The sequence below is a fragment of the Shinella yambaruensis genome (genome assembly GCF_022899355.1).
GTDB classification, from domain to species: domain Bacteria; phylum Pseudomonadota; class Alphaproteobacteria; order Rhizobiales; family Rhizobiaceae; genus Shinella; species Shinella yambaruensis.
On record NZ_JALJCK010000019.1, the window covers coordinates 1 to 57,671 of the forward strand.

Annotated in this window: 39 protein-coding genes (1 of these 39 running past the window's edge); 18 read left to right on the top strand and 21 right to left on the bottom strand. The window is 67.3% G+C overall.

The window, feature by feature from the left end:
• Window positions 1-202: 202 nt before the first annotated feature.
• Window positions 203-781 carry a GNAT family N-acetyltransferase gene (locus MUU56_RS29680; RefSeq protein ID WP_245081913.1) on the top strand — a complete coding sequence of 193 codons (579 nt, stop codon included), beginning with the start codon at window positions 203-205 and terminating at the stop codon, window positions 779-781.
• A gap of 16 nt (window positions 782-797) precedes the next feature.
• On the opposite strand, the gene MUU56_RS29685 is transcribed toward MUU56_RS29680, so the two are convergent.
• The 3 genes from MUU56_RS29685 to MUU56_RS29695 form a co-directional block, all read right to left on the bottom strand.
• Window positions 798-2,216: an MBL fold metallo-hydrolase RNA specificity domain-containing protein gene (locus tag MUU56_RS29685; RefSeq protein WP_425314255.1), complete on the bottom strand. Its 1,419-nt coding sequence runs from the start codon at window positions 2,214-2,216 to the stop codon at window positions 798-800.
• Window positions 2,195-4,561, bottom strand: a complete 2,367-nt coding sequence (locus MUU56_RS29690; protein WP_245081915.1) for a phosphoketolase family protein — start codon at window positions 4,559-4,561, stop codon at window positions 2,195-2,197. Before MUU56_RS29690 ends, MUU56_RS29685 begins: the two co-directional genes overlap by 22 nt.
• Window positions 4,562-4,636: 75 nt before the next feature.
• Window positions 4,637-4,975: a hypothetical protein gene (locus MUU56_RS29695; RefSeq protein WP_245081916.1), complete on the bottom strand. Its 339-nt coding sequence runs from the start codon at window positions 4,973-4,975 to the stop codon at window positions 4,637-4,639.
• Between the two features lie 207 nt (window positions 4,976-5,182).
• Between MUU56_RS29695 and MUU56_RS29700 the strand changes: the two genes are divergently transcribed.
• From MUU56_RS29700 to MUU56_RS29715, 4 genes are read left to right on the top strand one after another with little or no spacing between them, the layout of a single operon-like run.
• Window positions 5,183-6,583 (top strand): bifunctional enoyl-CoA hydratase/phosphate acetyltransferase, encoded by a 1,401-nt coding sequence (locus tag MUU56_RS29700; RefSeq protein ID WP_245081917.1) that lies wholly within the window; start codon window positions 5,183-5,185, stop codon window positions 6,581-6,583.
• Window positions 6,571-7,761 carry an acetate/propionate family kinase gene (locus MUU56_RS29705; RefSeq protein ID WP_398433060.1) on the top strand — a complete coding sequence of 397 codons (1,191 nt, stop codon included), beginning with the start codon at window positions 6,571-6,573 and terminating at the stop codon, window positions 7,759-7,761. The genes MUU56_RS29700 and MUU56_RS29705 overlap by 13 nt, the downstream gene beginning before the upstream one ends.
• A 58-nt stretch (window positions 7,762-7,819) precedes the next feature.
• Entirely contained in the window at window positions 7,820-8,686 is an 867-nt protein-coding gene (locus MUU56_RS29710; RefSeq protein WP_245081919.1) for a universal stress protein, read from the top strand.
• Window positions 8,687-8,729: 43 nt separating this feature from the next.
• On the top strand, window positions 8,730-11,447 hold the full coding sequence (locus MUU56_RS29715) for an HAD-IC family P-type ATPase (protein ID WP_245081925.1): 2,718 nt from the start codon (window positions 8,730-8,732) through the stop codon (window positions 11,445-11,447).
• 52 nt (window positions 11,448-11,499) lie between these two features.
• Here MUU56_RS29715 and MUU56_RS29720 read toward each other — a convergent pair whose 3' ends face one another.
• The gene (locus MUU56_RS29720) at window positions 11,500-12,330 is read right to left on the bottom strand and encodes a universal stress protein (RefSeq protein WP_245081926.1); all 831 of its coding nucleotides are present in this window, start codon (window positions 12,328-12,330) and stop codon (window positions 11,500-11,502) included.
• 280 nt (window positions 12,331-12,610) lie between these two features.
• On the opposite strand from MUU56_RS29720, the gene arsC reads away from it, so the two are divergent.
• On the top strand, window positions 12,611-13,033 hold the full coding sequence (arsC, locus tag MUU56_RS29725) for an arsenate reductase (glutaredoxin) (protein ID WP_245082024.1): 423 nt from the start codon (window positions 12,611-12,613) through the stop codon (window positions 13,031-13,033).
• Window positions 13,034-13,117: 84 nt separating this feature from the next.
• Here the strand turns inward: arsC and MUU56_RS29730 are convergent, their stop codons facing one another.
• The 7 genes from MUU56_RS29730 to MUU56_RS29760 form a co-directional block, all read right to left on the bottom strand.
• Complete coding sequence (locus MUU56_RS29730) at window positions 13,118-13,444, bottom strand: cupin domain-containing protein (protein WP_245081927.1); 327 nt, start codon at window positions 13,442-13,444, stop codon at window positions 13,118-13,120.
• Between the two features lie 10 nt (window positions 13,445-13,454).
• Entirely contained in the window at window positions 13,455-14,210 is a 756-nt protein-coding gene (kduD, locus tag MUU56_RS29735) for a 2-dehydro-3-deoxy-D-gluconate 5-dehydrogenase KduD (protein WP_245081928.1), read from the bottom strand.
• A complete protein-coding gene (kduI, locus tag MUU56_RS29740; RefSeq protein WP_245081929.1) occupies window positions 14,207-15,049 on the bottom strand; it encodes a 5-dehydro-4-deoxy-D-glucuronate isomerase in 843 nt (280 codons plus the stop codon). The genes kduD and kduI overlap by 4 nt, the downstream gene beginning before the upstream one ends.
• A gap of 30 nt (window positions 15,050-15,079) precedes the next feature.
• Window positions 15,080-15,811 (bottom strand): ATP-binding cassette domain-containing protein, encoded by a 732-nt coding sequence (locus MUU56_RS29745; protein ID WP_245082026.1) that lies wholly within the window; start codon window positions 15,809-15,811, stop codon window positions 15,080-15,082.
• On the bottom strand, window positions 15,811-16,830 hold the full coding sequence (locus MUU56_RS29750) for an ABC transporter permease (protein ID WP_245081930.1): 1,020 nt from the start codon (window positions 16,828-16,830) through the stop codon (window positions 15,811-15,813). The genes MUU56_RS29745 and MUU56_RS29750 overlap by 1 nt, the downstream gene beginning before the upstream one ends.
• A gap of 69 nt (window positions 16,831-16,899) precedes the next feature.
• Window positions 16,900-17,850 carry a sugar ABC transporter substrate-binding protein gene (locus MUU56_RS29755; protein WP_245081931.1) on the bottom strand — a complete coding sequence of 317 codons (951 nt, stop codon included), beginning with the start codon at window positions 17,848-17,850 and terminating at the stop codon, window positions 16,900-16,902.
• 124 nt (window positions 17,851-17,974) lie between these two features.
• Window positions 17,975-19,489, bottom strand: coding sequence for an aldehyde dehydrogenase family protein (locus MUU56_RS29760; RefSeq protein WP_245081933.1), 1,515 nt, complete (start codon window positions 19,487-19,489; stop codon window positions 17,975-17,977).
• Between the two features lie 123 nt (window positions 19,490-19,612).
• On the opposite strand from MUU56_RS29760, the gene MUU56_RS29765 reads away from it, so the two are divergent.
• On the top strand, window positions 19,613-20,314 hold the full coding sequence (locus tag MUU56_RS29765; RefSeq protein WP_245081942.1) for a GntR family transcriptional regulator: 702 nt from the start codon (window positions 19,613-19,615) through the stop codon (window positions 20,312-20,314).
• A 110-nt stretch (window positions 20,315-20,424) separates the two neighbouring features.
• Here MUU56_RS29765 and MUU56_RS29770 read toward each other — a convergent pair whose 3' ends face one another.
• Complete coding sequence (locus tag MUU56_RS29770; RefSeq protein WP_245081944.1) at window positions 20,425-21,501, bottom strand: LacI family DNA-binding transcriptional regulator; 1,077 nt, start codon at window positions 21,499-21,501, stop codon at window positions 20,425-20,427.
• Between the two features lie 174 nt (window positions 21,502-21,675).
• Here MUU56_RS29770 and MUU56_RS29775 point away from each other — a divergent pair, with 174 nt between their 5' ends.
• The 4 genes from MUU56_RS29775 (at window position 21,676) to MUU56_RS29790 (ending at window position 26,287) form a co-directional block, all read left to right on the top strand.
• The gene (locus tag MUU56_RS29775) at window positions 21,676-22,656 is read left to right on the top strand and encodes an ABC transporter substrate-binding protein (RefSeq protein WP_245081946.1); all 981 of its coding nucleotides are present in this window, start codon (window positions 21,676-21,678) and stop codon (window positions 22,654-22,656) included.
• Window positions 22,657-22,789: 133 nt separating this feature from the next.
• On the top strand, window positions 22,790-24,280 hold the full coding sequence (locus MUU56_RS29780; RefSeq protein ID WP_245081948.1) for a sugar ABC transporter ATP-binding protein: 1,491 nt from the start codon (window positions 22,790-22,792) through the stop codon (window positions 24,278-24,280).
• A 1-nt stretch (window position 24,281) separates the two neighbouring features.
• Window positions 24,282-25,292: an ABC transporter permease gene (locus MUU56_RS29785; protein ID WP_245081950.1), complete on the top strand. Its 1,011-nt coding sequence runs from the start codon at window positions 24,282-24,284 to the stop codon at window positions 25,290-25,292.
• Between the two features lie 11 nt (window positions 25,293-25,303).
• Window positions 25,304-26,287, top strand: coding sequence for an ABC transporter permease (locus MUU56_RS29790; protein ID WP_245081952.1), 984 nt, complete (start codon window positions 25,304-25,306; stop codon window positions 26,285-26,287).
• A gap of 19 nt (window positions 26,288-26,306) precedes the next feature.
• Here the strand turns inward: MUU56_RS29790 and MUU56_RS29795 are convergent, their stop codons facing one another.
• From MUU56_RS29795 to MUU56_RS29830, 8 genes are all read right to left on the bottom strand, one after another.
• Complete coding sequence (locus tag MUU56_RS29795; RefSeq protein WP_245081954.1) at window positions 26,307-26,750, bottom strand: RrF2 family transcriptional regulator; 444 nt, start codon at window positions 26,748-26,750, stop codon at window positions 26,307-26,309.
• 112 nt (window positions 26,751-26,862) lie between these two features.
• Window positions 26,863-27,828: a helix-turn-helix transcriptional regulator gene (locus tag MUU56_RS29800; RefSeq protein ID WP_245081956.1), complete on the bottom strand. Its 966-nt coding sequence runs from the start codon at window positions 27,826-27,828 to the stop codon at window positions 26,863-26,865.
• A gap of 80 nt (window positions 27,829-27,908) precedes the next feature.
• Window positions 27,909-29,141 (bottom strand): MFS transporter, encoded by a 1,233-nt coding sequence (locus MUU56_RS29805; protein WP_245081958.1) that lies wholly within the window; start codon window positions 29,139-29,141, stop codon window positions 27,909-27,911.
• A 69-nt stretch (window positions 29,142-29,210) separates the two neighbouring features.
• Complete coding sequence (locus MUU56_RS29810) at window positions 29,211-31,499, bottom strand: TonB-dependent receptor (protein WP_245081960.1); 2,289 nt, start codon at window positions 31,497-31,499, stop codon at window positions 29,211-29,213.
• A 147-nt stretch (window positions 31,500-31,646) separates the two neighbouring features.
• The gene (locus tag MUU56_RS29815; protein WP_245081962.1) at window positions 31,647-32,573 is read right to left on the bottom strand and encodes a helix-turn-helix transcriptional regulator; all 927 of its coding nucleotides are present in this window, start codon (window positions 32,571-32,573) and stop codon (window positions 31,647-31,649) included.
• 274 nt (window positions 32,574-32,847) lie between these two features.
• Complete coding sequence (locus MUU56_RS29820; protein WP_245081963.1) at window positions 32,848-33,564, bottom strand: TetR/AcrR family transcriptional regulator; 717 nt, start codon at window positions 33,562-33,564, stop codon at window positions 32,848-32,850.
• Window positions 33,561-35,366 carry an ABC transporter ATP-binding protein gene (locus tag MUU56_RS29825; protein WP_245081965.1) on the bottom strand — a complete coding sequence of 602 codons (1,806 nt, stop codon included), beginning with the start codon at window positions 35,364-35,366 and terminating at the stop codon, window positions 33,561-33,563. Before MUU56_RS29825 ends, MUU56_RS29820 begins: the two co-directional genes overlap by 4 nt.
• On the bottom strand, window positions 35,363-37,132 hold the full coding sequence (locus MUU56_RS29830) for an ABC transporter ATP-binding protein (protein WP_245081968.1): 1,770 nt from the start codon (window positions 37,130-37,132) through the stop codon (window positions 35,363-35,365). Before MUU56_RS29830 ends, MUU56_RS29825 begins: the two co-directional genes overlap by 4 nt.
• A gap of 361 nt (window positions 37,133-37,493) precedes the next feature.
• Between MUU56_RS29830 and MUU56_RS29835 the strand changes: the two genes are divergently transcribed.
• The 6 genes from MUU56_RS29835 to MUU56_RS29860 are packed head-to-tail and all read left to right on the top strand — an operon-like array spanning window position 37,494 to window position 54,335.
• Window positions 37,494-46,586 (top strand): non-ribosomal peptide synthetase/type I polyketide synthase, encoded by a 9,093-nt coding sequence (locus MUU56_RS29835; protein WP_245081970.1) that lies wholly within the window; start codon window positions 37,494-37,496, stop codon window positions 46,584-46,586.
• A complete protein-coding gene (locus tag MUU56_RS29840; RefSeq protein WP_245081972.1) occupies window positions 46,586-49,933 on the top strand; it encodes a non-ribosomal peptide synthetase in 3,348 nt (1,115 codons plus the stop codon). The genes MUU56_RS29835 and MUU56_RS29840 overlap by 1 nt, the downstream gene beginning before the upstream one ends.
• Entirely contained in the window at window positions 49,930-50,700 is a 771-nt protein-coding gene (locus MUU56_RS29845; RefSeq protein ID WP_245081974.1) for a thioesterase II family protein, read from the top strand. The genes MUU56_RS29840 and MUU56_RS29845 overlap by 4 nt, the downstream gene beginning before the upstream one ends.
• Window positions 50,701-50,714: 14 nt before the next feature.
• Window positions 50,715-51,980: a SidA/IucD/PvdA family monooxygenase gene (locus MUU56_RS29850; RefSeq protein WP_245081976.1), complete on the top strand. Its 1,266-nt coding sequence runs from the start codon at window positions 50,715-50,717 to the stop codon at window positions 51,978-51,980.
• Window positions 51,961-53,292, top strand: a complete 1,332-nt coding sequence (locus tag MUU56_RS29855) for a trans-sulfuration enzyme family protein (protein ID WP_245081978.1) — start codon at window positions 51,961-51,963, stop codon at window positions 53,290-53,292. The genes MUU56_RS29850 and MUU56_RS29855 overlap by 20 nt, the downstream gene beginning before the upstream one ends.
• The gene (locus MUU56_RS29860) at window positions 53,289-54,335 is read left to right on the top strand and encodes an OsmC family protein (protein WP_245081980.1); all 1,047 of its coding nucleotides are present in this window, start codon (window positions 53,289-53,291) and stop codon (window positions 54,333-54,335) included. The genes MUU56_RS29855 and MUU56_RS29860 overlap by 4 nt, the downstream gene beginning before the upstream one ends.
• Here the strand turns inward: MUU56_RS29860 and MUU56_RS29865 are convergent.
• Window positions 54,298-55,032: a 4'-phosphopantetheinyl transferase family protein gene (locus tag MUU56_RS29865; RefSeq protein WP_245081982.1), complete on the bottom strand. Its 735-nt coding sequence runs from the start codon at window positions 55,030-55,032 to the stop codon at window positions 54,298-54,300. The two genes, MUU56_RS29860 and MUU56_RS29865, sit on opposite strands and share 38 nt — an antisense overlap.
• A 244-nt stretch (window positions 55,033-55,276) precedes the next feature.
• Here MUU56_RS29865 and MUU56_RS29870 point away from each other — a divergent pair, with 244 nt between their 5' ends.
• Window positions 55,277-57,671, top strand: partial view of a type I polyketide synthase gene (locus tag MUU56_RS29870; RefSeq protein WP_245081984.1) — the 5' portion only. Its footprint extends 1,961 nt past the window's final position; 2,395 of the gene's 4,356 nt are visible here — the first part of the coding sequence; its start codon is at window positions 55,277-55,279; the stop codon falls past the right edge of the window.

Consider the following 57,671-nt stretch of genomic DNA (forward strand, 5'->3'; position numbering starts at 1 on the left):
CTGCCTGGCCGTCGAGGCGGACGTCGGGGAAGTGGAATGAACATCTGCGGCAGTCATGGCTACGTCTCCCGGAGTTCGAAGGTCTGGAAAGACTGCACCCGATCCCCCCGCTCCGCCTTGACCCGTGTCAAAGCCGGGGCGCGGCGACGGGTGCACAATGACCGGTATCCGTAATCAATCGAACCGTGCGAAGGAGACTGTGATGACGACTCTCGTTTACGAGGAACCGGAGCGGGCAGGCGGCGCATCCGCGCGGGATGCCGCCGACCTCTGGAGCTGCGATCTGGTCACCCGCAGCGGGCTCGTGCTCCACATTCGCCCGGTCCGCCCCGAGGACGAGGCGCTTCTGGCCGACTTCTTCGCCCATGTGGCACCCGCAGACCTGCGCTTCCGTTTCCTCGGTGGCGTGCGCGAGGTGAGCCATGAGCGCCTCCTCGCCATGACGCGGGTCGATCATCGTGCGACCGAACACTTCCTTGCCTTTGCCGATGGCGGCAAGGCGATCGTCGCGGCGGCGATGGTGGCCTGTGATCCGTCGATGACGAAGGCGGAGGTGGCGATCTCGGTTCGCGCCGAGGACAAGCACAAGGGCGTCGCGTGGGAAATGCTGCGCCATGCGGCGCGCTATGCGCAGGCCCGCGGCGTCGACGCGCTGGAATCGCTCGAGAGCCGCGAAAACTACGAGGCCATCGAACTCGAACGGGAACAGGGTTTCGTCGCTATCCCCTATCCCGACGACCCGACCCTCGTCCTGATCCGCAAGGACCTCCGCTCCGCCTGAGCCCGGCCTGCCGGGCTCACAACACGAATTCCTGGTCGAGCCGCGGCACGACGCTCGCCCATCCAAGCTCCCGCGCGATGCGGATACGCAACGCTTCGGAGGCTTCGGCCTCGCCATGCACGATGAAGACCTTGCGCGGCGGGCGCGGGCAGGCGGAGAGCCAACGCATCAGTTCGTCGGCATCGGCATGGGCCGAGAGCATGTCGAGATGCGCCACCTCCGCGTTGACCGGCACCCAGGCCCCATGGATCTTCAATTCCCTGGCGCCCTCCTGAAGCGAGCGGCCGCGCGTGCCGGCCGCCTGGAAGCCGGCAAGCAGGATGGTGTTGCGCGCATCGGGCGCGAACGCCTTGAGGTGATGCAGGACACGCCCGCCCGTCGCCATGCCCGAAGCGGAAATGACGATCTTGGGGAACCGGTTGGTGCTGATCGCCTTCGAGGCCTCGACGTCGTCGGTGTAGCGCGCGATGGAGAACACGTCCTTGCAGGTTTCCATGTCGAGGCGGTGATCCTGCATGTGCCGGCCCATCAACCCGGTCGCGTCGATGGCCATGGGACTGTCGAGGAACAGCGGGACGGCCGGGAGGCGGCCCGCCCGTTTCAGCTTCCAGAAATAGTAGAGCAGCTCCTGCGCCCTGCCGACGGCGAAGGCCGGGACGACGAGCGTGCCGCCGCGCTTGACCGTCCGGTCGATGACCGCTTGCAGGGCATCGGCCGGGTCGGTCCTGTCGTGGATGCGGTTGTCGTAGGTGGATTCGATGAGGATATAGTCGGCCTCCGGCGGCGGAGCCGGGTCCGGCATGAGCGGATCGCCGTAGCGGCCGATATCGCCGGAAAAGACGACCCGGCGGCCGCCCCATTCGAGGTCCACGCTCGCCGCGCCGAGAATGTGCCCGGCGGGACGGAAGCGGAAGGTCGCGCCATTGGCAAACCGCACCGTCTGCCCGAATTCCACGGTCGAGACATGCTCGACGGCCCGTTGCGCGTCCCGCACGCCATAGAGCGGAAGGGCCGGCTGGTGGCGCGACAGCTTGTGCCGGTTGAGGAAGTCCGCATCCTTTTCCTGCAGATGGCCGCTGTCCATGAGGATCAGTTCGGCGACATCGCGGGTGGCCGGCGTCGCGTAGACCTTGCCGCGATAGCCCTCGCGCACCAGCCGCGGCAGGTATCCGCTATGATCGAGATGGGCATGGGTGAGGATCACCGCGTCGATGGCGTGCGGGGAGACCGGCAAGGGCGTCCAGTTGAGATCACGCAGGTTCTTCAGGCCCTGGAAGAGACCGCAATCGATCAGGATGGATGCTCGCCCAGGGAAAGCAGATGCTTCGAGCCGGTGACGGTTCCGGCGCCGCCGAGCGATTTCAATGACAGCATGATCCCCTCCCCTCGCGGACCGCTTTGCCCACAACACGGCTATTGCCGCGGATAGGGCCATTTCCAGTCCCGGATTTCCGGCATGTCCTCGCCGTGCTCGCGCACATAGGCATGGTGCTCGGCAAGCTTGCCCTTCAGCCCGGCGACGATATCCGCCGCCTTCTCCCCCAGAACCGGCAGGCGTTCGACGGCCTCGATGGCGAGGTGGTAACGGTCGAGTTCGTTCATCACGGCCATGTCGAAGGGCGTCGTCGTCGTGCCCTCCTCGATGAAGCCCCTGACATGGATGTTCGCGTGGTTCGTGCGTTTGTAGACCAGGCGGTGGATGAGGTAGGGATAGCCGTGATAGGCGAAGATCACCGGCCGGTCGCGCGTGAAGACCCGATCGAAATCCCCGTCCGAGACACCATGCGGATGGTGCTGCGGCGATTGCAGCGCCATCAGGTCGACGACGTTGACGACGCGGATGCGCAGATGCGGCAGCGCCTGGCGCAGGAGGTCGACGGCGGCGAGGGTTTCCATCGTTGGCACGTCGCCGGCGCAGGCCATCACGATGTCGGGGCCGAGCCCTTCTTCCGTGCCCGCCCAGTCCCATATCCCGAGCCCGGCCTCGCAATGGCGCACAGCCTCGTCCATCGTCAGCCATTGCGGCGCCGGCTGCTTGCCGGCGACGATGACGTTGATGCGGTTCCAGGTCTTCAGGCAATGATCGCCGACCCAGAGCAGCGTGTTGGCGTCCGGCGGCAGGTAGACGCGCACGATATCCGCGCCCTTGTTGGCGACGAGGTCGACGAAACCGGGATCCTGATGCGAGAAGCCGTTGTGGTCCTGCCGCCAGACATGGGAGGTCAGGAGATAGTTGAGCGAGGAGACCGGCTTGCGCCAGGGCAGCTCGCGCGCGACCTTCAGCCACTTGGCATGCTGGTTGAACATCGAATCGACGATGTGGATGAAGGCCTCGTAGCAGGAGAAGAAGCCGTGGCGGCCGGTGAGAAGGTAGCCTTCCAGCCAGCCCTGGCAGAGATGTTCGCTGAGCACCTCCATGACGCGGCCGTCCGGCGCAAGATGATCGTCCGTCGGCAGCGTCTCGGCCATCCATATGCGATCCGTCGCCTCGAAGACGCTGCCGAGCCGGTTCGAGGCCGTCTCGTCCGGCCCGAAGACGCGGAAATTGTTCTCCGCCGCGTTCAGCCGGATCACATCGCGCAGACAATCGCCGAGAACCTTCGTCGCCTGCGCATCGACAGCGCCGGGCCGCTCCAAGGCGACCGCATAGTCGCCGATATCGGGCGTGCGCAGCGCCTTGCGCAGGATGCCGCCATTGGCGTGCGGGCTGGCGCCCATGCGGCGTTCGCCGCTCGGCGCGAGCGCCCCCAGGTCCGGCTTGAGGCGGCCGGCCGCGTCAAAGAGGTCTTCCGGATCGTAGCTGCGCATCCAGGCTTCGAGGATGTCGCGGTGGGCGGCGTTCGTGCGGCATTCGGAAACCGGCACCTGGTGTGAGCGCCAATGGTTCTCGACCACCTTGCCGTCCACCTCCTTCGGGCCCGTCCAGCCCTTGGGGCTGCGCAGCACGATCATCGGCCAGCGCGGCCTTCGGGCGGGATCGTCCTTCGCCGCGGCGCGGATGGCCGCGATGCGGTCGAAGGCCGTATCGAGCGCGGCCGCCATGTCCCGGTGCATGGCCTGTGGCTCGTGGCCTTCCACGAAGATCGGATCGTAGCCATAGCCGGTGAAGAGATGGGCAAGCTCTTCGTCCGGCAGGCGCGCCAGCACGGTTGGGTTGGCGATCTTGTAGCCGTTGAGATGCAGGATCGGCAGCACCGTGCCGTCCCGCACAGGGCTCAAAAACTTGTTGGAATGCCAGGCGGCGGCGAGCGGGCCGGTCTCGGCCTCGCCATCTCCTACCACGCAGGCGACGACGAGGTCGGGATTGTCGAAGGCCGCGCCATAGGCATGCACCAGCGCATAGCCGAGCTCGCCGCCCTCGTGGATCGAGCCCGGCGTCTCGGGCGCCGCATGGCTCGGGATGCCGCCGGGGAAGGAGAACTGCCGGAAGAGCTTTTTCAGCCCCGCCTCGTCCTCGCCGACTTCCGGATAGACTTCCGAATAGGTGCCCTCCAGATAGGTGTTGGCCACCATGCCGGGCCCGCCGTGGCCGGGGCCGCAGATGTAGAGGATGTCGGCATCGCGGGCCTTGATGATCCGATTGAGGTGGACGTAGATGAAATTGAGACCCGGCGTGGTGCCCCAGTGGCCGAGAAGGCGCGGCTTCACATGCTCCGCCTTCAGCGGCTCGCGCAGCAGCGGATTGTCCATCAGGTAGATCTGGCCGACGGAAAGATAATTGGCCGCCCGCCAGTAGCGATCGATCAGCGCGAGGTCCCCGGTGTTCGGATCGTTTGCCATGCACTCTCTCCCTGCCGCCTGTTCGAAGGCTTCAACGTCCATTCTGTCCGGTTTGCTCCGAAAAAGCGGAGATGCTTATTGCGGCAGTGCCCGGTCCACGATCAGCTGCTCGCAGGCCGTGTCCGTGATCGCGTCGACGCCGCGGCGCAATTCGTCGAGACCGGCCACGACGGATTTCTCGGCGAACTCCGTCTGGCAGACCAGCATGTTGAGGGGATCGTCGCATTCGGCGAGATTCTGGAGATAGGCGGACTGGTCCTGAAGCAGGCGCGACGATGCCCCGAGCCATTGCCGGTACATCGCAATGCCGATCTCGAACGGCATGCGGAACAGCGGGTCGGCGCCAACAGGAACCATCGGCCAGGTGAAGGCGGATGCAACTCGCTCCGCATCCGTCGTATTGCCATGAGACATGACGAACTCCCGTTTTCCGTTTCGACATGGTGTCATTCTAGGCGGTTTGGCGCAATGAAACTTGATCTGTGTCAAAGGACGTGGAGACTGCCCTCTATAGGGTGGCGCCATCCGCCGGGCTGGTGCGCCATCACCCGAACCCGGCCCCCGCCCTGAACACCGCTCGCGGATAGCCGGGCAGCCATGTCTTGCAAAGGTGAACCGCCGATGGACGACTTTCTCCGCAACAGGACCTTCGATGAGCTGCAGCCCGGCGATACGGCCTCGATCGTCCGGCTCGTCGGGCACGACGACATCGACCTGTTCGCCGCCATCTCCGGCGACCAGAACCCGGCGCATCTCGACGCAGCCTTCGCGAAAACCGGCCTCTTCGGCCATGTCGTCGCCCATGGCATGTGGACGGCGGCCCTCGTCTCGGCCGTGCTCGGCACGCGGTTGCCGGGGCCGGGTACGATCTATCTCGGCCAGGACCTGCAGTTCCGCAAGCCCGTCGCCCCCGGCGACACCATCACCGCCACCGTCACGGTGAAGGAGAAGCAGCCGCAAAAACGCATCGTCGTGCTCGATACGGCCTGCACCAACCGCGAGGGCGAGGTCGTGCTGAAGGGGACGGCGACGGTGATCGCGCCGGAGCGCAGCATCGAATGGCCGCGCACGCGGCTGCCCGATGTATCGCTGAGAAGGCACGATCGCTACGAGGCCCTCGTGAAGCAGGCGCGGGCGCTTCCTTCGATCCGGGCCGCCATCGTGCATCCCTGCTCGGCCGCGGCCATCACCGGCGCTCTGGAAGCGCGCGAGGCGGGTCTGCTGGAACCGATCCTCGTCGGGCCGGAGGGCAAGATCCGGGCCGCCGCCGAAGCCGCGCAGGTCTCTCTCGACGGCATCGAGATCGACCCTGTCGCCCACAGCCATGCCGCGGCCGCGCGCGGCGTCGAGCTTGCCGTGGCGGGCAAGGTCGCCGTGCTGGTCAAGGGCAGCCTGCACACGGACGAGCTTCTCGGCGCCGTCGTCGCACCCGGCTCGGGCCTTCGCACCGAGCGGCGCATCAGCCATGTCTATGCCATGGACGTCCCGGCCTACGACAAGCCGCTTATCGTCACCGACGCGGCGATCAACATCCAGCCGACGCTGGAGCACAAGCGCGACATCTGCCAGAACGCGGTCGATCTCCTGCGCCGCCTCGGCATGGCGGAGCCGAAGGTGGCGGTGCTTGCCGCCGTCGAGACCGTGAACCCGAAGATGCCGGCGACGCTCGACGCCGCGGCGCTGACCGTGATGGCGGCGCGCGGGCAGATCACCGGCGCGAAGGTCGACGGGCCGCTCGCCTTCGACAATGCCATCAGCGTGGACGCCGCCCGCACCAAGGGCATCGTCTCCCCCGTCGCGGGCGAGGCCGACATCCTGCTCGTGCCGGACCTCGAGGCCGGCAACATGCTGGCCAAGCAGCTCATCTATTTCGCCGGTGCCACGGCGGCCGGGCTGGTGCTGGGCGCGCGGGTGCCCATCGTGCTGACCAGCCGTTCCGATCCGCTTTCGGCCCGCATCGCTTCGGCGGCGCTCGCCAAGATGGCCGCCGCGCCGTATCCGGCGGAGGGATTGCCCGCGTGAAGACCCTGCTGACCTTCAATGCCGGCTCCTCCACCGTGAAGATCGGCCTGTTCGCGCTTCGTGCCGGCGGTCCGGACCGGATTGCCCGCGGCGTAATCGATTTTCGCCACGATCCGCTGACGCTTCGGGTGAGCGAGGGGGAACGGCGGATCGAAACCGCGCTGGAAGCCCGGCCGGACGAGGATCTGAGCGGCATCCTGTCGGAGACCCTGGCTGTCCTCGGCCGCCACTTCGACCTGGGCGACGTGGCAGCGGCCGGGCACCGCGTCGTGCATGGCGGCGACCGGTTCGACGGCCCCGTGCCCCTCGATGCGGACACGATCGCGGCGGTCGACGCGCTGACGGCGCTGGCGCCGCTCCACCAGCCGCAGAGCCTGCGCCTGATCCGCGCGATCGCCGGCCTGCTGCCGGACCTGCCGCAGACCGCCTCCTTCGACACCGCCTTCCATCGGACGAACGACGCGCTCGTGCGCCGCTTCGCCATCCCGCGGGCCCTCCATGACCGCGGCATCAAGCGCTACGGCTTCCACGGCCTTTCCTACAGGTTCATCGCCAGCGAACTGGCCCGCGTGGCGCCGGAGGCGGCCAGCGGCCGGGTCGTGGTCGCCCATCTCGGCAGCGGCGCGAGCCTGTGCGGCATGCTTGGCGGCATCAGCCGCGACACCAGCATGGGCTTTTCGACCCTCGACGGCATCCCGATGGCGACGCGCTGCGGCGCGCTCGATCCCGGCGTGCTTTTGCATCTCCTGCGGCGCGAAGGACGGATGCCGACCGAGGTGGAAGACCTCCTCTACCACGAATCCGGCCTCCTCGGCGTCTCCGGCATCAGCGCCGACAGCCGCGACCTTCTTGCCAGCGATGCGCCGGAGGCGAGGGAGGCGATCGACCTCTTCACCTTCCGCATCGCCGGCGAGATCGCCCGGCTCGCCGCAACGCTCGGCGGCCTCGATGCCGTCGTCTTCACCGCCGGCGTCGGCGAGAACCAGCCGGCGGTACGGGCCGCTGTCTGCAAGCGGCTCGGCTGGCTCGGCCTCGATCTCGATCCCGCCGCCAATGCCGCGAACACGACCCGCATCGGCACCCCGGCAAGCCGCATCGCCGCCTTCGTCATCGCCACCGACGAGGAACAGGTGATCGCCGAGGAAACCATCTCGATCCTGGGGGACACCGCCGGGTGAGCCCCGCCGCCATCAACCGCGCTGCCTCGCTGCGCCAACGCGACAAGGAAACGTGCCCATGGCCGAAACGCCCCCTCGCCACCTTCTTCTTGCAACGGACCTCAGCGCACGCTGCGACAGGGCGCAGGACCGTGCGCTCGACCTCGCGCGGGCATGGAAGGCGAAGCTGACGATCGTGCATGCGCTCGACGTCGTGAGCATGACCGCCGCCGCCTCCACCGTCCTCGCCGCCGCCAGGCGGCGCGCGTCCAACCATCTCGATCGCGAGTTCGCGGATGTCGGCGATATCGCCTGGGATGTCGATATCCGCGAAGGAGAACCGGCCGACGTCATCCTCGCCGTCGCGCGCGAAAGGAAGTGCGACATGATCGTCACCGGCATTGCCGGCAACGATGCGCTGGGGCACATGCTGGTCGGCGGCACGACGGCAAGCGTGGTGCGCCAGGCCGGCCTGCCGGTGCTGGTGGTGAAGAAGCGGGCGCGGCAGGCCTATCGCCGCATCGTGGTAGCCAGCGATCTCTCTGAAGCCTCCGCCGGCGCGTTCCAAATGGGCGCCCTGCTCTTCCCGCCGTCGTGCATCACGCTTTTCCACGCCTTCGACATACCGTTCCGCAGTTTTCTCGACGACAAGGATGGTTCCGAACAAGGCCGGGCGAACCTGGCGCGGAAGGATGCGAAGACCTTCCTCGCAAGCCACCTGCCGGAAGGAGGAGAGGATGTCGGCATCCAGGTGGCCCATGGCGATCCCGCGACCCTTCTGGCGGAATTCGCGGTGAGGGAAGACATCGACCTGCTCCTTTCCGGCACTTACGGGCGGACCGGCCTTCTCGGCGCGCTGATCGGCAGCGTCGCCGAGGCGCTTCTCGACGGGGTGGAGTGCGACGTGATGATCGTCCCCGGCAGAGGCGTGCGATCGGATGGATGACGGGCATAGCGGAAAAGGAGGCATGATGGCGAAGGAGAAGGGCATGAGCGCAGTCGATATTCAACCCCGCCCGCAGGCTTGGCACGCCCGCACGAAGGAAGAGACCTGCGCGGCGCTGGCGACGGGCCTCGACGGCCTCGGCCACGACGAGGCCGGGCGCCGCCTAGGCACCCATGGCCCCAACCAGCTGCCGGCCACCGCCCGCACGCATCCGGTCCTGCGCTTCCTTGCGCAGTTCAACAACGCGCTCATCTATTTCCTCCTGTCGGCCGCGCTTGCCGCCATGCTGCTCGGCCATGTCATCGACGGCGTGGTCATCGTCATCGTCGTCGTGGTCAACGCGGTGGTCGGTTTCATCCAGGAGGGCAAGGCCGAGCGGGCTCTGGACGCGATCCGCGACATGATCGCCCCGCACACCGTCGTCGTGCGCGAAGGTGAACGGCACACCGTCGATGCCCGCGAGATCGTTCCCGGCGACGTCGTCGTGCTGGAGGCGGGCGACAAGGTGCCGGCCGACATCCGGCTCATCAGGGCGCGCGGGCTCAGCGCGGACGAGGCGATCCTGACGGGCGAGTCCGTGCCCGCCGAAAAGCGGGAGGAGACGGTGCCGGCCGACACCGCGCTCGGCGACCGGCTGCCGATCCTCCATTCCGGCACCCTCATCACCACCGGCCAGGGGCACGGCGTCGTGGTGGCGACGGGCAGCCGCACCGAGATCGGCCGCATTTCCAACCTCATCGGCAACGTGCAGACGCTGACCACGCCGCTGCTGCGCCAGATCAACGAATTCGGCCGGTTCTTCACCTGGTTCGCCATCGGCACGGCCGCCATCCTCTTCGTCTTCGCCGTGCTGGTGAGACATTACGACTGGCTCGACGCGCTGATGGTGGTCGTGGCGCTCGCCGTCGGCGTCGTGCCGGAAGGGCTGCCGGCCGTCATCACCATCACGCTGGCGATCGGCGTGCGGCGGATGGCGGCGCGCAATGCCGTGGTGCGCCGGCTGCCGGCCGTCGAGACGCTCGGCGCGACCTCGGTGATCTGCTCCGACAAGACGGGCACGCTGACGAAGAACGAGATGACCGTGCGCCATGTCGTGACGGCCGGGGGCGTGACGGAGCTTGCCGGCGCGGGCTATGCGCCGGAGGGCAAGCTTGCGGCCCCGGACGGCGGCGCGGCACGGCCGGACCCGGTCCGCGACGCACTCATCCGCGCCGCCCTGCTGTGCAACGACGCGCGGCTCATCGAGCGTGACGGACAGTGGGCGGTGCTGGGCGACCCCATGGAAGGCGCGCTCGTCACGCTTGCCGCGAAAGCCGGGCTGCATCCGGAGACCGAACGCGAGATCTGGGGCCGGCTGGACGAGATTCCGTTCGATGCCCAGCACCGTTTCATGGCGACGCTGCACGACGATCCGGACGGCACGCGCCGCATCTTCGTCAAGGGCGCGCCCGAACGGGTGCTGGCCATGTGCACGAACCAGGCAGGCGAAGGCGCACCGGGCGCCATCGACCCCGCCTACTGGCGCCAGCGCATCGACGCGGCCGCCGCCGAGGGCGAGCGCGTGCTCGGCTTCGCGGTCGGGACCGCCGGACGGGACGTCGAGCGGCTGACCTTCGCCATGGTCGAGACCGGCCTGACCTTCCTCGGCGTCGCGGGCTTCATCGACCCGCCGCGCGAGGAGGCCATCGCGGCGGTGGCCGAATGCCGCTCCGCCGGCATCGCCGTCAAGATGATCACCGGCGACCACAACGGCACCGCCGTCGCCATCGCCCGCAAGCTCGCCATCGCCGACGATCCGAAGGCGCTCGAGGGCAGCGCGCTCGACGCCATGACGGACGAGGACCTGCGCCGGATCGTCGAGGAGGTCAGCGTCTTCGCCCGCGCGACGCCCGAGCACAAGCTGCGCATCGTGCGCGCCCTCCAGGCGAACGGCCATATCGTCGCCATGACCGGCGACGGCGTCAACGACGCGCCGGCGGTCAAGCAGGCCGATGTCGGCGTCGCCATGGGCCGCAAGGGCACGGAGGCGGCCAAGGAGGCCGCCCAGATGGTGCTGCTCGACGACAATTTCGCCTCCATCGTCGCCGCCGTGCACGAGGGCCGCACGGTCTACGACAATATCCGCAAGGTGATCGGCTGGACGCTGCCCACCAATGGCGGCGAGGTGCTGTGCGTGATCTTCGCGATCCTCCTCGGCCTGACGCTGCCGATGACGCCGGTGCAGATCCTCTGGATCAACATGATCCTCACCGTCACGCTCGGCCTGGTGCTCGCCTTCGAGCCCTCGGAGCCCGGCGTCATGCGCCGCCCGCCGCGCCGGCGCGACGCGCCGATCCTCTCGCGCTTCCTCGTCTGGCGCATCGCCTTCGTCTCCCTCATCTTCATGCTCGGCGTCTTCGGCATCTTCGAATACGCGCTCCACAGGGGCTATGCCGAGGACGGCGCGCGCACCATGGTGGTCAACATGCTGGTGGTGATGGAGATCTTCTACCTGTTCAACGTGCGATACCTGCACCGCACGTCATTCAGCCTGATCGGCGCCATGGGCACACCCGCCGTGCTCGCGGCCATCGCCGTAGTCGTCGCCGCGCAGCTCCTCTTCACCTTCGCTCCGTTCATGCACGCTCTCTTCGGCAGCGCACCGGTCGCCTTGACGGATGGCCTGCTGATCCTGGCGATCGGTTTGGTGACGATGGTGGTTCTGGAGCTTGAAAAGACGCTCATGCGAAAGGTGTCGCCGGCAATGTCCTGGAACGCCTGAACGGCGGCGGAAGCGCCCCGGCGCCGGGAGGGCGGCCGGGGCGCTTCGAGGGTCACCGCACCATGAAGACGGGCACGTCGCAGCTCTCCAGGATCGACGCGGTAACGCCGCCGAAGATCCGCTCGCGCAAACGCGAATGGCCATAGGCTCCCATGACGATCATGTCGCAGCCGAGTTCGAGCGCATGCTGGCGGATGACGTCTTCCGCCTCGCGCTCCCCGCTCGAGCGCTGCTCGACGACGACTTTCGCCCCATGGCGGGCCAGGAAGGCCGCCATGTCGGCGCCCGGCTCCTCGCCATTGCCGAAATAGGAGGTATCCGGATCGATGACGACGAGGCGGACTGCATCGGCCCCCACCAGCATCTCCATCGCGGCCTTCGCGGCGCTGGCAGCCTGCGGGCGGCCATTCCACGCCAGGAGGACGTTTTTCGGCTTCAGGCTGACACGGCCCGCCTTCGGCATCAGGAGAAGCGGTGTGCCGGAATGAAAAGCCGTGGCCGCAACGGCGGCGCTGCGCAGGTCGGCATCCGAACGGATCCCCTCGCCGGCAACGACGACGTCGGCATACATCGCACGCATGCCGATATTGCTTTCGATCATGTAGCGGTCATCGTAGAGGTGATCGATGCCGAAGGACAGTCCGCCTTTCCGGCAACGGTCCTCGGCCATGCGCCGGACGTCCATCAGCCCGTCGATCTCCTTCTGGCGCGCATCCAGCCACGCGGCCGCGGCCGGGTAGCTTGTACCGAACGGCGATATCGCGGTTCGCAGCGCCAGCACGGACAGGTGCCCCTCCAGCTCTGCCGTCAGTGCCACGGCCTTGTCGATATCCGCTTCGGTGTCTGTCGTGCCGATGAGCGAGAGTATGGTCTTGAAAGGCATTTTCGAGCTCCTTCGCCTGAATGGTTACCCAATGGAGGAGAAGCTAGCCTTCGACCCGGCCATGCTGCGATGATCTGCGTCAAAACCGCTGCGCGGATCTGCCGAGACTTGACGAGGGCAACGCAGCGGCCGATGGCTTGGTGCCCGCGCCGCTGGTCGCCGAGCTTGCGCCCTGCCGTCGATCCGAGGCGACACCACCATGAGCATGATCAGGCTGGAAACTGTCCCGAGCACCCACCCCTCTCACGACGACCATCCCGTTCTTCGAAAGGCACTGACCATGGACGCCGTCATCTACCACAACCCGTCCTGCGGAACGTCCCGCAACACGCTGGCGCTGATCCGCGCGGCCGGGATCGAGCCGACCGTCATCGAATACCTGCAAGTTCCGCCGACGCGCGAGCAGCTCGAAACGATGATCGCGGATGCCGGGCTGACCGTTCGGCAGGCCATCCGTGAGAAAGGCACGCCCCATGCCAAACTCGGCCTCGGTAATCCGGACCTGACCGACGACCAGCTGCTCGACGCGATGATCGAGACGCCGATCCTCATCAACCGCCCTTTCGTCGTGACATCGCTCGGCACCAGGCTGGCCCGTCCTTCCGAGGTCGTCCTCGACATCCTGCCCGACACCTTCAAGGGGCCGTTCTTCAAGGAGGACGGCGAGCAGGTTCTCGATCGGGAAGGAAGGCGCATCGCCTGACACATTTCCCGCGCGGCACCCGGCATTTTTCGTTCTACGGCCTCCGTGTCGCTTACCTTCATAAGAACGTCTCGATACGGTCCTTCACAGGAAGTCATCGCGGCGCGGCGTGAACGTGTCGATCAGCAGTCCCTTCGTCAAGGCGACCACGCCATGCACAAGATTGGGCGCGACGATGAAGCTGCCCCCCTGTTCGAGGCGTGTGGTGACGCCGTCCACCGTGACGTCGAACGCGCCTTCGGCGACGTAGCTGACTTGCGTGTGCGGATGCGAATGCAGGGCGCCGACGGCGCCCTCGTCGAAGCTGAAGGCAACGAGCATCAGTTCCGGGCGCTCGCTCAGCACCGCACGGCGGTTGCCGGGGGCGACTTCGGTCCAGACGGTATTCTCGGGCAGTGAATAGAACTGCATTTCGGTCCTCTCATCGGGCAAGCCATCCACCGTCGACCGGCAGGATGGCGCCATGTACATAGTCGGAGGCCGGGCTCGCAAGGAAAACCGCGGCACCGGCCATGTCCTCCGGCCGCGCCCAGCGGCCCGCCGGAATACGCTTCAGGATATCGGCATTGCGCTCGGCATCTGCCCGGAGCGCCATCGTGTTGTTGGTCTCGACATAGCCGGGGGCGATGGCATTCACATTGATGCCGCTCCCCGCCCATTCGTTGGCCAGAAGCCTGGTAATGCCGGCAAGGCCGCTCTTTGCCGCCGTGTAGGACGGCACGCGTATCCCGCCCTGGAAGGACAACATCGAGGCGATGTTGATGATCTTCGCCCGACGCTCCGCGGCCAGCGCGGCCCTTGCGAAGGCCTGGCACAGGAAGAAAACGGACTTGAGGTTGGTGTCGAGCACCGCGTCCCAGTCCTCCTCCGTGAAATCCAGCGAATCCCCCCGGCGGATGATGCCGGCATTGTTGACGAGAATGTCCGGCGTTGCGCCAGCCTCCAGCGCACCGGCAATGACCCTTGCCGCGCTGCCGGTCCGGGAAAGATCCGCCGAAACGGTGACAAATCTCCGGCCGAGGGAGCACACATCCGCCTCGGTTTGCGTTGTGGCGGAACGGCCGACGCCGACGATATCGGCGCCCGCATTCGCAAGCCCGACTGCGATGGCCTGGCCGATGCCGGTATTGGCACCGGTGACGATCGCCCAGCGGCCGGAGAGATCGAAGCGGCTCATCGCAGAGATTCCATCGGCACCTTGTCCATGTCGGTGAAGCTCATATTGTCGCCGGCCATGGCCCAGATGAAGGCGTAGCGGCCCGTTCCCGCGCCCGAATGGATCGACCAGCCGGGCGACAGCACCGCCTCGCGGTTCTTCAGCACGACATGCCGCGTCTCGCCCGGTTCGCCCAGGAAATGGAAGATGCGGGTCGCTTCCTGCATATCGAAGTAGAGGTAGACCTCCATGCGCCGGTCGTGCACATGGGCCGGCATGGTGTTCCAGACGGAGCCCGGCTCGAACATGGTGAGGCCGACGAGCAGCTGGCAGCTCTCGCAGACATCCGGGTGCACATACTGGTTGATGGTGCGGGCGTTGCATTCCTCCGCCGACCCCAGATGCACCTTCTTCGCCATGTCGCGGGTGATGTGCACCGTCGGGCAGGTCCGGTGCGCCGGCGCACTCAGGACGTAGAACAGCGCAGGCTCTGCGGGGTCGTCGCTTGCAAAGCCAAGCGTCCCCTCGCCCATGCCGACATAGACGGCCTCCTGGAAGCCGAGCGGATAGTTCCTGCCGCCGACGCTCACCGTGCCGGCACCACCGATATTGATGATGGCGGCCTCGCGGCGCTCGAGGAACTGGCCCGTGCCGGTTTCGGCGACATGACCGATCTCGAGTTTTTCGCCCGTCGGCACGACACCGCCGACGATCATGCGGTCGAGATGGCTATAGGTGAGGTTCACCTGACCGGGCTGGAACATCGCCTCGATGACGAAGCCGTCGCGAAGTCCCTGCGTGTTGCGCCGTGCGGCGTCCTGCGGCCCGACGACCTGGCGTACTGATACGGAAATAGTCACGGCATTGCCTCTTGCTTTCAGAAATGAAGATCAGGTGAGCACGACATATTCGGTGAGCTGGTTGATCGTCGTGTCCGCCTTGGCGACGTCGAAGACCTTGGTGCCATGGCTCATGATCACGAACCGGTCGCAAACCTGGTAGGCGTGGTAGATGTTGTGCGTCACCAGCACGCTGGAGACGTTCTCCGCCTTCAGCTTCAACACCTGGTTCAGCAGCGCCTCCGTCTCGCGCACCGAGAGCGCCGAGGTCGGCTCGTCCAGCAGCAGCACGCGCTTCTTGAAGTAGACGGCGCGCGCGATGGCGACGGCCTGCTTCTGGCCGCCCGAGAGATTTCCGACCAGCGTATCCGGTGAATCGATGCCGGAGATGTGAACGGCGTTCTGCAAAACCTCCATGGCGATATCGCGCATCTCGGCCTGCCGGAGAAAGCCGAAGCGGTCCGTCAGCTCCCGCCCCATGAAGATGTTGCGGGTGATTGAGAGGCTGTCGACCAGTGCGGTGTGCTGGTAGATCGTCTCGATGCCGGCATCCGCCGAATCCGACCGGCAGGTGAAGAGCGTCTTCCTGCCGTCGACGCTGAGATAACCGTCGGTCGGCTTGTGGATGCCCGAGATCAGGTTGACCGTGGTGGACTTGCCGGCGCCGTTGTCCCCGAGCAGGCCCACCACCTCGCCTTCACCGATGTGGAAGCTGAGATTGCGAAGGGCGGTGAGCGCACCGAAGCTCTTGGAGATGTTGTGCAGTTCGAGGAGATGAGACATCACGCAAGCCCTCGCCGCTCGATGAGATGGTTGAAGATGGCGGCCAGCACGATCAGCGTCGCGATGAACATGTCGAGGTAGAAGCCGGGCGCGCGCAGCAGCAGCAGCACATCCGTGATGGTGTGGATCAGCAGCACGCCGAGGAAGATGCCGATGATCGATCCGCGGCCGCCCCGCAACGACAGGCCGCCGATGACACAGGCGGCGATGGCCTGGAGTTCGAGGCCGGCGCCCTGCCCCGGCTGCACGCTGCCGACGCGGGCCGTGGCAAGAATGCCCGCCATGGCCGCCATGCCGCCGGCGATCGCAAAGGCGATGAGCTTGACGCGGTTGGTGTTGATGCCGATCGCCTCCGCCGCGCCGCGATTGCCGCCTGTCGCAAAGACATGGTTGCCGAAGCGGTGGCGGTGCAGCAGGAAATGGAAGCCGACGACGAACAGCACGATCCAGATGAAGGCGGCGTTGATGCCGAGCAGCGTGCCGGAAAACAGGCTCGTGAAGATCGGCTCGGGATCGAAGCGCACCTGCACCGCGCCGTTGTAGAGCAGCACGGCGCCGCGCCAGAACAGGAGGCCGCCAAGCGTGACGATGAAGGACGGCAGGCCGAAGCGCAGCGTGATATGGCCGTTGAGGAGGCCGATCATCAGGCCGACGACGATGCCGAGCGGCGCGGCGATGAACGCGCTCACGCCGGCGCCCACGAGGCTTGCCATCAGGACGGCGGTGAAGGTGTAGACGGAGCCGATGGAGAGATCGAACTCGCCCGCGATCATCAGCACGCCGGCACCGAGCGCCAGGCAGCCGAGCACGGGGATGGCCTTCATCAGGATCGTCAGGTTCTGCGGCGAGAGATAACGGAACTCGTTCGGATAGAGCAATGCGCCGGCGATGCAGACGATCTGCAGCGTCATGAAGACGAGGAAGATCGCGCCGGCGGGCATGCCCATGATCTTCCTGAGAGTGGATTGTCTTTGCGTGCGCGAACGGGGCGCGGCACTGTCGGCGAGGATAGGTGTCACGGTCTGGCACTCGATCGTTGGGGAACGGGGAACCCGCCGGGTCATGCCGGCAGGTTCCCTCGGGTCCGGTTAGCGGAAACTGCCGATCAGCGGCTTGACCGAGCTGATGCGCGACTTGTCGAGGAAGGCGCCCTGCCCGGTGTCGACATCCGTCGGGGTCAGCCCGTACTTCTTGGCAAGCGCGATCTGGGCGATCGGGTAGTAGCCCTGGAGGTAGGGCTGCTGGTCCATGGTCGCGAACATCGCGCCGGATTCCACGGCGTTGACGATCTCGACCGCCAGGTCGAAGCCGCCGAACGGGATGTCGACGCCGGCATCCTTGATGGCGCCGGCACCCACCGTCGAGGTGACCGAACCCGTGCCGAACAGCGCCTTCACGTTCGGATTGGCGATCAGGAACTGCGCGATGATGTTCTGCGCTTCCGCCGGGTCGAGACCGGCACGCACCGTTTCCACCTTGATGCCGTTTTCCGCCATGGCCTTCTCGATGCCGCCGCCACGGGCGACCGCGAAGCTCGCCTCCGGAATTTCGCGCGGATTGAAGACGACGTCGCCGGATTTCAGGCCGAATTCCTTGATCATGCGGTTGCCGAGTTCATAGCCCGAGGCGAACTCGTCCATGCCGACATAAGCCTGGCGGCAATTGCCCTTGGCGCCTTCGAGGTCGTCGTTGTTGAAGCCGATGACGATGATGCCGGCTTTCACCGCGGCGCAGATGCTCTCGTCGAAGGCATCCGACGAGGAGATCGCCACCGCGATGCCGTCGACGCCGCTGGCCGTCGCGCTTTCGATCAAGTCGTTCTGGCGCACCGGGTCGTTGTTGGCATATTGCACGTCGAGATCGACGCCGAACTGGCTGGCGGCGTCTTGCGCGCCCTTCACCACGGGATTAAAGAACTGGACACTCGGATCGAGGTAGATGATCATCGTGGCCTTGACGTCTGCGGCAAGCGCCGTAGATGCCATCATGGCGGCAAGGCCCGCGGCCATGGCCACGGTTTTCAACCTGGTCAATTTCATTTGCGTATCCTCCCTTTGGATGTGCAATGCGGGTCCCAAGGGACCCAGGTCCCGGCTGGCGGGCTCCGACCAAAGATCGCGCCAGCCGGGATTTTCCTCCTCCTGACCGCCGAACGGCAGCCGGTTATGCGAACCAGGGCGCAGGGCGCCCGAGCGTGACGTGCACGCCCTTGAACTGGGAATATTCGTCGAAGCCGTAGCGGCCGAGCTCGCGGCCGAGGCCGCTCTTCTTGTAGCCGCCGATGGGCAGCTCCGGCGTGCCGTCGATCACGCTGTTGATCCAGCAGCGGCCGGCGCGGATCCGGCGAATGCTCTGCAGCGCGTTTTCGAGATTGGTGGACCAGACGCTGGCCGACAGGCCGAACTCCGTGGCATTCGCCATCGCCACCGCCTCGTCCGCCGTCCTGAAGGTCAGCGTCGAGAGCACCGGCCCGAAGATCTCCTCGCGGGCAATCGACATGTCGGGCGTGACGCCCGCAAAGACGGTCGGCGCGTAATAGAGACCGGCCTGCCTGCCGACCCTCTCGCCGCCGAGCAGGAGTTCCGCGCCGGAGGCGACGCCCGCCTCGACATAGGAATGCACCTTCTCCGCATGGGCCTCCGAGATCAGCGCGCCGATCTTGGTGCGCTCGTTCAGCGGATCGCCGAAGGTGACCTTGCGGGAAATGTCGAGCAGGCGCTCCATCAGCGCATCGCGGATGCTTTCCTCGACCAGCAGGCGGCTGCCGGAAATGCAGCACTGGCCGGCATTGTGGTAGACGCCGTAGGCGATGCCGTCGGCAGCGGCTTCCAGGTCCGCGTCGGCGAAGACGATCTGCGGCCCCTTGCCGCCGAGCTCCAGCCCGACGCGCTTGACGCTGCGCGCCGCGATCTCGCCGAGCTTCGTGCCGACACGCACGGAGCCGGTGAACGCGACCATGTCGACACCGGGATCCTCCGCCAGCACCTGGCCGGCCGGATCGCCGTAGCCGGTGACGACGTTGAAGACGCCGTCCGGAATGCCGGCCTCGCGCGCCAGCTCCGCCATGCGGATCGAGGTGCCGGAGGTGAATTCGGAGGGCTTCAGCACCACCGTGCAGCCGGCGCCGATCGCCCACGGCACGCGCTCGGAGGCGATGATGAAGGGAAAATTCCACGGCGTGATGATGCCGACGACGCCGACCGGCTCGCGCAGCACGAGGCCGAGGCGATCATCGCCGATATTGTTGTGGCTCTGGCCTTCCAGCGCGCGGGCCTGGCCCGCGGCATAGGACCACAGGTCGGCGCAGAAGCCGATCTCGCCGCGCGCCTGGGCGATCGGCTTGCCGACCTCCAGGCTTTCCGCGAGCGCCAGGTCCTCCTGATGCGCAAGGATAAGGTCCGCCACCTTGAACATCAGGCGCGAGCGCTCGGCGCCCGACATGCGCGGCCAGGGGCCGGTATCGAAGGCCCGGCGCGCGGCGGCGACCGCCAGCCGCACATCATCCGCCGAGGCTTCCGGCCAGGTGCCGACCACGGCGCCGGCATGGCCGGGGCTCACGCGGTCGATCGTCCTGCCGGATGCCGCATCGACGGACTTGCCATCGACAAGCATCTGATAGCGGGATTTAATATTCAGCCGCGGGTCACGGGAATCGGGTGCAATGAAATTGGACAGCAATATCGTCTTCCGGCCGGCAAGATGGCGCCAGCCCTCCCTGTTGATCCGGTTCTCAGACCACCGGATTTTTGTTGCGCATGAATTGTATGGTACTGTATGGTGGCTTTAAATGGATGTCAACGCATGACGGCGGTAAAAGACGTGAACCTTGAATCCCTGAAGATCGATACCGGCGAAACCGCGGCGGCGCAGGTGGAACGGGACCTGCGCGAATCCATCATACGGCTGGAGCTCGCCCCCGGCACGCGGCTCTCCGAACAGGAGATCGCCACCCGCATGGGCGTCTCGCGCCAACCCGTTCGCGAGGCGCTGATCGCCCTCGGCAAGTCGAAGCTGGTGGATATCCGCCCGAACCGCGGCACCGTCGTGGTGCGCATCTCGGCGCGCCAGATGATGGAGGCGCGTTTCGTGCGCGAGGCCATCGAGACCGCCGTCGCGCGCCGCGCGAGCGAATCCTTCGACACCTGGACCCGGCGCAAGATCGACACGATCCTCGCCCGCCAGAAGGCCGCGCGCGATGCGAACGATCACAACGCCTTTCGTCGCGAGGACGAGCAGTTCCACATCGCGATTGCCGAAGGCGCCGGATGCGGCCTGGCCTGGAACGCGATCTCGGACATCAAGGCGCACATGGACCGCGTCTGCAACCTGCAGCTCCGCCATCCGGACTCGATGACACGGCTGATCGGCGAGCACGAGGCGATCATCAACGCCATCGACACGCGCGACGCCGAAACCGCCGAGGCCGCCATGCGCAGCCATCTCAACGGCATCCTCACGGACCTGCCGCAGATCGAGGCGGCCAACCCCGACCTTTTCGAATAGGGCGCGATCTGGAGCATTTCCGCTTTTCTCCGAATCGCGAATACGCTCTATCCGTTTGTTTTTTTCGCAATTCCCGACGCGAAACCGCTGCGCACTTTGCTGGAATTGCGCTAGCGAGCGGCTGTTTTCGCCGCCGTCGTGTCCCGGACCACGAGCGGCCCGTCGACCTTGATCGTCATGGCACGCGTCTGCTTGCCGTGGATCGCCATGTCGATGAGGATCTCGGCGGCCTTCTGGCCCATCTCGTAGTTGGGCAGGACAAGCGTCGAAAGCGGTGGATGGGTGTAGCGGGCGAGCTCCTGGTCGTCATAGCCCATGACGGAGAGGTCCTGCGGCACCCGCAGCCCCTTTTCCTGCGCCGCCTCCATGACGCCGATCGCCATCAGGTCGTTGCCGCAGAAGATCGCGGTCGGGGGATTGTCCAGGGAAAGCAGGTCGAGCCCGGCCTCGTAGCCGCGCAGCGGCAGCCAGTCGCCATCGCGCACCAGGCTCTCGTCAAAGGCGATGTCGGCGGTGGCAAGCGCCTGCTTGTAGCCCTTGAGACGGTCCATCGCCGCGTCCATCCAGGGCTCGCCGTTGATGAAGCCGATGCGTTTGTGGCCGAGCGCGGTCAGGTGCGCCGTCGCCGCAAAACCGCCCGCCACCTCGCCCGGCACGATCGCCACATGCTGGCGCGGCTCGCAATAGCAGTTGAGCAGCACGGTCGGGATGGATTTCAGCGCGGGCGGGACGGAGACCTTTCGCGTGAAGATCGTCGCATAGACGACGCCGGCAATGGCGGGGTCGCGCAGGACGGAGCGCAGCACCGCCTGCTCGAGGTCCGGATTGGAGCGCGTGGCATGGGCGGAAACCAGCAGTCCCTGCTCGAAGGCGTAGTCACGGATGCCGTCGAGGCTGACGACGGGATGGGGGCTGGTCGAGATTTCGTCGACGATGAAGGCGATCGTGTCCTTCTCCACCGTCGGGGCCGCCGCGACCGGACCGCGGGTCGCCGGTAATTTATAACCGATCTTATGAGCAGCCTCGCGCACCTTCTGCTGCGTCTCCGGCGAGATGCGCGAGCCGGACATCTCGTTGAGGACGAGCGAGACGCTGGATTGCGAGACGCCGGCAATCCGCGCGACATCCGTCATCGTCGGCCGTCCGCCGCCTTCCTTGCCCGAATTGCGCCCGTTACCCCTGGCCATGCGTCCGTTCCTCGCCTCGGCGTGCTTTGCACTGCACGCGGATTTTTTGCAAGTGCTCATAATTTTGGCTCTTGACTGCTAATATTATTAGCGCAAGATTTGCCCATGTGAAGCAGGAATTTGCTCACGTCCGGTAGAGGAGCACCGGCCAGAACCTGGGAGGAGAACCCGCTCATGACCATGATTTCCCGTCGCACCTTCATGCTCGCGGCCACGGCCGCCGGCGCGCTTGCCGTTGCCGGCGTTGCGATCGCCCAAGTGCCGAAGCTCGAACAGAAGGACACCTACAAGGTCGGCTTCGCGCAGACCGAATCCAACAATCCCTGGCGCATCGCCCAGACGAACAGCATGAAGGCCGAGGCTGAAAAGCTCGGCTACCAGCTCGTCTACACGGACGCCGCCGGTTCCGCCGCCAAGCAGGTCGCCGACGTCAACTCGATGATCGCCCAGGGCGTCGACGTCATCTTCCTTGCCCCGCGCGAGGAAAAGCCGCTGATTCCCGCCGTCATGGCCGCCAAGAAGGCGGGCATCCCGGTGATCCTGCTCGACCGCTCGGTCGATCCGTCGCTGGCCAAGGCCGGCGAGGATTACCTCACCTTCATCGGCTCGAACTTCGTCGAGGAAGGAAGGCGTATCGCAGAATGGCTGGTGAAGAACGCCAACGGCAAGTCCAAGATCATCGAATTGGAAGGCACGACCGGTTCATCGCCCGCCAACGACCGCAAGAAGGGCTTCGACGAGGCGATCCAGGCGGCCGGCGGCTTCGAGATCGTCGCCTCGCAGACCGGCGACTTCGCCCGCGACAAGGGCCGCCAGGTAGCCGAAGCCCTGCTTCAGGCGCATCCGGATGCCGACATCATCTACGCCCACAACGACGAAATGGCGATGGGCGCCATCGCCGCGCTGGAAGCGGCCGGCAAGGTGCCGGGCAAGGATGTGCTCGTCCTGTCCATCGACGGCGGCAAGGAAGCCGTGCAGGCGGTTGTCGACGGCAAGATCGCTGCGGTCGTCGAGTGCAATCCGCGCTTCGGGCCCAAGGCCTTCGAGACCATGCTGCGCTATGCCAAGGGCGAGACGATCGAGCCGATGATCATCAACGACGACAAGTTCTACGACGCCTCCAACGCCGCCGCGGAACTCGCCGACGCCTACTGACCAGAACTCCCAAGCCTCTTGCGGCCGGGGCGGCTCCACCGTCTCGGCCGTTTCTTGAACGGGCCTGACCTTTGGTTCGTTCGGGTGTAGGCTCGTGATGCCCGTCCCGGAGGGCGGATAGAGGAGGAACCCGATGCTTCTGTCCATGCAGGGCGTTTCAAAGGCGTTTGCCGGCGTCGCCGCGCTGAAATCCGCCTCGCTCGAGGTCGAGCCGGCGGAGGTCATGGCGCTCGTCGGCCAGAACGGCGCGGGCAAGTCCACGCTGATCAAGATCCTCACCGGCGTCTACCGCCGCGACGAGGGCAGCATCGCCTTCGACGGCAGGGAGGTCGACTTCTCGATGCCGGCAGAGGCGCAAGGCGCCGGCATCGCGACGATCTACCAGGAAATCAACCTCGCCCCGCAGCGCTCGGTGGCGGAAAACATCTACCTTTCCCGCGAGCCGAAGCGCTTCGGCCTGATCGACCATGCCGCCATGCGGCGCGGCGCCGAGGCCGTGCTGAAAACCTTCAACCTCTCCATCGATGTCGACCGGCCCGTCGCGCATTTCGATGCCGCGACCCGGCAGATGGTGGCCATCGCCCGCGCCGTCACGCAAAAGGCCCGCCTCGTCATCATGGACGAGCCCACCTCCTCGCTCGACGAGCGCGAGGTCGCCGTGCTCTTCGAGACGATCCGCACGCTGAAACGCGCGGGCGTCGCCGTCATCTTCATCGGGCACCGGCTCGACGAGCTCTACGCGATCTGCGACCGGGTGACGATCATGCGGGACGGCCAGACGGTCGCGAAAAGCCCGATGGCGGACATGCCCAAGATGGCGCTGGTGCGCCACATGCTCGGCAAGGAGCTCGCCGCCTTCCAGGCGATCGCGCCGGATGAGGACGCGCCCGAGCGGCCCGTCCGCCTCGCGGTCGAGAATGCCGGTGCAGGCGTGCGTGTCCGCGATGTCAGCCTCGACGTGCGCGAGGGCGAGATATCGGGCCTTGCCGGCCTGCTCGGCTCGGGCCGTACGGAGACGGCGCGCCTGATCTTCGGTGCCGACAAGATGCAGCGCGGCACGATCCGCATGGACGGCCGCGCGCGCACCTATCGCGAGCCGGCCGACGCCATCGCCGATGGCATCGGCCTCGTCTCGGAAGACCGCAAGATCGACGGCATCGTGCCCGACATGAGCATCCGCGAGAACATGACGCTGGCGCTGCTGCCGAGGCTGAAGAAGGCCGGCATCGTCGACCGCGCGCGGCAGGACGAGATCGTCACCCGCTACATCCGCGCCCTCGGCGTCAAATGCGCCTCGCCTGACCAGCCGATCAGGGAGCTCTCCGGCGGCAACCAGCAGAAGGTGCTGCTTGCCCGCTGGCTCGCCACCGACCCGCGTGTCCTGATCATCGACGAGCCGACCCGCGGCATCGATATCGGCGCCAAATCGGAAATCCTCAAGCTGTTGCGCAGCCTCGCCGACGAGGGCCTCAGCGTGCTGATGATCTCCTCCGAACTGGAGGAGCTGCTCGCCGCCGCCGACCGCGTGACCGTGCTCAGCGACGGCACGTCCGTCGCGACCCTGCCGCGCAAGGACTTGAGCGAAGCGGCGCTGCTTTCCGCCATGGCCCATCAGGTTGAATGACATGACGACGATCGAGACCCCCGCCCCGCAGCCCTCCGGCACACTTTCTCCCGGCAGCCGGCTGTTCACGCTGGCGAGCCGCTACGGCACGTTCGTCGCCTTCCTGGCGCTCATCGTCTTCAACGTCGCGGTGACGCCGAACTTCCTTTCCTGGCAGACGCTCAACGTGAACCTCACGCAGGTCGCGACCATCGTCATCGTCGCGACCGGCATGACGCTCGTCATCGCCACCGGCGGCATCGACCTGTCGGTCGGCTCGCTGATGGCGATAGCGGGCGCGCTCGCGCCGATGATCTTCATGGGCCAGTTCTGGCAGGTGGAGAACATGGCATTCGCCGTGGCGCTCGCCTTCCTCCTTCCCGTCGTCGTCGCCGGCCTCTTCGGCCTGTTCAACGGGCTGCTCGTCACGCGCTTTTCCATCCAGCCGATCATCGCGACGCTCGTGCTCTTCATCGCCGGACGCGGCATCGCGCAGGTCATGACCAACGGCAACCTGCAGGTCTTCAGGAACGAGGGCTTCCAGTTCATCGCCATGGGCCGCATCGCCGGCATTCCGGCGCAGGTCGTGCTGATGACCGTCATCGTCGCCCTCACCTTTGCGATGATCCGCTACACGGTCATCGGCCGGCAGATCATCGCCGTCGGCGGCAACGAGAAGGCCGCAAGGCTCACCGGCGTGCCGGTGAAGCGGGTCAAGCTCTTCGTCTACATGATCAGCGGCGCGCTTGCGGGGCTTGCCGGCCTCGTCGTGGTGGCGCGCAACTCCGCCAGCGACGCCAACCTCGTCGGCCTCGGCATGGAACTCGACGCCATCGCCGCCGTCGCCGTCGGCGGCACGCTGCTCACGGGCGGGCGGGCGAACATCATCGGCACCGTGCTCGGCGCCTTCGTCATCCAGCTCGTCCGCTACACGCTATTGGCCAACGGCGTGCCGGATGCGGCCGCCCTCATCGTCAAGGCCGGGCTGATCGTGCTCGCCGTCTTCATCCAGCAACGCGCCGACAAGTCTTGAGGAGACCCATCATGCACACCCTCCTCCGCCCCTTCGCCATCAAATCCTCCGGCGACATCGCCCGGCTCGGCGTCCTCCTCGCGCTTTTCGGCCTCATCCTCTTCGGGGCGCTGCGTTACGACAACTTCCTTTCGTCCTACAACATCCTCTCGTTCCTGCGCTACAATTCCATGTTCGCGCTGATCGCCCTCGGCATGGCCTTCGTCATCATCACCGGCGGCATCGACCTTTCGGTCGGCGGCACGGCGGCAATGGCGAGCGTGGTGGCGGCGCTCCTTTCGCCCTGGCACTGGGCGGCAGGTCTCCTCGGCGGCATGGCCGCCGGCTGCGCGGTCGGCGCGCTCAATGGCTTCATCATCACGAAGATGCGCATCCAGCCCTTCATCGCAACGCTCGCGACCATGCTCGCCGCCTATGGCACGGGCCTGCTCATCGCCAACAACCAGTCGGTCTCCGTCTCCTACGACAGCGGCTTCACGGTGATCGGCCAGGACGATTTCCTGGGCTTTCCCATTCCTGCCTGGATCGCGCTCGCCGCCTATATCCTCGGCTGGCTGGTGCTCGAAAAGCTGCCCGTCGGCCGCCACGTCCTCGCCATCGGCGACGGCGAGGCGACAGCCGGCCTGATGGGCCTGAAAGTCGAGCGCACGCTTGCCGCCGTCTATCTCGCCTCCGGCACGCTCGCCGGCCTTGCCGGCGTCATCCTCGCCTCGCAGTTCGGCGCCGGCCAGCCGACGGAAGGCGTCGGCTGGGAGCTTTTCGCGATCGCGTCCGTCGTGGTCGGCGGCACGCTGCTGACGGGCGGTTCGGGCTCGGTCGGCGCGACGCTGGCCGGCGCGCTCCTCCTGGCCATGGTGTTCAACATCCTGAACTTCGAAAACGGCCTCGGCTGGATCTCGTTGTCCGCCTACTGGCAGTCCGTCATCCGCGGCGCCTTCCTGCTCGTCGTCGTCGTGCTGCAGGCCAAGTTGATGGCGCGCCACAGGAGCGCCTGAAGCGGGCATGGCCCATCCGTCACGCGCGCCCGTCATGGCCCTGCGCCAGCCGCAAGGCCGGTGGCATCATATCTGGACACTGCACGTCCCGGTGGGCCTCCACGAGATCCGCGATCGAATGGCAATCCAGAAGGTCGAGCATGGAGTTGGTGAGATCGCGCAGAAGCGGTCCCAGAAATGCCTCCTGATTGCTGGTTTCGAGGGCAAAGGCGCGCGGCTGCGTCAACCGCACGACGTCGCCGAGCAGGATGTGGTCAGGCGGTTGAAGCAGCTTGAGCCCGCCGAACCGGCCGCGGCGCGTGGCAATCCATCCGGCTTTCGAGAGCTGAAGCACGACATGGGCGGCGCGGTCCTTCGACGTTCCGGCCTCCGCTGCCGCAAGGTTGGTGTCGATCTGCCTGCGGCGTCGGGCGCAGGACACGAGAATGCTGATTGCGATTTCCGTTTGCCGTGTCAGGCGCATGCTGCCTCCTCCCGATCCCGGTTGCGCTGGAGCAATTCCGGTGGAATCCGGTTCACGGAATTGCTCCAGCATCTGTTTTCACCGCGGCGATGCCGCTTCGGCTGGAAATGCGTCAGAGCGCAAGGCTCGTCTCCCGGCCGACCCGCCCGATCTGCGTATGGGACGTCTTCTTCATCGCCTTCGGGGTCGTGCCGAACTGCTTGCGGAACGCCGCGGCGAAGTGGCCGAGATTGGTGTAGCCGACCTGGTTCGCCACCGTCGTCACCGACTGCTCGCCCGCCAGCAACGCGCTGCGCGCAACGATCATCCGCCGTTCCTTGAGATAGCCGAAGGGCGTCGTGTCGAAGAGGACCTTGAAGCCCTTCTTGAGCTTGAAATCGTTGATGCCGACCTCATGGGCGAGCGCCACCAGCGAGGGCGGATCGGAGAGGTTCTCGCTGAGGATATCGCGCGCCCGCTTCAGCCGCTCGATATCGCCCGGTGAAAGGGCGCAATCGCAATGGGCCATGCACAGCCGCTCGAGGCCAAGCGCGATCAGCTCGTAGGCCTTGCTGGTCAGGAAGACCGAGCGCAGGGGCTCGCTGACCTGTGCGGTAGCCATCTGGTGCAGCACGGCCTGAATGGAGGCGGACGGCAGGATTTCGCGGCTGAGCCCGCGCGCGCCGTCGCCGGCGAGAAACATCCGGATCGCCTCCGGGCAGGCCGCACTGAAGACGCGGCTCATATAAGCGTGCGGCAGGCCGACGATGACGACGGAGAGCGCCTCATCGCGCCCGACCGTCGCCGGTTCGGCCGAAAAACCGTTCGAGACGAGCGCCGCCTCGCCGCTGCCGAAGGCAATCCCGCGCTGCCCGGCCCGCCCGGGCAGGGTGAGCGTGCCGGCAACGACGAAAACCATCGCCGATCCGCGTCGCGGCAGCGCCAGCGGCAGGTCGCAACCCGTATGGGCCGCGCCGCTCACCATGGTAAGGCTGATGCCGTGATCGAGATGCACGACTTCGGTGCGGATGCCGAACGCCTCTTCGCAATCGGCACTGTCGAAAACCTTGATGTCTTCGCGCTGTCTGGTCTGCATCATGGGACACCTCACGCATTATGGAAGAAGGGACAGAGTCTTCCCGCTGGCATTGGCATCGGCATTTCCCGGCCCGCGCGCCTTCAGCCGGAGACGCCGTAGGCCGGCGCGCCCGCCGCCGGACTGTCCGCCACCGCCCGGTCTTCGCGGTAAAGCTTCAGGGCGAGCAGGCCGGCGAGGACCGCAAGGCCTGCCGCGATCAGCACCAGCGCCTGGTAACCCACCGCCCCGGCGACCTGGAGGGCGACGGCGCCCGACAGGAAGCCCATGAAGCTGTAGAGGCTGTACTGCGCCGTGAAATCGGTGCCCTCGCTGCCCGCCGCCGACCGGTCCATCATGATGGTCAGCATCACGGTGGCGATCGGGTTGTAGATCAGGAAAACGAGAACCAGGCCGGGCACGATCAGCAACGTCTCGCGCGCGCCGCCGGCAAGCGGCAGGACCGAAAGAATAATCGCCGCCTGCGCAAAGGCCGCGCTCACCAGCATGCGCTTGCGGCCGAAGCGGCGGATCAGCAGGCCCGCGCCGAAGACGGCGAGAAGGCCGACCAGCGAACCGACGATGTTGAGCGTGAAGCCGACGGCCTCCAGCGGCCAGCCGATATCGACCAGCATGGGGCTCAGCATGGCGAAGATCATGCCGATGCCGAGCGGCACGATGACCATCAGCGCCGCCCAGCCCGCCATGCCCGGCCGCGCCCAGACGCGCCAGATGCGGCCGTAACCGGCGGCGGAGAGGGACGCCGGAACCTGCGGTTCGCGGAAGAAGAGGATCTGCACGAAGCAGGCGGCGAGCACGCCGGCCATCAGGAGGAAGCAGCCGGTCCAGCCGATCGTCGGGTAGAGCGCGAGCGTAAGCCCGCCGCCGAGCACGATGCCGACGAGGCCGCCGGCCACCTGCACGCTGTTGCCGAGGCCGCGCAGCTCCGCCGGCAGGAGACGGCAGGTAACGGCGTCCGTCGCAATATCCTGCGTTGCCGAGAAGACGGTAAGCACAAGCCCGAGCACGACCAGCAGCGGGAAATTGGCGAGGCCGTCGATCTGGCCGATGAGGACGAGCATGGCGATCATCGCCGCCTGCATCATAAGCAGCCAGCCGCGATAATGGCCGAGCCGGCCGAAGGAGACGCGGTCGACGAGCGGCGCCCAGAGGATCTTGAACACCCAGACGAAGCCGAGCAGGTAGAGCGCGCCGATCTCTTCCAGCGTGCGGCCCTGTTCGCGCAGGATCGCCGGCAGGCCCATGAAGAAGAAGGAGACCGGCAGGAACTGCGTGACGTAGAGGCTGGCGATCAGGATCCAGTTCGCGGGTTTCATTTCGGTCCTCGTCTTTCGTTTTCACCGGCCCGGGCACTGGCCCGGGCCGTCATTTCTTCAGGGTGGCGATCAGAACCTGGTCGTGATGCCGAGGCCGATCGTGCGGCCGCGCGAGACCAGGACGGAGTTGATGTTCGCCGTCATATGCGCGCCCTGCTGCTCCAGCCGGTCGCCGATGAGGTTTTCGCCGAACACATAGAATTCCGTCTGGTCGATCTTCAGGCCCACCCGCGCATCGATGATGTGCTGGGCGTCGAGATCGAAATTGTTGCCGGTGTCGCCGGCGCGCTTGCCGACGAAACGGTAGCCGAGATAGCCGGTGAGCATCGGATCGCCCGACATGTTGAGGAAGTCCGCCTCGCCCTGGTAGGTGAGGCCGAGATTGGCCGACCAGAGCGGCACGTTCGGCACCTCGTTGCCGACCTTGGCCTGCAGGACGCCGCCCGCCGGGATACCGGTGATCTCCGAATGGGTGAGCGTGACGCCGGCGAAGACGCCGAAGCCGTTGTCGAACTCCTTGCGGACCTCCGCCTCGACGCCATAGGTCTTCAGGTCGAAGTTCTCGATCGGGAAGGTCATGGTCGCCGGGTCGAAGCCGAAGATCGCCTCGTCCGTCACGTCGTTGTAGAAGCCGGCGACGGCGAAGCTCGTGCCGCTGTCGATGAGGTCGCCCTTCCAGCCCACTTCATAGGTCCAGATCGAGGTGGCGTCGTACCCGTCTTCCGGCAGGCCGATCGCGGCATTGCCGGTGAAGCGCGGGAAGCCGCCCGCCTTGTTGCCGCGGCTGACGCTGCCGTAGATCAGGTTCTCGTCGTTGAGCTTGTAGCTGAGCGAGACGCGGCCGGAGAACATGTCGAAGTTGCGCGCGCTGTCCTGCGCGAAGCTCGCCACCGTGCCCGGGAAGCCGGTGCCCGTGTAGAGGGCGTCGATCTTCTTGCGTTCATGGGTGTAGCGCAGCCCCCCGCCGATCTCGAAGCGTTCCGCGAAAGGCTGGGCGATGTCGAAGAAGATCGCCGAGGACGTCGAGGTGAGGTTGACGTCGCGCGTGCCGTTGATCGAGGCCGACATGGTCGAGGTCCCGAAGGCATCTTCATGGAAATCGTTATAGGAGAAGACGCCGCCGACCACCCACTTCGTCTCCGAATCGTCGAGCGATTGCAGGCGGACTTCCTGGTAGAACTGGCTTTCGCGCTGGTCCGTGACGTTGAACTCGCCGTCATTGGTGTAGAATTCCGGCGGAATGACCATGCCGAACGCGCCGAAGGTGGCGCTGTTGATGTAACCGTCCGAATTGTCGGTCCAGTTGTAGATGTCGTAATAGGTGAAGCCCGTCGTGGTCTTCAGCGCGAAGGTCTCGAAATCGTGCGAGGTGTTCAGCGTGACATAGCCGAGGTCGCGCCTGAACTCGGGCGTCTCCTGATAGGCGTGGCTGTCGCGCAGGAGGTACGGATAGCCGGTGTCGCCGTCGTATTTCTCGTAGCCGAGCGTGAGCTTGACCTCCGTCGTATCGCCCGGCGTCCAAAGCAGGGTGCTCTTGATCGCGCCGACGTCGAAGCCGCCGATGTCCTTCTCGCCGGGATGATCGTTTTTGACGTAGGCCCCGCGGCCCTGGTAACGCACGGCGAAGCGGCCGAAGAGCTCCTCGTTGATCGCGCCGCCGAGGATGAACTCGCCCTTGCGGTAGCCCTCGGTGCCGACTTCCGCGGTGATCTGGCGGATCGTCTCCGCATCGGGAACCATGCTCGTGATGTTGATCGCGCCGCCCGTCGAGTTGCGGCCGAAGAGCGTGCCCTGCGGCCCGCGCAGCACGTCGATCTGGCCGACGTCGAGCATCTGCCCGCTTGCCGCGAAGGCCGGCATGGGCACGCCGTCGATGATGGTCGGCGCGGTCGAGTTGTCGGGCGACAGCAGCGTCGAGAGCGTGCCGACGCCGCGCACGATCGGCTGGGCGGTGCGCGGATCGTCACCGTAATTGGGGATCTGTAGGCCGACGACGCGGTCCGAAAGATCCTGCACGTCGTTGATCCGCTCGTTCGTCAGCTTCTGGTCCGTCACCACGGAGACGCTGACGGGCACGTCGAGCGGGTTTTCGGCATAGCGGCGGGCTTCGACGGTGATCGCCTCCAGCGTGGTCGAACCGTCGGCGGCCTGGGTCTGGCTCGTCGTCACGCGGTCGGTCTTGTCCTCCTCGCGCACGTCCTGCGCCAGCGCCGAGCCCGCCGCAGCCATCGTCACCGTGAAGACGACGCCGGCCAGAAGCCGCGCCCGCCGGGTCGGCGCGCCGATCCGTTTGACGCCGGTCGCCGCATGGGTGCGGGCGAGGAAGGTGCGACGCGGTTCAGTCTGTGCGGGCGGCATTCGATACTCCAGTCGAATGGGCGAAGTGCACCGGCGCGGACCAAAAGGCCCACGGTCGGCTTCGCTTCGCGGTTTGAAATCAAAGGAAGATTATTGTCTCGGCTCCGGCATCGCCATAGGGCGGGTTTATGCCGGCGGGCAGTTTCCTTATGCGTGCGGATAAATCTCGCCGCGCGTCAATTGTCCCGGCGAATAACCGAAATAGCGCTGGAATGCGGTCGAGAAATTGCTGCCATGGCGGTAACCGGCGAAGTGCGCCGCCTGGGTCACGGTCCAGCCGTCGCGTTCCAACCCGTCGCGCGCCTTCTCCATGCGCACGTCATGCAGGAAGGCGATGACGGACTGGCCGTAGACTTCGCGGAACTTGATCTTCAGGCTGGAAACGCTGACGCCGGCCTCGCGGGCGAGCGAGGTGAGGCTGTGCTCGGCCCCGGGTTCCGACATCATCAGGTCGCGGATGCGCGCCATGCGCATGCGGTCGTTGCCCCTGACATGCGAGCGCTCGTCGGGACCCTCCCGGCCGGCGGCCTGGATGGCGAGGGCCACGACCTCCAGCGTGTAGCTTTCGACGAGCAGGCAGCCCACCGTGCCGCACAGTTGCGGATTGAAGAGCTGGCCGCAGAGCGCGCTCATGCGCACGCCCGTGCCGAAGGGAACGATCTCGCTGCTGCGCGTGCGTGCATCGACGAAATCGGCGAGATTGGCCTCGGCGATCACCTCGGGCCGAAGCTGGATCAGCATGGACTTGCAGCGATGGCCGCGGCTGTAGCGACCGGTGGTACGTACGTCGTCGGCGAAGGAGAAGAACGCGGCCTCGCCCGGTTGCAGCACCATGGTCTGGCAGCCGTTGCCCGGATTGAACTCGGAGGGCCGGCCCTCCAGCGACAGCACGATGGAGAGCGAGCGCGGAAAGATCGCCGAATGGTCGCTGTCGCTCAGCGCCGTCATCTGCGCGGTGCTGAGATTGATGCCCGTGCTCAGCTCGCGCAACCCCAGCCAGCCTTCGAAGAGCGGGCTTTCCTCGTCGCCGCCGGCCTTTTGCGTCAAAAGCGCATAGTCGTCACAGAACACCATCGACGCCTTGGAGAAATCCCGCGCGGAAACCGCAGGTCGATGCGCTTGAGAATGATCCGACAATCCCGTCATCTACGACAACCCGTTCAAGGTGGAACCGCTTGGAGCATAGACGAATGCAACCGCCGGATCGGACCACGGCCGTTCCGGCGGTTGATGCGCCGCCATGTCGCAGACACTAAGTCATGAATTTGCATTTAGCAATAAACATGACAAAAAAACTCCAGATATATAACCCGCCGCGGAAGATCGGGCCATGCCGGGCGCTTCGCGGTCAGCCGTTTCCGCCCTGCGCGTCTGGCGGGCGCAGCGTCGCGGCTCCCGCAAGGATCACCTCCAGCTTGCGCCGCCACCATTGTCGCGGATGGCTGCGCAGGACCTCCGCCATGGTGTTGAGCGCGGTGGCGATCGACGCGTCGATCCTGCCCGCCTCGCTCCACGCGCCTGCGACCTTCTCGCCGAGCGTGTCGCCCTCCTCGCGCGGCTGCTGGAGGCTCTGCCAGGCGGAGACGCTTTCCGTCGTCATGTCGATGATCATGTCGACGACGAGGGCGGCATCGGACGTCGAAAAACCGAGGGCTTCAAGCCGGCGCACCGCTTCGGCGAAGGCCTCTATGCCGGACTGAGGGGTGTTGCCCAGCCGCCCCAGCACCTGTGCGAGGCCCGGATGGGTTTCGTAGAGGTCCCACACGGCCTCCGCCATGGTCCTGAGGTAATCCTGCCAGTCCTCTGTCTCGGATCGCCAGTCGAGCCGGCCGATCGCGAGGTCGGCCGCCGCGAGCAGGATATCGTCCCGGCTCCTGGCGTGGCGATAGAGCGAGGAATGGTCGACGCCGAGGCGGGCGGCGATCCGCACCAGCGTCGCCCCGTCGAGGCCGATGTCGAGGGCCGCCACCGCGATCGCCTCACGCGAGATAAGCGCCGGGCGTCCGGGACGGGCCTCTCCCTCCACGCCGCCGCGCGGCGCGCGCTTGCGTCCCGTCGTGCTCATGGCCTTGCCTCCGTCTCGTCGTCGCCGATCTGCCAGCGTGCCGCCCGGTTGCGCAAGCCCCAGAGGTGGGCATAGAGCCCGCCCCGCGCCAGCAGGTCGTCATGCGTGCCCTGTTCGGCGACCACCCCGCCGTCGAGCACGACGATATGGTCGGCGTTGCGGATGGTCGAAAGGCGGTGGGCGACGACGATCAGCGTACGGTCCCGGGCAAGGCCGGCAAGGGCGGTCTGGATGGCCCGCTCGTTGCTCGGGTCGATGGCTGCCGTCGCCTCGTCGAGCAGCACGATCGGCGCGTCCTTCAGGATGGCGCGGGCGATGGAGATCCGCTGCCGCTCGCCGCCGGACAGCATTGCCCCGCCCTCGCCGACGCGCGTCTCGTAGCCATCCGGCAGCGCCATGATGAAATCATGCGCCTGCGCGCCCCGCGCCGCCGCCTCGATGGCCCGCCGGTCCGCCCCCGGCCGGCCTTCCGCGATATTGTCGTGGATCGTTCCGGAAAACAGGTAGACGTCCTGGAAGACCACGGCGATGTGCGCGGCGAGATCCTCGAACCGCATCGCGCGAAGATCGACGCCGCCGAGCGTGATTCGCCCCTCGCCGACCTCCCAGAAGCGGGACAACAGGTTGAGCAGCGTGCTCTTGCCCGAGCCGGACGGACCGACAACAGCGACGACGCTGCGCTCGGGGACCGCAAAGCTGACGTTCCGCAGCACCGGCCGTCCCGGCACATAGGCGAAGCCGACCCCTTCGAAGGAGACGGCAAAGCCGTTTGGCCGCGCCGGTGTCTTCGGCTCCGGCAGGAGGGGGGCGTGAAAAATATCGTCCATGCGCGCCAGCGACGCCTCCGCCGTACGCGCCGTCTCCATGACGTTGAGCAGGGAGAGGATCGGCGCGTAGAGCGTCGTCAGCAGGCCGAGCACGCAAACCAGCGTGCCGGCCGGAATCTCGCCCACGACATGGCGATAGCCCGCAAGCGCGACGACCAGCGGAATGCCGAGCATCACGATGGCGGCAAAGCCGACCATGGGCACGACGAGCGCGGCGATCATGCGCACCGAAACCGCATGGAACCGGTCGAGCGCGGCGCGAAAACCCGTCCAGCCGCCGGCGAGCCGGTTGAACGCCCGGATGACCTTCATGCCCTCGACATAGTCGATCATCCGCGCCGCGGCCTCCGCCTGGGCGCCTTGCCGGTCCGCCGCGAGCGCCGCCAGGCGCCGGCTCGACCAGAGGAAGACGGGCGCGGCGAGAAGGATCGGCGCGAGCGCGATCAGCGCCGCAGGCCAATCGGTCGCAAGGAGGAAGCAGAAGACGGCGAACGGCAGGCCGATCGCCTGGGCGATCTTCGGCAGGCCCTCGGCCAGAAAGACCTCCAGCATCTGCATGTCGCCGGTCAGCGCCGTCACCGTGTCGCCCTTGTGGCGGCAGAGGTGAAAGCCCATCGGCAGCAGGCGAAGCCGCTCCAGCATGGCCATCCGCAGGTTCCCCGCGACGAGATGGCTGGCGATCCAGCAGTCGCGGGTCGCCAGCAGGCCGAAGAGCACCTGGCCCGAAAGGGCGCAAAACATCAGCGCGCTCGCCTGCGCGGCCCATGCGGCGGTGACGGCGCGGCCCTCGGCGAGATCGGCGACGACCCAGACGGCGACGGCGAAGGAGAGGCCGAGCGCGGCCGATTGCAGGAAGCGGAAAAACGTTCCCCGCACCACCATGCCCCTGTGCGGGCCGGTCAGGCCGAAGAGGCGGACGAGGCTGCGGATATCGGAGCCGGCCGTGGCGGAAACGTCATGCACGTGGACGTTCATTGCGCCGCCTCCGGCATCCTGTTTTCCCCGGTGAAGGCGGCCGAACGCACCGCTTCCCAATCCGCCCACAGGTCGGCATAGAGGCCGCGCCGGTGCAGCAGGGCGTCATGGCCGCCGCGCTCGGCCACACGGCCCTCCGACAGGACGACGATCTCCGACGCCGCCGCGATGGTGTGAAGCCGATGGGCGACGACGATCAGCGTGCGGCCCTGGGCAAGCGCGCTGATCCCCGCCTGGATGGCCGCCTCGCTGTCCGGATCGGCAAAGGCCGTCGCCTCGTCGAGCACGATGATCGACGCATCCTTCAGGATGGCACGGGCGATGGCGATGCGCTGGCGTTCACCGCCGGAAAGTTGCACGCCACGGCTGCCGATAGCTGTGTCATAGCCCTGCGGCAGGGCCGAGATGAAGCCGTCCGCCTGGGCCGCCCGCGCCGCCGCACGCACCTCCTGCCGGCTCGCGCCCGGCCGGGCGATCGCTATGTTGGCGGCGATCGTATCGGAGAACAGGAAGACGTCCTGGAAGACGAAGGCGATCTCGTCCATCAGCTGCGCCGTCGGGATGTCGCGCAGGTCGACGCCGCCGAGCGTGATGCGCCCGGCGGCGACATCGTTGAACCGCGCGACGAGCGTCGCCGCCGTGCTCTTGCCCGAACCGGACGGGCCGACCAGCGCCGTGACCACGCCGGCGCGCGCTGTGAAGGACACATCCCGCAGCACGAGGCGCTCGCCATAGGCAAAGGAAACATTGTCGAAAACCACATCGCGGCCGGAAAACGCCACGCGACATGCCGCCTCCGGCTGGGCCGGCGTCGCCAGCAGGTCCTCCACCGCCCGCGAGGCGACGGAAATCTGCGCGAGATGCTGGAACAGCGCGAAGAGTTTCATCAGCGGCAGGCTGTAGCCCGCGCCGAGAATGACGAAGAAGACGAAGGTCGCGACATCCAGCGTGCCGGCCGCCATGAGCCAGAGGCCCGCCGGCAGGATCAGCGTGATATTGGCAAGGACGAGCGCGTTGAACGCCCCGCCGAGCGGCACATAGGCCCGCGTGATCTCCGTTTCGATGCGCACATAGTCGCGCACGGCGGCCGCCGCCCCGGCGAGGCTCTCGCCGCTGCGGTTGAAGATCTTCACCACCGGCATGCCTGCGACATATTCCACCACGGCGGCGTTCATGCGCGCGCTCGCCCCCTGGAACGCCGGCACCTTGCGCGCGGAGCGCAGCATGGCGATGCCGATCAGCAGGAAGGAGAGCGGCGTCAGGAACACCGAGGCGAGCGCCATGCGCCAGTCGACGGCAAAGAGCCAGGCGGAGACCGCGAGCCATGTGACGACGGCACCCGTGCCCTCCGGGATGCCGTGCGCCGCGATCATCTCCAGCCGCTCCGGCTCGTCGATGACCAGCGCCTTCGCCTCCCCGCCGGTGCGGGCGGAAAGCCAGCCGAGCGGCAAACGCGAAAGATGCGCCGCGACGGCGAGGCGCAGGTTGCGGATGACGCCGAAGGCGGCGGCATGGCCTTTGGCGACGGCGGCTGCCTGCGCCGCGTGGCCGAGCAGGACGACACCGGCGGCAAGCCCCGCCGACGACAGGACGGAAGAAAGCGACACGGTGCCCTCGATCACCGAAACGACGACCCGCCAGACGATGTAGAGCGGCACAAGCTCGAAGGCGGCGGCGAGCGTGGCGAGCAGCATCGACAGGACGATGGCGCGCCGCGCGCCGCCGGCATGGCCGAGCAACAGGCGGAAGCTCGAAAGGTAGTCCACCCTTTCTTGCGCGCCGGCCGGCCGACAGGTCCGTCCGCGCCGCGCCGTTTGCGTTTCGTCACACTCCATCACGCACTCCCGGGCACACAGGCTGACGGCAGCACTAAACGGCTCGGCGACATTTTGCAACATACTGTTTCAAATTCTCCATGGCGCTACTCGCAAGACTTGTTTTCCTCAACACTTTCAAGGTCGTAAATCGAAAAACTCCGCAAGTGCCTCCCGCACCTAAACTCCGCATCCGGCCTAATTCGCTCCTCTGCGGAGCGGTCCGTACCCGGCGCTTCATTGTTTAAGGGACAACAGACCCGCGACCGCCGGCCGGCGGCGCGTGAACGAGTGCCGGACTGCGGAGAACGCCGTGACTGTTGAACCCGTTGCGATCATCGGAATGACCTGCCGGTTTCCGGATGCGCCCGACGTCGAGACCTTCTGGAAGAACCTCGTCGAGGGGCATGAGGCGATCCGCCCGCTCTCGCGCGAGGAGATGGAGCGCCAGGGCGTCGACCCGGCGCTCGCCGCACGGCCGGATTATGTGAACGCCGGCACGGTGGTCGCGGACGCCGACTGCTTCGATTTCGCCTTCTTCGGCTATTCGCCGCGCGAGGCAGAACTGATGGACCCGCAGCACCGGCTGTTCCTGGAGGAATGCCGGCGGCTGATGGACAGTGCCAACCTGACGCGCAGCGGCCTCAAGGTCGGCGCCTTCGCCGGCTGCCGCCAGAGCACCTACCAGCCGCTCCTGCCGCCGATCCGGGCCGAGGAGATCACCCGTACGGAAAGTTTCCAGCAGCTGATGGGCAACGACAAGGACTATCTCGTCACCCGCGCCGCCTACAAGCTGAACCTCACCGGTCCGGCAATGACGATACAGACCGCCTGCTCCAGCTCGCTCGTCGCCGTGCACCAGGCGGTGGAAAGCCTTTTGGCGCGCGACTGCGACGCGGCGCTTGCCGGCGGGGTCGCCATCTCCTTCCCGCAGGGCGCGGGTTATTTCCGCCAGTCCGGCATGATCTTTTCCGAGGACGGCCATTGCCGGCCCTTCGGCGCGGCCGGCACGGGCATCGTCGCCGGCAACGGCCTCGGCCTCGTCGCCCTCAAGCGGCTGGCGGATGCGGAGCGGGAGGGCGACACGATCCACGCCGTCATCCTCGGGTCGGCCGTCTCCAACGACGGCAGCGCCAAGATCGGCTATACTGCGCCCGGCCGGGACGGGCAGCAGCGCGCGATCCGCGAGGCGCTCGCGCGAAGCGGCGTTTCCCCCTTGGACATCGGCATGCTGGAGGCGCACGGCACCGGCACGCCGCTCGGCGATCCCGTCGAGATTGGTGCGATCTCGGAGATTTACCGCGCCGCCGGCGCTGATTCGCAGAACACGGCCCTTGGCTCGGTGAAGGGCAATGTCGGCCATCTCGATACCGCCGCGGGGGTCGCAAGCCTCATCAAGGCGACGCTTTCGGTGCGCGAGGCCCGCATTCCCGCAAGCCTCCATTGCAAGCCGGAAAATCCCCGCATCGATTTCGCCGCCTCCCCTTTCGACCTGGCCGTCGAAACGGCGGAATGGCCCGCGCGCTTCGACAGACGCATCTCGGCGGTCAGTTCCTTCGGCATCGGCGGCACCAATTGCCATATGATCGTCGCGGCCGCCCCGACACGGAAGGCATCGGCCGGGATCGCCCCGCCGCGACAGGTGCTCGTCTGGTCGGGCCATGGCGCGGAGACGCTCGGCGAAAGCCTTCCCCTCATCGCCGATCGGCTCGACGACGGCCGCCTCACCGCCCAATGCGCGACCGCCGCGCTGCGCCGGCAGCATTTCGGCCATCGCATCGCCGTGACCGGCCGGACGGCGGAAGAGCTTGCGGATGCGCTTCGGGCGGCAAGGCCCGCCAAGGCCGGCGGAGGCCGCACCGCCTGGATGTTCAGCGGCCAGGGCAGTCAATATGCGGGCATGGGCGCGGCTCTCCATCGCGAGAGCGCGCCGTTCCGCGACGCTATCGAGACCTGCCTCGCCGGTTTCGCCGCGAACGGGATTTCCGATCTCGACCGCGTGCTCTTCGATCCCGAGCGGGCGAGCGACCTCGACCGTACGCTCTATACCCAGCCGGCCCTCTTCAGCTGGCAATACGCCTTCGCCGAGATGCTGCGCGGCTGGGACCTTGCGCCCGATCTCGTCTTCGGCCATTCGGTCGGCGAGTTCGCCGCCGCGGTGACGGCCGGGCTTTTGCCGCTCGACGCCGCCATCCGCCTCGTTGCGGCGCGCGCCCAGCTGATGGAAAACGGCACGGAACCCGGCGCGATGATCGCCCTCTCCCTGCCGGCGGAACAGCTCGAAGCCCTGCTGAAAAACCATACCGAGATCAGCCTCGCCGCCATCAACGGCCCCGAGCGCTACAGCCTGAGCGGCCCGGAGCGTGCCGTAACGACGCTCGCCGTCGATCTCGCACGCCAGAAAATCGCCCATCGCCGCCTCGCGGTGAACCGTGCCTTCCATTCGCGGACCATGGAGGCGATCCGCGCCGACTTCACCGCAGCCTGCCCGGCACCGCAGCAAGACGACGAGAGCTGCATCATGCTCTCGACGCTGACGGCCTATGCTGTCGAGCCCGAAGAACTCGACGCCGCCTATTGGTATCGGCAGCTGCGCGAGCCCGTGAATTTTTACGGCGCGGCGCAGCGGCTTGCCGAATTCGAGATCGACCATGTGCTGGAAATCGGCCCGGACGGCAGCTTCTCGCGTCTGCTCCGCAGCATGGAGCTGCCCCAGACCATCGGGACCGTCGTCGACAGGAACGAAGCGGACCTTGCCGCCGTCATCGCGGCACTCTACCGGCTCGGCTGTGACGAACCGGTGGAGTCTCTTTATCGCGCGTCCGGCGCGGCGTTCACCGAAATGCCCGCCATCCGCCTCGCCAAAAGCCGGTGCTGGCCGGATGGCGACACTGTGGCGACCGCGCGCAGCGGCACGGCGTCCGGCCTCGCGCCGCTGCTTTCGCCCCTGTGGCAACCGCTTGCAGGACGCGACAGCGGCTTCCGCCTTTCCTTCGCACACCCGCTGCCGCTGGCGGCCCGTCCCCTGCACGCAACGGACAGCCGCGGCTTCCTCGGCCGCGGCGCGATCAGCCTCTCGCTCGAAGATGCGACAATCGACGCAACCTACGAGCCGGCCTGCGGGTCCGATCTGCCGGACGCCCCCTCGCTGCCGCTCGCCGCGTGGCTGGCAGCCGCCGCGAGCGCCGGCAGGGCGATTTCGGGCGGCTGGCTCTCGCCCGGCTGGCAGGCCGCGACGGATGTCAGGGAGGTGGAGGACGGCGCCTATCTCACCGATGGCCTGCGCTGCCTCGCCCGCCTCGATCTCGTCACGCCGAAAAGCGCCGAGGAAGACCAACCCGTCCAGCTCTGGCGCTGGCGCTGGCAGGAGCTTGCGCGCCTCTACCAGCAAAAGCTCAGCCGCTCGTCGATCGCGGCCGCCGAGGACTGGCTGATCGTCGGCGACAATGCGGTGGCCGGCGACCTCGCCGCCATCGGCCGCTGGATCGGCCACAACGTCATCCTGCGAGATGCGCCGGTCGAGGGCGATTTCGCCCAGGTGGTGGATTGCCGCGGAGCCGGCGCCGCCGACGCGTTCGGCGACGGCCATGCCCATCTCCGAACGGCGGTGACGCGCGCGCTCGAATGGCTGCACTACGGTCTCGCCCATCCGGCCTGCCGCATCGCCAATCTCGTCTCGCATGCCTGCGACCCGTTCGACGCCACGGCCTTCGGGCCGGACTGGGCGGTCATGCAGCTTTGGCGCAGCCTGCGCAACGAGCAGCCACACCTGCCGATCGCCTGCCTCGACATCGGCGACGCCACGGACATCGAGACGCTGGCGGCTCATCTCGAGCACCTGCACGATCTCGGCGCTGCGCTCGCCTTGCGGGGTGGAAAACTCTACGAGCCGACGCTGGAGAGCCACCCGGCGATACGCGACACCGTGCCCGTCGCCTGGCCGCAGGACAGGCTGACGCTGGTCGCCGGTTTCGGCGCGGTCGGCCGGGAACTCGCCCTGTGGCTCGCCGATCAGGGATGCCGTCATCTCGCCATCGTCCTCCACCGCGCGCCGGACGCCGCGCAGGACGCCTGCCTTGCGGCCCTCTCCGCCGCTGGCGTCACCGTCACCATGGTCGAAACCAGCCTCACCGATGTCGAAGCCCTGCGCAAAGGCATCGCCGCGCTCCCCCGGCCGGTCGGCCAGGTGTTCCACACCGCCCATGCCGGAACCAGCCAGTTGCTGGCCGACGAGACCGCGGAGCGCTTCGCCTCCGCCATCGCCGTGAAGGTGGCGGGCAGCCTTGCGCTCTACGAGGCCGTGGCGGACCAGCCGCTGGCGCTGTTCTGCCTGTTCAGTTCCGCCGCCTCGCTGCTCGCCATGCCGGGCGCGGCCTACAACGCCGCCAATGCCTGGCAGGATTCTTTCGCCGCCCATCTTCGGGCAAAGGGCGCGCCGGCGCTCTCCATCGCCTGGGGCCAGTTCGCCATGGACCGGCGCGCCGACAAGCTGGAACAGCTCGGCAAGACGAGCCTTCGCCCGATCCCCGCCGAGACCGGCTTTGCCGTGATGAACCGCCTCCTGAAGGACGGCGTGAGCGGCCTCGTGCCCATCTCGGTCGATCCGTCCGCCCTCGCCGCCGCCACCGGCGGCATGCCGGCGACGCGCGGCCTGCTGCGCCCGCTGCTCGCCGCCGAGATGGAGCGCGCGCGGGAGGAGGAAACTGTCGTCGACCTCGCGCTCGGCGGCCTTTCCCCGGCCGAACGCGCCGCGCGCATCGCCCGCTATCTGCGCCAGGTCATCGGCAAGCGGCTGAAATTCGCCAGCGACGCGCTGGACGCCGCCAAGCCCTTGACCGAACAGGGCGTCGATTCTCTTATCTTCCTCGAACTTGTGCACATCATAAACGGCCAGTTCGCCCTGACGCTGCCACCGACCGCCGGCTACGAGCACGGCACGATCGACGCGCTGTCGAAACACATCGCCGGCCTCCTCGCCGAAGGCGACGACATCGATTTCTCCAAGCCGCTCGGCAAGGGCGAGATCGAGATTATCGCGCGCCCGCAAGAACGCTTCGAGCCTTTCCCGCTCACCGACCTGCAACAGGCCTTCTGGGTCGGCCGCAGCGGCGGCATGCAGCTCGGCAGCGTCTCCTGCCACGAATATATCGAGATCGATCTCGACGACCTCGACGTCTGCGCGCTGGAGACGGCCTGGAACCGGCTCATCCGCCGCCATGAGATGATGCGCTGCGTCATCACGCCGGCCGGCCGCCAGCGCATTCTCGAAACCGCGCCGCACTATGCCGTCAAGGAACGCGACCTCACCCGCCTCGCCGAGGCCGAGCGTGACGAAAAGCTCGGCGCGATCCGCGAGCGCATGTCCTATCAGGTCTTCGATCCGCAGGCCTGGCCGCTCTTCGAGCTGACGGTGAGCCATCTGCCGGGCGGCCTGTCGCGCATCCATCTCGACATGGATCTCCTGGTCTTCGACATCCAGAGTTTTCGCGTGGTCTTCGGCGAGCTCGCCACGCTGCTCGCCGACCCCGACGCCGAGCTGCCGGACCTCACCCTCTCCTTCCGCGACTATGTGCTCGCCGAGGAAGTCGCGCGCCGCGGCCCGCAATGGGAGCGCGCGAAAGCATTCTGGCTGGAAAAGCTCGACACCTTCCCGGCCGCGCCCGACCTGCCGCTCCGCCGCGCACCGGCCGAGGTAACGCGCCCGACCTTCCGCACGCTCGACCATCGCCTGTCCTCCGCCCATTGGAAGCGGTTCCAGGCGCAGGCCGCCAAGCTCGGCCTGACAGCGAGCGGCGCGCTGCTCACCGCCTTCACCCATGTGCTGTCGACCTACAGCAAGGCGCCAGACTTCACCCTCAACATCACCTATTTCAACCGCAAGGCCGTGCATCCGCAGGTCATGGACATCTGCGGCGATTTCACCTCGCTGATGCTGCTGCCCGTCGCCGCGCGCGAGGGCGAGACCTTCCTTGCCGCCGCCCGCCGCACGCAGGATGACCTCTGGCAGGCCTTGGCCCACCGCGAATTCAACGGCATCCGCCTGATGCGCGAGCTCGGCCGCCACCGCAGGACGGGGGCCGACAGCGTCGACATGCCCGTGGTCTTCACCAGCATGATCGGCATGGATTTCGACGATCCCGCCCGCGCCGACTGGCCGCTGACCAGCCGCCAGGTCTTCCAGATCAACCAGACGCCGCAGGTCTGGCTCGACTATCAGGCGACCGAATATGGCGGGGCGCTGGTGACGCGCTGGTTCATCGCCGACGACCTGTTCGAACCGCGGCTGATCGAGGGCATGTTCCGCGCCTATACCGACTTTCTTCAGATGCTGTCCGAAGAGAACGGACTCTGGGAGACGCTGGTTCCGGACCTCCGCCCCGCGGAAGACCGCAGCCTCGCCGCCGGCCTCGCCGTCGCCGGAGAGCGGCCTTCCGGCTCCCTCATGCCCTCGCTTCTGCAACGCAGCGCCGAGGCGCGGCCGGAGAGCGTCGCCATTCTCAGCCCGCAGGGCGACCGGACCTACGCCGCGCTCCGGGCCGACGTGAACCGCCTCGCGCACCACCTGATCGCGCTCGGCGTAAAACCGTCCGAACCCGTCGCCGTGGTCATGGCGCGCCAGCCGGATGCGGTGCTCGCGGCCCTCGCGATCCAGGCCGCGGGCGCGTGCTACGTCCCGGTCAACGGCGACTACGAGAACGAGCGGCTTGCCGCCATCCTTCGCGACCTCTCGCCCTTCGCCGTGCTGACCAGCGGCACCCGTCCCGCCCTGCCGCCCGAATTCCGCCGGATCGAGCTTTCGGGCCTTACCCTCGACGGCCTGCCGGAGACGGCCCCGGAACCGCGGCAGACGGAAACGGACCTTGCCTACATCATCTACACCTCGGGCACGACCGGCCAGCCGAAGGGCGCGATGCTCGACCATCGCGGCCCGCTGAACACCATCGCCGCGCTCATCCGCCGCCTCGCCGTCACCGAGGCCGACCGCACACTCTCGCTCTGCGCCTTCCATCACGACATGTCGGTCTTCGACGTCTACGCCATGATGGCGACCGGCGGGGCCGTGATCCTGCCGGACCGCGAGCGCTCGAAGGACGCCATGCACTGGCTGGACCTCGTAAAGCGCCATCGCCCGACCATCATCAACGCCGTCCCGGCCTTCGTCTCCATGCTGCTCGACGCGCAGGCGCTGAGGGGGGCGGACCTGCCCGCCCCGCGCCATGTCATGATGGGCGGCGACTGGATTCCCCTTGAGTTGGTGCGCCGCCTGAAGGCGCTGTGGCCGGACTGCGCGATCCACAGCATCGGCGGGCCGACGGAGACCGCGATCGTCTCGGCCTACTATCCCCTCGCCGCGCTCGACCCGGCCTGGACGAAAATCCCCTATGGTCGGCCGCTGGAGAACCAGACCTGCCGCATCCTCAACCCGGCCGGGCAGGAGTGCCCGACCGGCGTCGTCGGCGAGATCTGCACCGGGGGCCTTGCCATGTCGCTCGGCTACTGGCGCGACGAGGCACGCACGGCGGAGCGCTACCGCCTGCATGCGCCGAGCGGCGAGCGGCTGTTCCACACCGGCGACCTCGGCCGGCTCGGCGCGGACGGCGAGATCGAGATCGTCGGCCGCATCGACAACCAGCTGAAGATCAACGGCATGCGCATCGAGCCGAGCGAGATCGAGGCCGTGCTCGGCGAGCATCCGCATGTGGCGGAGGCGGCCGTGGTCTATGGCGGCGCGCCGCTGAAGCAGCTGCACGCCTATTTCACCCTGACTGCCGATGCGCCGGCGCAGCGCGGCGAAACGAACGGCGACAACGGCTGGCACCGCGCGCTCACCGTGGGCGACTGGGCCTGCAACGACCTGCCCGACGATTTCGACCTCGACCGCTACGGCGCGCACTTCGCCGCCATGGAGCAACTCAGCACCTGGGTCATGCTCGGCGCGATGCAGGAGGCCGGCTATTTCCGCAAGGCCGGCGACACGGCGCGGGAGGACGAAATCTCGTCCGCGCTCAGTGTGAAGGAGAACTACGCAAAACTCTTCCGAAGCTGGCTCGACGTGCTGGAGGCGGACGGCTATCTCGACCGCGCCGCGGACGTCTACCGCGCCACGCCGCGCATCGCCGAGGCCGACGGCCGCGCAGAATTGCAGGTCAGCATCGCGGCCCGCGCGGCGGCGGGGGCGGATTACGATCGCCGCATCTGGTCGCTTTACGAGCGCTGCATCGCCAATCCGCGCGCCCTGCTCGACGGCACGCTCAATCCGCTCGAACTGATGTTCGAGGGCGGGCGCACCGATTTCGTCGAAAGCTGGTATCGCGAGAACCCGGTCTCGAAACACTTCAACATGGTGGCCGGGGAAACCGTGCGCGGCCTGTTCGAGGGCCACGATCCCGCCCGCCCCATCCGTATCCTGGAGTTCGGCGCCGGCATCGGTTCCGTCACGCACGACATCCTGAAGGCCCTGCCGCACGAAAACTTCACCTACACCTTCACCGACCTCTCGCGCTACTTCCTCGAAAACGCGCAGAATGTCTTCGCCGACTGGCCGCAGATGCGCTTCGGCCTCTACGACATCAACGAAGACCCGGCGCTGCAAGGGCTGGAGCCCACCGCCTACGACCTCATCATCGGCGCGAACGTGCTGCACGACGCGATGGACGTGAACCGCAGCAGCCGGTTCATCCGCTCGCTGCTGAAACCGTCCGGCCATCTCCTCCTGGTGGAAGGCACGCGCAATCCGCGCTTCCAGCTCGTCAGCCTCGGCTTCGTGGAAGGTCTCAGCCACTACGAGGACGAGCGGCTGGAGACCCATCTGCCCATGCTGAGCGCGGATGCCTGGCAGGCCGTGTTCGAACGGGCGGGCTTTGCGCGCCGCACCGCGCTGCCGAAACCCGGCAACCCGGTCGAGCGGATGAACTATCACGTCGTGCTGGCGCAGAACGGCGATACGGCGACCGTCCTCTCCCGCGAGACGCTCGACGCCTGGCTGAAAACCCGCCTGCCCGACTACATGGCCCCGCAGCAATGGCATCAGCTCTCCGCCATGCCGCTGACCGCCAACGGCAAGGTCGACCGCTCGCGCCTCGGCGCCGCCGTCGAGAGCGCGGTGCGCGAGGTCGAGCAGGCCGACGATCCCCTCGCCGAGGGGCTGGAAACCGTGCTCGCCGTGCTCTGGGGCGAGGTGCTGGGCCAGGAGATCGTCTCGGCCTCGGCGAATTTCTTCGTGCTCGGCGGCGATTCCCTGCTGATGACGCGGCTTTCGAGCCTCATCCAGCACCGCTTCGGCGCCGCGCCGGATCTCGCTTCGCTGCTGCGCGCGCCGCTCTTGAAGGATCAGGCGCGGCTCGTCGCCGATCTTCCGGCGGCAGAGGCCATCGAGGACGAAACCTTCGAAAGCGGAGTGATCTGATGACCGGCGCGGAACCGATGACGCTCGGCGAACTCAAGCGCCGCATGCAGGAAAGCCGCATCCGGCTGTGGGTGGCGGAGGGTGAATTGCGCTATGCCGCCCCGCAGGGCTTGATGACCGCCGCGCTGCGCTCGGCGCTCGGCCACCACAAGGCGGCGCTGATCGGCGAGCTGACGCAGGCCGCGCCCCTGCTTGTCGCGCGGCCGGAAGCGCGGCACGAGCCCTATCCGATGACCGACCTCCAGCAAGCCTATTGGGTGGGCGAGCATGGCGGCTACGCGCAATCGGCGATTCCCTGCTTCTTCCACCATTGCCGCTTCGAAGCGATCGAGCCCGAGACCGTGCAGACGGCCCTCCAGCGCCTGCAACGCCGCCATGAGGCGCTGACCGCCCGCTTCCTGCCGAGCGGCGAACAGGTGATCCCGCCGCCCGGCGCAAACCCCTGCCGGCTTTCGGTGGTCGATCTTCGCGCGCTCGCGCCGGACGAAGCGGCATCGCGGCTCGGCGCGCTCTGCGAAGCCTATCCGGAAACGCTGCCGCCGCTGGAAAAGGGCCCGCCGCTCGCCGCCACGCTGGTCCGGCTCGACGGCAGCGACCGCCTCCTCATCGCCTTCCGCCTGATCGCGATCGACGGACCGTCGCTCGCCATGATCTTCCGCGACCTGCTGCGCTATCTCTTCGACGACATCACCGGGGAGGAACCGCCGCCGAGCCTCAGCCACCGCGACTATGCGCTTGCCCTGAAGGACGCGACGTCCGCCGAGAGCATCGCCTACTGGGAAAAAACCCTGCCGACGCTGCCCGGCCCGCCGGACCTGCCGGCGACGGGGGAAACGCCGCTCTGGTCGGATTTCCGCCGCCTCGCCGGCAAGCTCGACGCCGAACGCTGGCGGCGTCTCAAGAGCCGAGCGGCCGAACAAGGCGTCACGGCCAATGCGGCCATGCTGGCGCTCTATGCCGCGGCGTTGCGGCCCTTCGCCACGCACCCGGATTTCACTCTCAACGTGCTGGCGAACCACCGGCCCTTCCAGCACCCCGAGCTTTCGCTGATGACCGGCAATTGCTCGAACACGACGCTGATCGACTGCACGGGAACGGGCAGCTTCGCCGATCAGGCACGGCGGCTTCAGGCGCTGATGGCCGAACGCCTCGCCCATGCGAGCGTCAGCGGCGTCTCGCTGATCCGCCGGCTGCAACTTTCCGCGAGCGCCGAAACGCCCGCCGCCCCCTTCGTCTTCACCAGCGGCATCAGCAGCGGCCGCCCGGTCCTGCCGGACGAACACACGAGCCGCTTCGAACTTGTCGGCAGCCACCTGCGCACGCCGCAGGTCTCGATGGACCACCAGGTCATCGAGAACCATGAGGGCCTGATTTACTACTGGGACTATGTGACCGGCGTCTTCACCGAGAACCTTCCGGAAACGATCTTTGCCCGCTACGAGGCGGCGCTCCTGGCGCTCGTCGATGATCCGTCCGCATGGCTCCGCGACGATCCGGCGGAGGCCGAGGCGCCTTCCCTGCAAGCCCTCACAGAAGATCATCCGGACGACCGCGCCGGCACGCTGCCCGACCTCTTCCTCGCGACAGCGCAGGCGAGCCCGTCGGCCACCGCGATCATCGACGCCGAGGGTGCAGCCCTCACCTATGCCGACCTGCGCCGGAAAGCCGAAGCGGTCGCCGCAGCGCTCCTTGCCCGAGGCGCACGGGCGGGCGACATCGTCGGGATCGCGCTGCCGAAAGGCCTTGCCCAGATCGTCGCCGTCGTCGGCGTCAGCCTCGCCGGCCTCGTCTGGCTGCCGCTCGACAGCCGCCTGCCCGTCGAACGGCGCAACACCATCCTCAGCCACAGCGGCTGCCGCTGGCTGATCGCCGACGACCTGCGCGACCTGCCCGCGGATGCGCGCGCCGTGACGGCCGATGACATCGCGGCGCATGCGGGTGAAGCCGCCATCCCGTCCCGCCGCGCGCCTTCGGATCGGGCCTATGTCATCTACACGTCGGGCTCCACCGGCGCACCGAAGGGCGTGGTGATCAGCCACGCCGCCGCACGCAACACGATCCTCGACATCAACCGGCGCTTCGCCATCACGGCGGCAGATCGCGTGCTCGCGCTTTCCGCCCTGAGCTTCGACCTCTCGGTCTACGATATCTGGGGCACGCTCGCCGCTGGCGGGGCCATCGTCGTCCCGGCGGACAGCGAATTCCCCGACCCGCACGCGACGCTCGCCCTTTGCGCCCGCGCCGGCGTCACCGTCTGGAATTCCGTGCCGGCCCTCATCGACATGGCGCTCAGCGCCGCGCGCCGCCGACCCGCGCCGGAACTGTCGCAGCTGAAGACCATCATGCTCAGCGGCGACTGGATTCCCCTGCCGCTCGCCCGCCGCCTGCGTGCGGACTATCCCGAAACGCGCCTTTGGAGCCTCGGCGGCGCGACGGAGGCGGCGATCTGGTCGAATTTCTATCCGGTCGAAACGGTCGAAAACCATTGGACCTCCGTGCCCTACGGTTTTGCGCTGGCCGGCCAGCAACTGCATGTGCTCGACGCACGCGGCCGCCCCTGCCCGGCGGGCGTCACCGGCGAAATCCACATCGAGGGTTTCGGGCTTGCCGAGGGCTACCTGAACGACGCGGCGAAGACCGCCGCGAGCTTCATCCGCCACGCCAGCGGCCGGCGGCTTTACCGCACCGGCGATCTCGGCCGGATCATGCCTTGCGGCGCGATCGAATTCCTCGGCCGCAAGGATTTTCAGATGAAGATTCGCGGCCACCGCATCGAGGCGGGCGATATAGAGGCGCATCTGACGCGCCACCCCGACGTGGATCAGGCGCTCGCCCTTGCCGTGCCGGGGCCGGACGGCGCGCCCATGCTCATCGCCTGCCATACCGGCGCGGCCGATCCGTCGATCCCGCTCGCCGCCTGGCTCGCCGAGCGCCTGCCGCGCTACATGGTGCCCGACCGCTTCGTCCATCTCGACGCCCTGCCGCTCAGCGCCAACGGCAAGCGTGACCGCAAGGCAGCCGCCGCGCTCGTCGTCGCCGGCCTCACGCATACGGACACTATGGAAAAACCGGCGCTCGGTGAAACGCTTGGCCCGCTTGCCAGCCTCTGGGCCGAGGTCACCGGCCGCATGCCGCTTTCGCCGGACGAGAATTTTTTCCAGAGCGGCGGCAACTCCCTGCTCGCCGTCCACCTCGCCCGCGCGATCTGCGAGCGTTTCGGCGTGGAGATCGGCCTTGCCGAAATTTTCCGCGAACCGACGCTCGGCGGCCTCCAGGCGGCGATCGCCAGCCGCAGCCCCGCCGCCGAAAGCGCCCTTCCCCAGGAAACCCGACGAGCCGCCTCATGACCTGCCTTCCCTTCTCCGACACGAAACCGCTCGCGACCGTCGATCTCTTCTGCCTCACCTATGCCGGCGGCAGCACGGCGGTCTATCGCGACTGGAACCGCCTCTTCCCGGACTGGATATCCGTGCGCCCCGTCGAATATCCCGGCCGCGGCACGCGCATGGGCGAGCGGCTGGAAAGCGACCCGGCCCGCCTCGCCGACCAGTTGCTCGCCGAACTGAGACCGCATCTCGCACGCCCCTATGCGCTCTTCGGCCACAGCCTCGGCGCGGCGCTCGGCTACCGCATCGCGCTCGGCCTGATGGAGAGACTGCCGCCGCTCGCCTTCTTCCCATCCGGCCGGCACAGCCCGGATTGCGAGGACCCCGCGCCGAAACGCGCCCATCTTGACGATGCCGGCCTTCTCGATGAGGTGCGCGCCCTCAACGGTTCGCCCCGCGAGGTGCTGGACAACCGGGAACTGATGGCGCTGCTGCTGCCGATCATCCGCAGCGATTTCCGGCTCAGCGAGACGATCCGCGCCGAACGGGACGCACGCCCGCTCGCCTGCCCGCTGCATGTCTTCGGCGGCACCGGCGATCCGGAAGTGCCGGTCGAAGGCATCGGGCGCTGGCGCACCGTCGCAGCCGGCGATTTTTCGCAGACGCTGATCGAGGGCGACCATTTCTTCCTGCACCACGCCAGCCATGTGCAGACGATCGCCGACCGCATCGCCGCCGTGCTGGCCCCGCTCGCGGCAAGCCCGCCCGCCGCGCGGCGGCGCGCCTAGCGAAGGAGAACACGATGTCCCGCCCCTTCTGCCAGATCGTCGGGTTCGGCCCGGCCTGCATCAGCCTCCTCGTCAGCGCCGACCGGCGCGGGCTTCTGCCGGACTTGCTGGCGCGCGGCCTCGTCATCCACGAGCGGCGAGCCGGCGATGAAGAGTTGCTGCTCGCCGGCGCCAACTACGATATCCCCTCCAATTCCGACGCCAGCGACTTCCTCGACGGCATTTCCGCAGACGGCCTCTTCGCCCCGGTTCTCGACAGCGCGCCGGCTCGTCTGATCCGCGCCCGTGGCACGCAATCCGTGCCGCTCCAGCTGGTAGCCCTCCTGACCGCCGAACTGCGCCGCACCTTTCTTGACGCCGCCGGACGACATCCCAACCTGCACATTCATCGCGGCCATGCCACCCGGGAGATCACGCAATCGTCATCGGGCTGGGAGGCGCATTTCGACAACGGCCCCTGCGTCGAAAGCCGGATCGCCGTGCTCGCCGCTGGCAGCACGCCGCATCTTGCCCCCGATCTCCGGCGCATTACCGGCGAGGCCGGCGTGCCGCTCCTCCATTCGGAGGAAACGCTGCGGCCCGTCGACCTTCAAAATCTTCTGCCGGAAAACGCCCGGCGCATCGTCGTCGTCGGCGCGTCGCACAGCGCCTTCTCCGTGCTGCACAAGCTGATCGAGGCCCTTCCCGAGCGCGACACGGCGCTGACGCTCCTCCATCGTACGCCGATCCGCCGCATGCATCGCAGCGCCGCGCTGGCCGAGGCGGCCGGCGAAACCTTCGATCCCGTCGCCGACATCTGCCCTTCCAGCGGCCGCGTCTTTCGCTTCCAGGGCCTCTACACCCGCTCGAAGGCGCTCTACGAGCAGATCCTCGCCGGGCGGCACCCGGCGGTCACGCTCCGCCATTGCCCCGATCCGGCGGAGGCCGAAGCGGTGCTGCGCGGCGCGGACGTCGTGATCGCGGCGACGGGCTACCGCCCGAACATCCCGCTGCTCGCCACGGCGGCGGGCCGGCCGATCCGCATCGGCCGCAACGGCAGCGCGGCGCTTGTCGACGCCTCCGGGCATCTCTGCGACACGCAGAAGCGGGCCTTGCCGGGCCTCCTCGGCATCGGCCTCGGCTTCGGGCGCATCCGCTCGGATATCGGCGAGCCGTCCTACCGGGGCGCGGCCGTCGGCATCAACATCTTCCAGGGCCCGGACGGCGACGCGCTCTGCGACAGCATCCTCTCGACACTCCAACAACAGGCAGGAGAACCTCTTGGCAAAGAGTATTCTTAAGGAATGGGCCGGGCGCTTCCGCAGCGAAGCCACCGGCGTTTCGGCGAAGACGGAATGGGCCGACCAGCTCACCCGCGCCCGCAACGCCGGCCCGCGCATGACCAACCAGACCACCATCGACCCCGCCCGCCACGGGCCGGGCACGCTCGCCGTGCATGCCGGCACCTATAACGACCCGATCACCGGGGCGGTCGGCACGCCGGTCTTCGCCGCCACCACCTTCCTCTTCCAGAAGGAAAGCTACGAAGCCTTCGACCAGGGCATGATCCGCGACTACCCGATCTACACCCGCTACGGCAACCCGAACCAATGGGCCGTGCAGGAGAAGGTGGCCGCGCTGGAACACGCCGAAAGCGCCATCGTCTTCTCCTCCGGCATGGCGGCGATCAGCACGACGCTTCTCGCGCTCACCAACAAGGGCGGCCACATCGTCACCGCGCGCGACCTCTACGGCGGCAGCTACAACCTGATGCGCGAGGACATGCACCAGTTCGGCCGCGAGGTGACCTTCGTCGACCCGATGGATATCGACGCGATCACGGCGGCGGTGCGGAGCAACACGGAGGTGCTGTTCTTCGAAACGCTGACCAATCCGCTCCTGAAGTTCGCCCCCGTCAAGGCGCTGGCGAAGCTCGCCGCGGAGAACAACATCTTCCTCGTGCTCGACAACACCTTCCTCTCGCCCTGCTGCCTGACGCCGATCGACGACGGCGCGCATGTGGTGATCCACAGCGGCACGAAATATCTCAACGGCCACAGCGACCTCATCGCCGGCACCGCCGCCGGCAGCCGCAAGTATCTCGACATGATCTGGGCGCAGATGCTCAAACTCGGCGGCAGCCTCAACCCGCAGGATTGCGCCGTCCTCGAACGCGGTATGAAGACCTTGGCGCTGCGCATGAAGGCGCATACGGAAAACGCGTTGGCGCTGGCCGAATGGCTCGCCCGCCATCCCGCCGTCGCGCGCGTCTACCACCCCGCTTTGCCGGGCTATCCCTACTCTTGGGCGGCGGAATCGCTAGCGCGCGGCAGCGGCGGCATGGTCTCATTCGAGGTGAAGGGCGGCGACAAGGCGGGCCTCAAGCTGATGGAGAACCTGAAGCTCGTCCATGCGGCGACCAGTCTCGGCGGCGTCGAATCGCTCATCAGCATGCCGTTCAACACCAGCCACAGCAGCCTCATCGACCGGCAGCGCCGCGAGGTCGGCATCAATCCCGGCCTGATGCGGCTTTCCGTCGGCATCGAGGATATCGAAGACCTCAAGGCCGACCTCGACCGCGCGCTCGGCGCAATCGGAGACATCAGACAATGAAGAACGGCATCAACGTCGCCGCCGTCAGCGAACTCGTGCACGAAATCCGCAAAGTGCCGGGCGAAAGCGAGATCTTCTACGGCGTCGACCTCGAATGGCTCGGCGGCCTGACCATGGACATCCGCACCAAGCCGCTGCGCTTCGGCAGCAAGCGGCTCGGCCGGGATTTCTCCTTCCGCGTCAGCCACCACGACGATCCGAGCCCGGAAGCGGCCCCAACGCCTGCGGATTACTTCACCACCGGCCTCGGCTCCTGCGTCGCCAACATCCTGGTGCAGGGCGCGTCCTACAAGGGCATGACCATCGACAAGCTGCAGGTGGACACAGTGACGCAGCGCAGCGACGGAACGCTTTCCGGCACCGCCGTGACGGTGAAGCTGGAGGCGGACGGCAGCTGGCTGCAATACAAGCAGATGATGATGAACGTCGCGCGCTTTTCGCCGAACTACATCACCGTCACCCTGCCGAACCGCATTGACCTCACCTATCGCCACGTCCCCTCCGCCTTCCGCAAGAACGGCGCGGCAGCGAACGGCGACGGCCATGCGCCGGCCACCGCCCAGGCGGGCTCCAACGCGCCGATCCATCTCGGCGTCGACATCGCCTGGCGCAACGCCACGCAGTTCGACGTTTCTTTGCGCGACAGGCAGTACCAGGACGAGCGCTGGTCGCTGCCCGCCCGCTTTTCTGTCGACCAGCCGGCACCGGCGCTCGGGCTGAACGAAGCGCCCAACCCGCAGGAATACCTGCTGGCCGCCGTGCTCTCCGATCTCGCCCAGCAGCTCGTCATCGTCTGCCGCGAGCGGGGCAAGCCGCTGCGCCAGCTCAACGCCTCCATGCGCTGCAGGCTGGATATGCGCGGCTGCTTCAACATCTTCGACAAGTCCGCCGTGCAGCTTCAGGACAACCATGTCGAGATCGCCGCCGTCAGCGACAACAGCGAAGAGGAGATGAAGGATTTTCTCAAGCAGGCGCAGGCCGCCTCCGCCTGCTGGCAGGGTTTCGTCAACGCGACGCCCGCATCGCTGGATCGAGCCGGCTGAGCTCGGCAAGAACCGCCCCGAGGTCGCCGGCGTTCTCGCAAACAGCGATCTCGGGCACCGAACCATCGGCGGCGACGGCGAGCACATGCCCGTCGCCCAGCCGACGCCAGACGCCGGAAAAATGATCCGCGGGAAGGCGCGCCGCGAACCCTGCACCCTCTGCCGTCACGGTCACGCTCTCCGGCGGAATGGCGAAGCCCGCGCCATGCGCCTTGAGAGCGGCTTCCTTCGCCGTCCAGATCTGCTGGTGACCAATGGCGCTCGCCGCGATCTCGGACGGCGCGAGGAACGAGGCGGCGATCTCGTCCCAGAAATGCTGCGGCCGGTCTGCCTCCACATCGACGCCGATCCGGCCCGACCGGGACAGCGCCACGGCCACCCAGCCGCCGCCATGGGAAAGATTGAAATCGAGCGAACCCGTATCGACAAGGAACGGTTTGCCCCCGGGCCTGCGCGAAAAGGATAGGCTGGCGGGATTTCGCCCCGTCGCCGCGCTGAGCAGCCGCCGCACCAGCCCATGCGCCGCGCGATACCGCTCCGTATCCTCCGGCTTCAGGAAACGCCCCGCCTGGGATCGCTCGGCGGAATCCAGCACGGCGTCCGGATCGAAGCTGCCGAGAACGGCGGAAACCGGCATGGCGATGGCGACGCCCGCGCACAGCCATTCTCCATCCGCCGTCTTCGACCACTCGAACATTGCGTCCAGTCACTCCGCCAAGGGCACTTATTTCTCCGCATCTGGTCGGACAGGAAGCGCCGAGCAAGCTTAGGATGCCCTTGTTCCGGAAACAAGGCCGGATCACATATTCATAAATTGAATCATCCACTTAACCGTGGAATGCAGACATGTGCCCGATGATTGACCCTGCTCTCTCGAAAATCCTCGCCCCGGCACAGCCGAAGCACGGGCCATCCGCGTGACCGGCGTGGCGGCGCACGACATGCAAGAGGTTTCGGAAGCAATGGACGAACGGGTCGCCGTCATCGGCCTCGCCGGCCGCTTTCCCGGCGCGCCGGATGTGCACGCCTTCTGGAAGATGCTGGAGGCCGGCGCGTCGGGCCTTACACAGGTGGAAAGCCGGCCGGATGTGGTCGGTGCACGCTTCGCCCTTGCCGACAAGGAATGCTTCGACGCCGCCTTCTTCGGCTTCGCGCCCTCCGAAGCGGCTTTGATGGACCCGCAGCAGCGCGTCTTCCTCGAAACCGCCTGGCACGCCATGGAGGACGCCGGCTACGGCGAGGGCGAGGGCGGGCGCGTGACCGGCGTCTTCGCCGCCGCCGGGTTCGGCGACTATGTGCTGCGGCATGTCGGCCTGCGCTCCTATGCCGACAGCGCCGCCGACTATTTCGCCATGCTGATCGGCAACGACAAGGATTTCCTCGCCTCCCGCGTCGCCTACCTGCTCGACCTGAAGGGGCCGGCCGTCGTCGTTCAAAGCGCCTGCTCCAGCGGGCTGCTCGCCGTCCACCAGGCCGTCCAGTCGCTGCTGTCGCGCGAGATCGACATGGCGCTCGTCGGGGCCGTCTCCATCTCGATGGACATCGAAGAGGGCTATCATGCCGATCCCGGCGGGCCGATGTCGCCGACCGGCAAGATCGCGCCCTTCAGCGCGGGCGCGAACGGCATCGTCGGCGGCAACGGCGTCGCTGCCCTCGTCCTGAAACGCCTCGGCGAGGCCGAGCGGGACGGCGATTTCATCTACGCGGTCATCGAGGCCAGCGCCGCCAACAACGATGGGCGTGAGCGCGGGAATTTCACCGCGCCGGGCGTTGCCGGTCAGAAGCGGGTGCTTTCCGAGGCGCTCGGCCTCAGCGGCCTTTCCCCCGCCGACGTCAGCTATATCGAGGCCCACGGCACCGGCACGCCGATCGGCGACCCGATCGAGATGGAGGCCATTCGCGCCGTTTACGGCGACGGCGACGCGCCATGCCTCGTCGGCTCGGTCAAGGCGAATACCGGCCATCTCAACACGGTGGCCGGGCTCGCCGGCCTCATCAAGGCCATCGGTGTCGTGCGCACCGGCACCGTGCCGCCGACACTCAACTTCACCACGGCCAATCCGCTGCTGGATCTTGCCGGCTCGCGCTTTTCCATCTGCGATCGCCCGACACGCCTTCCGCCCGCCGAGCGCCATGTCGCGGCCGTCAGCTCCTTCGGCTTCGGCGGCACCAATGTACACATGCTGCTCTCCAGCCCGCCCCGCCGCGATGCGATCGCGACGGAGGAGCCCGCGCTTCTCTGCTGGTCCGCCCGCACGCCGGATGACCTTGCGGCCATGGAACGATCCCTTGCCGCCGTCTGGACCGCCGACAGCGGCGCAAGCCTCGTCGATCAGGCCGGGACGCTGCTGTTCGGCCGCCGGCACTTTCCGCACCGCCGGGCGCTCACGGCCCGCAACCCCGCGGAGGCGCTGCGCAAGCTGGAAGCCGGCGCCGCCACCCATTCTGCCATGGCCGCACCTAGCCGGCCGATCTTCATCTTCCCCGGCCAGGGCACGCAATTCGCCGGCATGGGCAGCCCCTTCCACGACAGCCTGCCGGTCTACCGCGAGACGCTGGACCTTTGCGCCGCCCTGACCGAACCGATGCTGGGGGAGGACATCCGCCCCCTGATCTTCGGCACCGAGGACGACGCGCTGAAGCCGACGCTGGTCACGCAATTCGCCCTGTTCGCGACGGAATACGCCCTCGCCCGCAGCCTGATGGCGGCCGGCCTCACGCCTGCGGCGCTGCTCGGGCACAGCATCGGCGAATATGTCGCCGCCTGCCTTGCCGGCGTCTTTTCGCTGGAGGACGCGCTGCGGCTCGTCCATGCCCGCGCGCGGCTGATGTCACGCCTGCCGGCGGCCGCCATGCTGTCCGTTCATGCCGGAAGGGAAGCGCTCGTACCCTATCTGCGGGACGGCAGCATATCGCTCGCCGTCGTCAACCGCCACGATCGCTGCGTCGTCTCCGGTGCGCCCGAAGCCCTCGGCATCCTTGCGGAGACGCTCGCCGCCGAGAGCATCGCGACGCGCATGCTGGCCGTCTCGCATGGCTTCCATTCCCACCTGATGGAACCGATCCTCGAGGAGTTTGCAGCGGCCTGCAGTACCGTAGCCTTCGCTGCACCATCGATCCCCGTGCTCAGCAACACCAGCGGCGATGTCGCGGCCGCAACGGAGATCACCACCCCGGATTACTGGGTCCGGCATCTGCGCCAGACCGTCCGCTTCTCCGACGACGTCGCCAGCCTCGCCCGCCTGTGGCCCGGTGCGACCTGCCTGGAGCTCGGCCCCGGCACGAGCTGCACCGCCGCCGTCACGGGCGCCGCCGCGGATCTTCGCGCCCTGCCGA

Bases quoted from the DNA above. Each gene is read 5' to 3' on its own strand.
- MUU56_RS29770 (WP_245081944.1), bottom strand. From the start codon at position 21,501: ATGGCCAGGGGTAACGGGCGCAATTCGGGCAAGGAAGGCGGCGGACGG.
- MUU56_RS29680 (WP_245081913.1), top strand. From the start codon at position 203: ATGACGACTCTCGTTTACGAGGAACCGGAGCGGGCAGGCGGCGCATCC.
- MUU56_RS29815 (WP_245081962.1), bottom strand. From the start codon at position 32,573: ATGGTGTTCTGTGACGACTATGCGCTTTTGACGCAAAAGGCCGGCGGC.
- MUU56_RS29825 (WP_245081965.1), bottom strand. From the start codon at position 35,366: ATGAACGTCCACGTGCATGACGTTTCCGCCACGGCCGGCTCCGATATC.
- MUU56_RS29790 (WP_245081952.1), top strand. From the start codon at position 25,304: ATGCACACCCTCCTCCGCCCCTTCGCCATCAAATCCTCCGGCGACATC.
- MUU56_RS29755 (WP_245081931.1), bottom strand. From the start codon at position 17,850: ATGAAATTGACCAGGTTGAAAACCGTGGCCATGGCCGCGGGCCTTGCC.
- MUU56_RS29720 (WP_245081926.1), bottom strand. From the start codon at position 12,330: ATGCCTTTCAAGACCATACTCTCGCTCATCGGCACGACAGACACCGAA.
- MUU56_RS29700 (WP_245081917.1), top strand. From the start codon at position 5,183: ATGGACGACTTTCTCCGCAACAGGACCTTCGATGAGCTGCAGCCCGGC.
- MUU56_RS29865 (WP_245081982.1), bottom strand. From the start codon at position 55,032: ATGTTCGAGTGGTCGAAGACGGCGGATGGAGAATGGCTGTGCGCGGGC.
- MUU56_RS29810 (WP_245081960.1), bottom strand. From the start codon at position 31,499: ATGCCGCCCGCACAGACTGAACCGCGTCGCACCTTCCTCGCCCGCACC.
- MUU56_RS29710 (WP_245081919.1), top strand. From the start codon at position 7,820: ATGGCCGAAACGCCCCCTCGCCACCTTCTTCTTGCAACGGACCTCAGC.
- MUU56_RS29690 (WP_245081915.1), bottom strand. From the start codon at position 4,561: ATGGCAAACGATCCGAACACCGGGGACCTCGCGCTGATCGATCGCTAC.
- MUU56_RS29730 (WP_245081927.1), bottom strand. From the start codon at position 13,444: ATGCAGTTCTATTCACTGCCCGAGAATACCGTCTGGACCGAAGTCGCC.
- MUU56_RS29785 (WP_245081950.1), top strand. From the start codon at position 24,282: ATGACGACGATCGAGACCCCCGCCCCGCAGCCCTCCGGCACACTTTCT.
- MUU56_RS29795 (WP_245081954.1), bottom strand. From the start codon at position 26,750: ATGCGCCTGACACGGCAAACGGAAATCGCAATCAGCATTCTCGTGTCC.
- MUU56_RS29845 (WP_245081974.1), top strand. From the start codon at position 49,930: ATGACCTGCCTTCCCTTCTCCGACACGAAACCGCTCGCGACCGTCGAT.
- kduD (WP_245081928.1), bottom strand. From the start codon at position 14,210: ATGAGCCGCTTCGATCTCTCCGGCCGCTGGGCGATCGTCACCGGTGCC.
- MUU56_RS29850 (WP_245081976.1), top strand. From the start codon at position 50,715: ATGTCCCGCCCCTTCTGCCAGATCGTCGGGTTCGGCCCGGCCTGCATC.
- MUU56_RS29780 (WP_245081948.1), top strand. From the start codon at position 22,790: ATGCTTCTGTCCATGCAGGGCGTTTCAAAGGCGTTTGCCGGCGTCGCC.
- MUU56_RS29840 (WP_245081972.1), top strand. From the start codon at position 46,586: ATGACCGGCGCGGAACCGATGACGCTCGGCGAACTCAAGCGCCGCATG.
- MUU56_RS29800 (WP_245081956.1), bottom strand. From the start codon at position 27,828: ATGATGCAGACCAGACAGCGCGAAGACATCAAGGTTTTCGACAGTGCC.
- MUU56_RS29715 (WP_245081925.1), top strand. From the start codon at position 8,730: ATGAGCGCAGTCGATATTCAACCCCGCCCGCAGGCTTGGCACGCCCGC.
- MUU56_RS29685 (WP_425314255.1), bottom strand. From the start codon at position 2,216: ATGGCCCTATCCGCGGCAATAGCCGTGTTGTGGGCAAAGCGGTCCGCG.
- arsC (WP_245082024.1), top strand. From the start codon at position 12,611: ATGGACGCCGTCATCTACCACAACCCGTCCTGCGGAACGTCCCGCAAC.
- MUU56_RS29775 (WP_245081946.1), top strand. From the start codon at position 21,676: ATGACCATGATTTCCCGTCGCACCTTCATGCTCGCGGCCACGGCCGCC.
- MUU56_RS29820 (WP_245081963.1), bottom strand. From the start codon at position 33,564: ATGAGCACGACGGGACGCAAGCGCGCGCCGCGCGGCGGCGTGGAGGGA.
- MUU56_RS29695 (WP_245081916.1), bottom strand. From the start codon at position 4,975: ATGTCTCATGGCAATACGACGGATGCGGAGCGAGTTGCATCCGCCTTC.
- MUU56_RS29860 (WP_245081980.1), top strand. From the start codon at position 53,289: ATGAAGAACGGCATCAACGTCGCCGCCGTCAGCGAACTCGTGCACGAA.
- MUU56_RS29805 (WP_245081958.1), bottom strand. From the start codon at position 29,141: ATGAAACCCGCGAACTGGATCCTGATCGCCAGCCTCTACGTCACGCAG.
- MUU56_RS29765 (WP_245081942.1), top strand. From the start codon at position 19,613: ATGACGGCGGTAAAAGACGTGAACCTTGAATCCCTGAAGATCGATACC.
- MUU56_RS29745 (WP_245082026.1), bottom strand. From the start codon at position 15,811: ATGTCTCATCTCCTCGAACTGCACAACATCTCCAAGAGCTTCGGTGCG.